Here is a 56,395-nt window from a genome sequence, read left to right as displayed (position 1 = left end):
GGCTTATGTAGGCAATGGAGAGCTGCGCGTTGTAGCCCTCGCGGGCATAGGTCGCCAGATCGACCAGGGTGATGTCGGCCTCGGGCCACGGCGAACCGTCGCGGTCGAACATTTCACCGTCCGTGCCTTGGCAGAACATGTCCATGGCGTCGGCCATCTCCAGCAGTCGCACACGCCGCATTTCCGGCAGCGTCGGGTCCTGGCTGCGCGTGCGCAGCGCATTGCGCACATCGCGCGTGAGCACGGTGCGCTTCTCGCCATCCTTGCTGTGGCAGTGTTCTGCGGCATCGAGGATGCACTGACGGATCAGCGAGCGGTCGGCCCGCGTCATCCGGGCTTCTTCCTTGTCTTCGCCACCGGTGATCATCAGCCTCGCGGTGATCTCCAATTCGCCCAGTACGTCGCGCTGCTCATCTGCCTCCATGGCCACAGCATCGGGCGGCAGGTCTTCGTCCAGGGCATCGGCGTCGAGCGTCTGCACGTCGCTGGGCGTCTCGATCAGCCGGCGCGCATCCGCGAACGGCGCCAGGGTAACGACCGAGCCCGGCGCGAGCTTGACCCGGTTCACGGTCAGGCCCAGGCGCCGGGCAAAGTCGCTGAACAAGCCAAAGCTGTTGCCGGCCTCGACAATGAACAGGCGGGGTCGGTAGATCGCCGTGACCTGATTCAAGAGGTTGTTGAGGGTCGCCGACTTGCCCGAACCCGTCGGGCCGAACAGGAACAGGTGGGCGTTCATCTGCCGGTCCAGGCGGTTGAGCGGGTCGAAGGTGATCGGCCCGCCGCCGCGGTTGAACATCGTGATGCCGGGGTGCCCCGTACCCTGGGCGCGGCCCCACACCGGCGAGAGGTTCGCCGCGTGCTGGGCGAACATCAGTTGGGTGTACCACTTGCGCCGATCCTGGCCGGGGTTGTAGCAGCACGGCAGCCAGCGCAGGTAGCTGTTGAGCGGTGCCACCTCGTCGTCCTCGCGCACCGGCTGCAGGCCAGCGTTGAGCATGACGTTCGCCAGATCCAGGCCGCGTCGGTCCAGTTCCGCCTCATCGCGCCCGCGCAGGTAGAACGCCAGCGTGCCGCGATAGAGCTTGTGCGCGCTGCCGATCAGGGAACGGGCTTCATGCACGTCCTTGAGCGTCTGCTCCGACGCCAGGGTTTCGCCGACCGCTTTCTTGGCCAGGTGGTTCAAGTCCGCCTCAAGGACATCCTGCGGCGTGGCGACCATCGTCAGGCAAAGGGTGGTGTCCTCGGGCATCTGGTCGAACAGCGTGTTGATGGCATCGCCTTTGCGTGTCTCGCCGGTCAGGTGCCCTGTGCCCGGCGGCATGCGCAGGCGGTCGGTGATCAGCACGCGGTGCGGCAGGCCGTCGAAATGCCAGGTGCCCTGCGCCACGTCGGAGCGCGGCTGGCCGAAGAACAGCCGCTGGCTGAAATCCCGCCCGCTCGCCAATTCGATCTCGCCGTCTTCGCCGGCCTCCGTACTGTCGGGGTAGCGCGCCAGCGCATAGAAGCGCTCCCTGTCTTCGGCCCCAGGCCCAAGCAACGTGGGACGCGGGTTGAACCAGCGCAGCAGCCAGTCGTGAACATCCGCAGCCACCATGCGCCGGGCCTGAATGCCGGCGTTCGCCAGTCCGCCGCACAGGCGGTCGCAAACGATATTGAGCATCTGCTCGGGCGTCTGCCCGCGGCGGCTGTTTTGCCCTTGGCCGGTCACGCGGCGATAGACCACCATGCGCACACGCCGGGTCTGGCCGCGCCAGCGCAGCCGTGTGACCACCGTGTCCTCGAACAGACCGCCCGGCTTGGCCACCGCGCGCAGGTGATGGCCGAAGAAGCGCAGGTAGAACTCGGTGAACGCCGTCTCACGGGCGCGCGGCTGCACATAGTCGCGCAGGGTTTGCATGTACTGGTCGAAACTGGGCTCGTCCTGAGCGTAGAGCTGCAGCACCCAGGGGTTCTCATCCAGTTCATCGAAACTGTCCTGCAGCGCGTTTTCCAAGGCATCGCGGGCCTGCGCGAGCCAGCCAGGTTCCCGGCCTTCGGTGCCCAGCGGCACCAGCTCGTAGAACGCCGCCACCGATTGCCCGTCCTCCAGCAACATGGCTTTCGACTGCGCCAGGAACTCCACCCAGGGCAGCAGTTCCACGAACGACGGCGCGACCTCGTACAGCGCCTGCTCGTCTGCCAGGGTCGCCGGCCTGCGGCCTTGCACCGCCGTGCCGGGTTCGGGGATGCCGACCTGGCGCAGTGCCTCGACGTGGCGTTGCCAGCCGTCCGGCTGCTCGTCGTCGTCAGCATCGGATGCGGCCAGCTTCGGCGCGGTCGGCTTCGGTCTGGGGAGTTTCCAGCGCATCAGTAATCCTCCACGCGCTCGCCTGGCATGGCGTACTGCACGCGCTGGTACAGCGGGAACACGGTCGTATAGCCCGGAATCGGCACTGGGTCGGTGCCCGCCAAATGCGGATACACGTACATCACGAGATCGGGGTTGGGCAGGCGCTGGAACTGGCGGTAGACCTCGTTGCGCGCCGTGCGCGTGTAGCGCATCTGCTCGGCAGGCGCGGCCTGCACGTCCATCTCGGTCAGCGGCCTGCGCAGGCTCTGGCGCGCATCGAGCAACTGCCTGCGCGCTACCTGGCCGGCACCACCGCCGCCGTCGCCGGCGTTCTGCTGCCAGATGTTCATCATCGTGCTGTCGCCGTGGGTCAGCAGCTTTTCCTTGCTGGTGGCGCAGCCACCGAGCAGCGCGACGGCCAAGGCCAGCGCCAGGCCCTGAGCCCAGCTATTCAAGTTCGAGGGCATGGCTTTCTCCTGCGCGGTGATCGACCTTGCGGCCTTCGGGATCGAAGTCGATGGCGAGCGGCTTTTCGAGGTGGACGGCGACCTTGGCACCGGGCTGCACATAAACGGCAGCGAAGGCCTGGCCGTAGAGCTTGTTGACCCAGCTCGACATGTCCTGGACGCCGCTGGCGAGAATCCGGCCCACGGCTTCCTGGCCGCTGATGCCCACGCTGCCGATGGAGCCGTCGGCGCCGACATAGGACGCCCTGCCACTGTCGGATTCGATCAGCGAGGCCACGCCAGCCCCAGCCGCCGTGATCAGCGCCTGGGTGCCGAGGTACTGCTGCGCATTGCTGCGCCGCTCGCCGCTGACACAGGGAATGCCGTGCGGGTCGCTGATCCAGCCCAGGCCGTCGCGTTGTTGGTTGTTCTGCTGGTTGCCCTCACGATCCTCGGGGATGGTGCGGATGGTCCCGTCATGGAACACGAAGGTGATGCTGCGCACCTGGCCGCGCACGCAGGAGAGCGTCCAGTCGCCCGATGCGGTGCCGGAGAACACGGCCCCGGCCACATCGGGAATGTCGATGCCGTTCGCGGTCAAATTGTCAGGCCCGACCAAGACCTTGAAGGGGTATGGATCGTTCACCGTGCCGTCGATCGGCACGCGGCCAATCAGCGCCGTCATCGCCACCGACCCCATCAGCGTCGAGTTGGTCGGCACGGTATAGACGGGCGTCGGGCTCTTGACGCCTGCCGCGCGTGCGCCCGCGTTCGCCACGGTTTGCGCTGTGGTTTCCAGCGTGCTCTGTGCGGAACCGAAGCTGGTGGGGAAGCTTATGCCGCCATTCGACCTGCCACGCCCGTCGCTTTGTTTCGCGTCATCCGGCTCCACCCAGCGCATACCGCCTTCCATGCCGGCCTCGTCGCCGTCACGCAGGCCCAGCCCCACCGGCAAATCGGCATGGCCGCCGCCACGCCCGCCGATGCTGTCCAGGCGCTGCTGCAGGTCAGCGAGCAGCCCCTCGGTCTGCTGGCGCGCGCTGGCCGCCTGCTGTTGGTCGCGGCGCAGGTTGGAGCGCTCGGATTCGAGGGCGGAACTGATGCGTTGGTCGATGGCGTTCTCGCGCTGGCGCAGTCGCTGGTTCTCCTCACGCTGCGACCTGTTGTCGGACAGCGCGGTCTGAAGCTCGGTGCGCAACTGCTTCACCTGGGCAACCAGCGTCGCCACGGTGTCGCGCGGGGTGTCACCCTCGATGCCCAGCGCCTTCATTTCTTCCGGCGTAAGCCTGCCGCCGCCATCCGCGACAGGCGGTGCCGACGCACCGCCACCGGAAAACAGCCGAATGGCGACAAACAGCACCAGCAGGGCCACGGGGATCAGCAGCCACTTCAGGAGTCCGTTACTGCGCATGGCGGGCCTCCCTGTCGTCGCTGGCTGCTGCTTTGGGCTGCGGGAGATGCACAGCGGGGTCGAAGCGATGGATCGCCGGCAGCAGCGATTGCGCGAGGCCGTGCCCGCGCGTCACCAGGTACAGGACGGTGGTGTCCTCGGGGGTTCCGCGCGGGCCAAGCGCCTCGTGCTGGAAGGTGGCGGTGAGGAAATCCCCTTGCAGCACGCGCGGGTCGAGGCTGATCCAGTCGCTGCTACTGTTGGTCAGGCGCACGGCAGTGACCCACTGGTCTTCCAGGCGCCACGAGGCGAGCGCGACCGCGCGTGCCGGCAAGGTCGGCATCAGCGTGCCGAGGTCGAGGTCGCGGCGCAGGTTGACCCGCATGACGCCTGGCAAGGCTTCCACGGTGCGCAGCGGTGCGTAGAGGTTCTGCGCAGCAAAACGTGTCAGCACGACGGGGATTGGCGTTTCGCGCCGCGCCGTCCGGGTGCCCGCCTGCTCCTGAGCGCGTGCATGGGGCGCATCGGCACCGTCAGGCTGATCGCCATAGCGCGCTGTTGAGTTGTTGCCCTCGACGATTCGCACCGGTTCCAGCTCGGCTTCGCCGTCCTTGGGCGGCTCCGCCGCAATGTCGAGCAGGATCAGCGCGCCGGTGTCGGCGTCCTGCAATTGCAGCCGAGTGGGCTCGATCGGCTCGCTGGCGCGCAGGTACACCGCGCCGCCCGCGCTCTGCACGCGCAAGCGCTCACCGACGCCTGCGGGAACGCCCACGCGGACGTTTCGGTCGATGAACACGATGCGCTCCTGGCCGACCTTCAACGGCACCGCCAGCGGCATGCGCTCCCAACGCAGGATCTCCACCGCCTGGACAGCGGGGGACACGACCACTGCGGCGGCCACGGCCAGCAGCCCCAGCAGCGCGAGTACAGGATGCTTCATGGGCTTCATGAGGAATTACCTCCTTGAGGCGCTTGCGGCGTCAGGCCACCAGGCACCGGGCGCGTCGGCTCCGGTGCGCTGATGCGCTGGGGCGTGCCCTCGTAGCAGTCGATCACCAGGCCGAACGGGTTGCGTGCGGGATCGACGTCCACCCGCGCGACCTTTACGGGGTAGCGCACCAGGGCGCGTTTGACCTGCTCGGCGCCGTAGTACTCGTCGGCGCTGATGTCCAACGTCACCACCCAGTCGCGGTCGGAGATCACACGCACGCGCGCCGTGGGGTTGTCGCCATAGCTGCGACCGGGGATTTCGTAGATGCCGCGCACCCGCTGGCGCAGTTCGCCGGTGCTGCGGCGGTAGTCGTAGTCCGCCTTGAGGAATGCCTGGCAGGACGGGGTGAGGTACGGCGAGAGCGTATGGAGGTTGCGCGGGTAATCTTCTTCGCCATTCGTCGGCCAGCGGTTGAGGGTCTGGAACACGTAGAACGTGAACGCATAGACCGACTCGGGCGGCACTTCCCACCACTTGCGGGTACTGCCGGAGCGTAGGTCAGGCGGGACGTGGATGGTCAGATCGCGCGGTGCGCTCCACCAGCCGCCGCCCATGACCAGGGCGACGATGACCAGCGCACCCGCGCCGAGGCGCAGCGTCTTGATGTGCGCCTGCAGGTGGGTGATCTCGTTCTTGAAACGGCTCATCGCGCGCCCCCGTGCATGCCCCTGCGGATGGTCCAGAAGCCGGAGCGCGAGATCAGCACATGGCCGCCCACCCAACCGGCCATCAGCGGATGGCGCGTGGCAATGCGCCACTGCAACTGCCGGTACAGCCAGGTGTCGGGACGCCCACGCTTGAGACGGCGCAGGATGCCGCCGCCGATGAAAACGCCCAGCGCCACGCCCAGGACAACGAAGGTCGGCGCGATGGCAATGGTGCGTAACACCCAGGACAGCGGCGCGCCAACCACCAGGCCGGCAGCGCCGGACAGGCCGCAGCAAATCCACAACTCATCGGCAGTGAGGCCGCGCACGACCACCGGGTGCCTGTTGAGCCGGTGTGGAAGGAACGTGACTGTCCCATCGGCACGGACATGCTGTTGCTCGGACATAGCCCGTCCTCGCTTACAGGATGCCGGTGGCTTCGGTGAGCAGCCAGATGCCGATCACGAGCAGGACGGCGCCGATGGCGACCGTGAGACCGAACTGCCCCCAAGTCTTGCGACCGGTGTGGATTTCCGCGTAGGTGCCGTAGGCGTGGTAGCACACGCCAATGAACATCGACGCCACCACCAGGAGGGCCACGAGCATGATGATGTCGTAGCCGTAGTTCCTGATTGTTTCCATGATGCCGCTGCCGGCGCCGCGGGTCGGGTTTTCCAGCTGCGGCAGACCTTGCGCAAACGACAGCGCGGGCAGCGCGGCGGCACCCAGGACGACGGCGGCGCGTTGGACAAAACGAGTAGTGAGGATGCGGTTTGGCATGGTCAATCCCTTCAGGTCAGGAGAGGAGGAAGAACGTCATGACGAGGTACATCGCGACGAAGCGGATGCAGACGCCGAGGAACTGGCGTTGGTTGAGGCGGTTCTCGGCCCACCCCACGTAGGCCGTTCGGATGGCCCAGACGCCCCAGGCGAGCAGAACCGCAAACACGATGCCGACCAGAACGGTCGCCATCGCGGACGGCGCGATACCGCTGTTGGCTTGAAATGCCGAGACCTGGGCGCCGTTCATGGTCTGCCCTGCGCAGTCGTCGGCAGCGATGGCGGGGCGGTCCGCTCGGTGCGGTACTCACCAGCCAGTTCGGAGAGGTCGCGTGGCTGGGCGCGCGACGGTGTGAGATGGGCCTGGATGCCGGCGCGCACACGCGCCAGATCAGCCAGCAGTCGTGGGTAATCGAAGTGGTAGCGCTCGCCCGGCTGGATGGGTGCGTGTGCAGCGCCATCCGCGATGGTGCGCTCCAGCGCGTCGAGCTGGCGTAGCGCGGCAACCAGCTCCTGGCGCTGTGCCGGGGATTCGGCCAAGGCAACCGGGAACTGACCCATCAGCAGGGCCGTCACGAGAAAAGTGGGCACGCCGCGATGCGCGGCGCGCAGCCAGATCGGAGCCAACATCGCGCCATTCCTGTGTGATAAGCAATGGCTTGATCGTGGCGATCAAAGGCGTATCAGGCCGCAAACAATAAGAACCTGCGGATGACCGGATTGATGGCCTAGAGGTACTTCTTGAAGCTCCCTGCAGTCAGGCTCACGGCCAGCCCCAGCAAGCCGGCGCTGGGCAGCAGGATCAGCAGCGGATGCACCGAGATCGGCAGCGCCAGGTACGTGACCCAGGGCAGCACGGCCAGCGGCATCAGGCTCGCTTTCGCTCGGTGATAGATAAAGCCGGATTCCCGGCCTGCGCCGAACCGGCGCACATCCCGCCGTACCAAACCGTCGATCAGGCCGACGAAAGCGGCCGTGAAGATCAGCGGCAGCGTGAGCGCCAGGACCAGCAGGCGCACGAGGAAAGTAAGCGTCGTGAAGGCTGCGGCGATCAGGTAGCTCTCCGTCCAGACATAGACCTGGCTGATGAAGTAGCGGAAGTTGCGCCCTCCGTCCTGGTTTTTCCCCTGGCTGGGCGCGCGGGCGCGCTCGGCGGTCTGGCTCATGCGCTCCAGGAGCCCTGATCGCACGAACACCCATTCATAACCCGTGTCCACCAGCTCGTGCGCCGTTCGCCCCGGCTCCTGCACGACCACGCTGCGCGTGAAATGCTTGGACAGGTGCCCCAGCTCGTACTGCAACATTTGCTGGGAGTGCTGCCAGCCCTGGTCTTTCCAGAACAGGTGCATGCCGATGCACTCCATCAGGATCGAGAACAGCAGCGAGCCGACCAGCACCCCGAGCAGCCGGAGCGGCAAGGTGATGGTGCCGACGATCAAGCCCTGGCGGCGGTTCTGCTCGCGCTGCGCAGTCGAGGCGGCATCGCTCATGGCGCGGCCTCTTCGCTGGCCGTGTCGCCCGTGCCGGTGATGGGTGTGGCGATGGCCGTCTCATCGAGCAGATCGTCCGGCAAGGCCGCGTCCTGCAAGACCGGGGAGCTGGTGAACTCCCACCACTGCGTGGCCTCGCTGTAGCTCTGGCGCATGTGCCCGGCCAGTTGCTGCAAGTCCGCCGGCATCACTTCATCCGGGTCTGGCGCCGGCAACGGCATACGCACCTTCCAAAGCTGACCGCCCTGCAGCAGCGCGAAGCACTGGCCTTTGGGCAGGCCGACGATGTGCGATGGCTCGATCATCGGCACGCTGGACATGCTGATGCGGTCTTGGGTGTTTGACGTAAAGTCTGTCGCTCCACGAATATCGGAGCTGTCGGTCGCGCCGCTGACGATGGTGGTCGTATAGACCTCGACCTTCGGCAATTGCCGGGTCAGCAATTCAGCGGTAGCCGTCTCGCGCACGCGCAGCATGAACAGGTTGTTGAAGTTGCCGATCACCTGACCGGCCTTCGCGCGGTTGCCAATGCGTGCTTCGATGTCCGAGAGCGTCTGTGTGTACGCGGTGACTTGCAGGCCAGCGCCGCCGCCCTTGTTGATCAGCGGGATGAACTCGTCGCCCATCAACTCGTTGAACTCATCGGCATGGACGTTGATCGGCACGCGCGAGCCAGCCGATGCGCCCGGCAGGCCGTCGTCGATCCCGTGCTTGTAGATGTGGCCGGCGACCGAAACCAGGTCGGAGAACATGGAATTGCCGACTGCGGCGGCGACCTCGGCGTCGGACAGCGCATCGAGGCCGACATAGACCACGGCGCGCTTTCGGATGACCTGCATCCAATCGAAGATCGGGCGTGGGTCGGCCAGGTCGGAGTAGTTCGGGGCCAGAAGCTGGGCGATCTTGCCGCTGGTGAGCTTCTCCAGCAGCGGCAGCAGCGATGCGACGATCTTGTCGAAGTAGGTCTTGTCGTAGCGCACTGCCGAGCGCAGGCCGTCGAGCACCGGGTCGTAGTTGCGCGCCTGCGAGAGGTACTGCTCCAGCGCCACCACGCGCTTTTCGCGCCCGATCATGTTGCGCGGGATGTTCTTCTCGTTGAGCTTGGCCTCGATCTGGACGATGACCTCCCAGGCCTTGGGCTCGGTCTTGGCGAAGTAGTGTTGGGCGTACTCGATGAACAGCGCGTCGATGTTGATCACATGGCGCTGGATCAGCATGTAGTCCGGGCGCTGCCCCAGTTCCACCAGGGCGCGGGCGATGATGTTGACGAAGCGCCACGCAAACTCGCGAAATGCCGCGCTGTTGCCTTCCCCGGAGAGCTGCCCTGCAACACGGGTGGCCACCTCGCTGATGCGCCCAAAGCGGCCCACAGCGTTGTAGCGCGCGGAAATGTCGGGCCAGCCCAAGTGGAAGACATAGAACTCGCCCTCGCGCCCCGCGCGCTTGGCCTCGACGTACACTCGCTTCAAAAGATCGGCGTCGCCCTTGGGGTCGATGACGATGACGACCTCGTGCTCGCCGTCGGCGTTCTTGCGCCGGATGTCCTGAGTCACGAACAACTCGGCCAACCGCGTCTTGCCCACGCGCGTGGTGCCCAGCACCAGCGAATGCCCGACGCGCTCACCCAGCGGTAGGCTGACGTCCACCTCATCGGGTTCGATGCCGTGCAGGCGCGGCAGGCCGCCCACAGGCGGCAGCGGGCGCACCGGGTTGAAAGGCACATCCCAGCCCGTGAGCGCAGGTAGCCGGGACAGCGGGAATGGCGCGAACTCCAGCCGTTCCTCCAGCCTGCGCGCCAGCCGGTAGGCCGGCGTCAGCTCGACGTAGCGGCGAAATTCCGGTCTGTATGTCTGCATCAGCCGATGGGTATGTTTCTGCTCCCACAGAAATCCGCGTCCCACGAACAGACGCTGCTGGCTGACCGGCACGTCCTTGCTGGTCATCACATAGCGCGGCAAGCGGCGAATGTTGCGTCGGTAGCGCAGGATGACGCGGGCATCGCGGTAGCGGATGGCACCGTAGATGCAGAACGCCAGCGCACTGCCGACGCCCATGGCGGGGCTCAGCGCGAGCGACCACGGGGCCACCAGGGACAGAAACGCGGCGCCTGCACACGCCGCGACGGTATAGAACTCCACCGCTGGGCGCAGCAGAACCTCGACCGGCTGTTTCCCCGACATGGCTTCATTGCTCGATGCCGGTGGCTGTGATCAGCACCGGGTAATGCCGCAGACCCAGGCGCTCGGCCAGGTCGTCACCGGCCACAGGCGCAAGGGGCACGCCGGGCACCAGGGCGCGCAGCCGTGCCAGGCCCTGCATGGTCTCGACGTTAACCACCAGGCCCACCGCGCCGCGCTCGCGCAGCGAGCCCGCCTGGCGAAGCAGCCAGGCGTGGGAAGCTTCGTCGTCGCCGACGACTACGAAAGGCCGCAGGCCCGGTGCCTCGATCACGCGCCGCGCGACGGTGCCAGGCGTGAGCTTGGCACTGCGCACCGGCAACATCGCGGCCTCATCCATGGGCGTGGCGGGCACCGGGAGCATCGGGATGGGCGGCCCGGCCGGAGCATTGGCGCGCGGCTGAAGGTTCAGAGCCTCGTAGTACGGCAGCGCCGACGTGCCGCCACGGTCTTCGACGACGATCAGGGGCTCTCCGGCGCGCGAGGCCAGTGGCAGAGCCGCCAGCAGCACGAGCAGGCCCTTCAGTGTGAGATGGGTCAAATGGGATGTTTTCATGGGGTGCTCTCCTGGTGCACGGCGATGGCCGCGGCGGTTGGGTGTGTGCCCTGCACACGGGCAAGGTGGCGCGACACGCTGCGCCGGTAACGAGCCGCAGGTTCTCCGCCCGCAGGACGGTGGTAGCGACCGATCGCCGGCAACCAGTCCTCGCCCGAGGTGTGCTGCTCTTTCAGGATTTCAGCGGCGATGGCGAGGTTGCTGTATGGGTCGAGCAGGTCGCACGGGCTGGCGTAGCGCTGCTGGTGGTAGCCGAGGTTGATCTGGCCCAGGCCCGCGTCGATGCGTGTGTGCGGCGTGGCGCGCATTGCCTGCTGCAAACCAGCGCAGGCGTCGGCACGGGTGGTGAAGCGGCGCGACTGACCGGCGACGTTGAGGGACCACGGCCACGGGACGATGCGCCCGTTGCGGCGGATGCCGCTTTCCTGCAAAGCCACGGCGTAGAGCACCGTCGAGGGGATGCCCGCGCGCTGTGCGGCAAGCTGGTAAGCCGGTGGCGGAAGCTCCTGGGCATGGGCGGCGCAGGCGCACAGGCCCGCCGCGATCACCAGTGCGCGCAAGCACTGCGAAACGGAGGTGACCGCTATGGCTGGCGCTGCCATTGACCGTTCACCTCGCGCACGACCGCAGGAAGGTCTCCGGGCAAGCTCAGCGACAGCCACCGCCCGCCATCATGGTTGAGCGTGATGCCACCGCTGCGCACGCGCGCCGGATCGACGTTCGCACGCTTGGCCCAGTCGCGGATGCGCGTGTCGTCTTGGCGGCTGCCGACCATGTACAGGTCGAACTCGGTGCCGGAGGATTGCAGGCGCTGCACGAGTTGCCCGCAGGCCGCGCAGCCGTCCTTGACGAACACGGCCGTGCGGCCTGAACCGCGCAAGGGATTGGCGCTTGTGCCGGCGCCGGGTTTTTCGTCAGGCAGGTTCACCCGCTGCATGCCGGGACTCAGGCGCTGCCAGGCCTGGTCGTAGGCACGCTGGTAGGCGAGCAGCTTCTCGATACGGCGCGCCTCGACCTGCACCTGCAGCTCTGCGTAGCGGCGCCGTTCCTCGTCGGTGCGCGCCTCGATGCCCAGGGCGGACAGTGGGTCCAGGTTGGGCGAGTAGATGCCCAACGGCCCGTCCATCAGCTCGCGATAGCGAGCCCACTCCTGCGGTTGCAGGCCCCAGTCGCCTGCCACTCGGTCGTCCAGGGAGCGAGTAACCAGCGGGCGCTCCTGGCTGTGCGCACTGCCGGCGGGAGCCGTGGCCGGCTGCTGCGCCCAGGCGGGCAACTGGGCAGACGCGAGCAGGAGCGCGGAAAGGATGATCGACGGTTTCATGTCGTGCGCTCCGCTCAAGGAATCGCCATGCGACGGGTCTGGTCGCCGGCCTGGAACACCGCAGTGTTGCCCTCGACTGCCTGCAGGCGCCACGGGCCGACGGCATCGCCGGGAAGCAGCACTTGAAGCTGGTCGGGCGTGAAGTTCCCGTTATTCGGTGTGACGGACAGGCTGCGCTGGCCGGCGCGAAGTTCGGCGCCGACGATGCGGAACGGCAGTGGCGGCGGTTCTGGTTTGGCGGTGGGCCTGCTCGGTGAGCGCGGCTGGGCGGGCGCTGCGGCACGCAGGGCGCTTGGGCGTGCCTTGATCTGCTCGACTTCCGCACGAAGCGCCTGAAGGTCTTCGGCAGCGGCATAGCCGCTCAGCGTTGTCTCGACCTGGGCGGCGCGTGCTTCCAGGCGTTCGCGGGTATCTTTGAGGTCTGCCGCTGTTGCGACGACTGGACGCTGCTGGATGGCCTCAATGGTCTCGGCCAGGCCCACCGCCTGCGCTTCGAGACGTTGCAGGCGGGAATCAAGCAGCGTCTGGTCGGCCTGGTCGTTCATGGTCTGGTAGCTCAGGGCAGCGAAAACGCTGAGGCTGATCAGCCAGAGCCACATTAGGCTCTGCAACACCACGGCGGAGATCGGGCGCCGGGGAGCCTGCGCGGTATTCATGGCTGGCCTCCCGAAACCGAAGGCATCAGCGGAAACGTCTGCACCGCCTCGGCAACAGGCGGCTCGTGTGCGTGCTCGGCGGTCGCACTGCCTCCAGGCTGCTCAAAGCAAATCTGCCGTGCCCGTTCATCCGCATGCAGTTCCCAGGCCGGGCCGGCCAGGGTGAGCAGCGCATCGCGCAAGGTCATGGGGCCAAGATGCCGGTGCGCCGCCGGCAGCGGCAGCGCATACAACTCGGTCACGGCGCTGGGCGTCTCGCAAAGCTGGTAGCCACTGCGTTTGAGCACATGCCGCAGCCCATCGCCCACCGTGGCGCGGGCATCCTCGGGCATGGACACGTCGATGGTCTGCAACAGCAAGTCACGCTGCGCCGCCGTGGGTGCCAGCTCGACCAGCGTGTAGCGGCCATAGCGCACGACGGGAATGAACTCGGGTGCCTCGGGTTCGGGAGCGGAGGAGACGTCTTCTATGGCGTCTGGCACCAGCGGCGCGGTGGTGGTCGCGCAGCCGCTGGCCAGCGCTGCGGCCAGGAGACCAGCGCCGACCAGACGCCGGGATACATGGGTTGCGGGCATGGCATCGGCTCTTCTGTTGCGATGCCGATACCTTGGCGGCACGGTGCCGCACGGTCAGCCAGGAATGCGAACTGGGTGGTGCCCGGTTTTCTGCCTTGGGCAAGTGCTGGGCCTTCACGGGAACCCTTTGGAATGAGAGAAAAACGCAGCCCCGCCCACGAAGAACGCGGACGGGGCTGCAAGGTGGGACGAACAGAAAGTCGGCGGCGCTAGGCCGGCGATGGCGTGGGGTTCAGGCGGTGACCAACTGCCGGGCCAGTGCGACCTCGACGGAATCACCGTCCTGGTTCAGAACATCCAGCCCCGATTCGGGCACATCGCCCGAGGTGGACTGCGAGACCATGATCTTCTTGGCCATCAGTTCCAGGCAGGTCATCTGCGAGGAGCCGGCGTAGCCGAGGTAGATCACGCGCACGGGCTGTTTCTGCCCGATGCGCCAGGAGCGGCGTGCTGCCTGTTGGAGCGAGTACACGTTGTAGCCACTTTGCATGAACACAATCGTTGGAAAATCCAACAGATCAAGGCCCGTTTTGACCAACTCCGGGTTCGTGACAAGCACATCAATGCCACGATCCAGTTGCTCGGCGATCCAGTCCTCGCGGCGGCTGGCATCCACGCTTGCGCGCAGTACCGCTACCTTGAAACCTTCTTGCTCCAGCAGCCCCTTCAGGCGCGACGTGGTGTCGCGCGTGCCGGTATAGACCGTGTAGGCCAGAACCTTGCGCCCCTGTGCCTTCTCTGCCTTGCAGATGTCGATCAGTTCACGCTCCTTGGGGCTGATCTCGAACTCATTGAACTGAGCCGGGACGAACGCCAAGGTGTTGCGCGTGCGCGGATGCACTACGGTCTCCGACCGGAAGCAGCAATCCGGCCAGGCCAGCAGCACGTTGAGCACCACACCCAGCAAGGTCGTGTCGCGTCGCGCCAGAGCCTGTTTCAGCTCCGCGGTCAGCCGACCCGCCAGATCGCGATAGGCCGCGGCTTGTGCCACGTCCATCTGGACTTCACGAAACTCCTCGTCATACGGCGGCAGAACGTTGCCGCCAATGTCCTTGAGTTTGAGGAAGATGGTGAACGGCAGGATGCAGCGCAAGACGCCTTTCGGCCCGAAGCCGGGAGCCTTGACCGTGCGCACCGATACCTTGGTGCCCTTGGCCGTCTTGTGCGCCGTGCCGGCGCTCTCGGAGTAGATGTCCTTGAGGACACCGTGATCGCGCATGAACGCCATCGCAGCCGAGGTCATGCTGCCGCTCGTGGTCGGGCGGTAGCCGTCTTCGATCATCCGTCCTGGCAGCGCCCGGAACAGCAGGTAGAACAGATCATCGCCATAGCCGCCCATCAGCGTACCGGTCAGCAGCAAGGTCTTGCGAGCCTTCGCCGCCAGCACGCCCATGGCCTGGCCTTGGGCACTGCCGCCGTTCTTGTACTCGTGCGCCTCGTCGGCGATGAGCAGGTCGAACGTGCCTTGCGGTAGGTAGCGTTTGATGAACTCGGACGGTTGGTAGCCGCCTTCGCCAAAGCCAAACTCCATGTTGGCCATCGCACGTTCCATGCGCGTGGCCTGACGGTCGGAAAACACCAGCTCGCCGTTGCCATCCATGAGGTTGATGAACTCATGGATGTTGTCGCCCAGCATCGAGGCCAGAAAGCCGTCACCAAACTTCTGCATCAGCTTCTGCGCGGTAACTTCCCCGATGGTGGGGATGCGCTTCAAGGCTTTGAGGACGACCGAAGACTGGTCACTGCCGGACAGACTACGCGGGCGGATCAGCGTCCACAGGGGCGCAGCGCAGTGGCTGCACTTCCTGCGGGACTCTTCGGCTTGGAGCGCGACCGGGTTGGCCGGCTCGCCGTCGAGGTCGGTGATGAGCGTGCCGCAGTCCGGGCAGGCCGCCACGTCGCCGTGGCGGGTGCGTCGCTGGGTGAAGACCGGCTTCCAATGGAACCCCATCCGCATCCTGACGCGCCCCAGGATGAAAAATTCCTGGCCTGTGGGCGGCACACCCAACTGCTCGCGCAGCTTGATGAGCTTGACCAGCGTATCCGGGCCATTGAGCACCCAGACCTTGGCGCCGGCCACCGTCTCCTGGATCTCGCGCCGCCACTTGTAGACCAAGTGGGGAGGCGAAAGCACCAGGGTACGGCGGTAGCCTTCGGCGTTGAGCACGGCGGCCGTGGCGATGCCGACAGTCGTCTTGCCGCAACCCATTTCGCCATTGACGATCGCAGCGCGTTCGCCTTGATCGACCAACAGCTCGGCGGCGGCATGGACAACGTCGGCCTGGGCCTGGAACAACTTGCGCTTGAGGCTGGCAACAACGAGTTGTCGCTGCGCCTGTGCTTGACCGGCATAGACCGGCGGGTTGGCGCGGTTGAGAGAGTCGAGCAGTTCGTCGCCGAACTCGCCGACAAAATCCTGAAGGCTCAGTGTGAGAGGGTTGGATTCCGCTTCTAGCAGTTCGCCCTGTACGGGCTCTGCATCGTTAGCGGTGGTGTCGAGATCAACGGACATGGTGGTGCTCCAAAGAAAAATGGGACATGCACCACCCCAGCGGGGCGATGACATGCCCCGTGGTGGGAAGCGAGACGGCGAACCGTCGGTGGTTGGACAGTGCAGGCGCTCGTGGCCTGCGGTGACAACTCGCGGTCAGTACTCGGACGGCAGCACGATGCGGGTCGCGCTGCGATCTGCTTCGGTGAAGATGCGGATGCTCAGGTCACGGGTGACGACGTAAAACGAATCGAGGCGTTCGCCGGACTCCAACGCAGCGTTGTTCTGCTGCCATTGGTAGTCTGCGACGTCGCCCCAGTCGCCACGCATGTGGCGTTCGAAAAGCGGCATGGGATCGAGCCGGCCTTCGTTCATCAGGCGTTCGACGCCTTCGCTGAACTCCAGTGCACCGATCTCGAACAGCCGTTTGCGCCGGTGCTTGTCATGTTGGTTGGAGGTCATGTGGCTTCCTTCTGAGTGAAGGGGCCACGGCACCCTTGCGGGGTGTCGGTGGCCCCGCGTTGGAGAAGATCAGTACTCGCTGGGCAACAGCAGCGTGGTGACGCTGCGATCCCATTCGGTGATGATCCAGAGCTTCAGACCGGGTGCGACCTGGTAGGAAGAAAACAGACGATCCTCACCGGACTTCAGCGCGGCATCGTTCTGCCGCTTGTCGCTGTCGTCGAGGTCGCCCCAGTCGCCGCCGAGGTGGCGGCGCAGATACGGAATCGGGTTGAATTGACCCTGTTGGACCAGTGCGTCAACGCCGCAGGTCATGACCACCTGGCCGGGCGCGAAGCGCCGGCTCGGTGTCTGGCTGATGGAAAGTGCTTGGGCTGCCATGGAAGGCTCCTTGAGATGGAGGGGCCACGGCACCCCATCGGGGCGACTGGACCCCGGTGGGTGGAAAGAATCGACGGCGAACCGTCGGCGGTGGAAAAACGATCAGCGGATGGTCAACACCTCGCCCCGTGTCGGAGAGCCAGGCGTCATGTCCCACGCGCGGATGACGGGAACGAACTTGTCGGTGAGGATGCGCGTCTCGGCAATCGAGCCGTCTTCGCGTTCGGTGAATTCCCGCTGGAGCGTCTTGTCCTTGTGGGTGTCACCTTTGACGACGAGCACGCGCCCCGTCTTGGATTGCACGACTCCCGAGATCGCGCCTGCGGCCAGAGCCAGGGCGAGATGCCAGTGGGACAAGGCCCGCGCCGGTGGACGCAGCGTCTGCTGCGCAGACCCCAACTGCGTATCCCGCGACGGCCAGAGGCCTTGCAGCCTGCCAACCTCATCGGCGAACTGCTCCGGCTCCATCGTCACGCGGAAGAAATGCCCCGGCTCCGCCGGGCTGGCGGGGACGATGTACGGCAGGAACGGCCATTCGCTCGGCAGCTCCTCGGCTTCGACTTCGCCAAGCCCAACCTGCAGCAGCAGATTGCGCACGGCCTTGATGCCATCGGGCGTCTGCTCGCGCTGGCGCACCCGGCGTCCGAAGATCACCACCTGCTTGAACTGCGTTTCCACCGCTCGGTAGATCCGCAGGTCTGTGTAGTGGCGCGTCAGCCAGCCGACCAGCTCCGCGTCGAGCACGTAGCTGGGGACAATGAAGACCAGCACGCCGCCGTACTGCAGCAGGGGCAGCGTGCGCTGGTAGAACAGCTTTTCGAGGCGGGCACGGCCCTGACCCTGATAGCCAATGTTGCCGTTGACGTCCTTGGACAGGTCGCCATACGGCGGATTGAGCCAGAGCAGCCCAAAGGACTGTTTGGAGATCATCGTATCCATCAGGTCCGCGTGCAGGCAGTGATCGACCAGGCTGCGGGCATGGCGCGCCCGCTCTGCGTCGAACTCGACGGCGAACGCCCTGGCCTGCTCGCGCCCGAGGGCATGAGCCGCTTCGGCGATTGCCACGCCTTCGCCGGCACAGGGGTCGAGGATGCACATCGGCCCATTGGATTCAGGCGCACTGGGCATCAGTGCATTGAGGGCTCTTTCGAGCGTCGGTTCGTCGGTCGGGAAGTACCCGTTCTTCACAAAGTTGCGGGCGAGCCGCGGGAACATGAGCGCCATGGAAGTCTCCTGGTTGGCGGGATGAATGGCGCAGGCGGGCCTTGGCGTGCCTGCGCAGGTGGTTCAAGCCGCTGCCGTTTCCGGCGTCCAAATCTTGGCCGGGTATGGGTAGGCGGTGAGCACGTCACTGCGGATCAGCGAGCCGAGCGCCTGGGTCAGCGCCGGCACGTCGATGGCGAGCTGATGGCCCACCAAAGGCCCGAGGGCGAATGGCAGGCGGGTCAGCATCTCGTGGCTTTGCAGCAGTTCCAGCACGGTTTCGCGCCAGTGGTCGAGCAATGGCAGTGGGCAGGTGTCCTGCACCAATGTCCACAGGCGGTCAAGCCGGTGGTCGCTATCGCGGGGCAGCAATGCCAGTGCGCTGGCGTTGGCTTTGTCGGGCTTGACGCAGCGCCGATCGAACAGCCACACGTTGGACAGCGAACCGAACAGCGTTCGCCGGTAGGCGCGGGTCATGCGCTTTTCCAGGCGATCGACGTTGCCGACGAACACCGGGACGCTGCCGCCCTGGTCGGTGATGACGTGGAACTGCTCCAGCCCCTGTTCGTCGCGCCCGAGGGTCAGGCGAGCCAGGAACTGCTGGGCGGCGGTGTCTCGCGCCCAGATCGACAGAAAGATCAGGTTGCCCTGGTCATCGCCGACGCAAGCGTCGGCCATCACGTCCGGGCATTCGTCGATGCGGTACAGCGTGGTGGAAGAAGTGTTTGCGGGCATGGTGGTGTCCTCGGATGAACGGGAACAGCACCGCCCGCAGGGGGCAAGTGCTGCCCTTGGGGTGGAAGGAAAAACGCCCTGGTTCAGACCGTCAGCGTCGCATCTGGAGCGGTGGTCGCCTTGGATGTGCGCCGCCGTGCGTGGTAGGCGCGAACGCCTGCACGCCATTCGGCGGACTGCTCCGGTGCGAGGTCCAGATAGGACAGCGGGCACGAGTAGTAGTACGGGTGCATGGATTCGTCCAGCGGCTTGTAGCCCCACTGGCCGCCGCTGCGTTCCAGAAGATCGCAGCGGATGGTGCACAGGGATTGGCCCGGTGTGAGATCACGGTGTACGCCTTCGGCCTTGGCTGTGACTTGCGCAACGGACCAGAGGACGTTGCCACGCAGCGCGTGGGCGATGACCTTGACGCTGGCGTGCTCGGTCTCTTGCGGTGCGATCAGCTCCGCGATCAGTTCAGACCGCGATTGGGGTGAGAAATACCAGCCCATGAGAGGCCTCCTGGAAAAATTGAGCCAGAAGCCTCCCCGGTGGGGAAGACCCCCGGCGGGTGGATGAACACGGCAGATGCGGTGCCCAGTACTACGCAGGTTGCAGTTCGGCCTGGCGGCTCCACTCCTGCGTCTTGAAGTCCAGCGTGTAGCCCAGTTCGCCAAGGCGGGCGATCTGCGTGCGCAGGGTGCGGCGGTCGATGGTCGAATCCAGTTTCACGGACTCGCCCAGCGGCCAAAGCAAGCTGAACAGCGCGACGTCGCCATCTTCGGTACTGCCGGGAGCAGTTGCCGCAGTGGGCGTCGGCGCATCCACGCCGAAGGGCGTGGTATCGACCAGCGGGTCCGTGGATGCCTGCACGGGTGCGGGCTTGGCGGGCTTGGAGGTTTTGGTGGGCTTGGCCGGTGTTGCCGGCGTTACTGCAGGCTGTGCGCCCAACTCTTCATCAAGTGGATCGAGGTCCTGGGTGGCGAAGCTGCGTGCCTCGTCACGGCTCAGTTTGTCGATGTCGTAGAGCGTCATTCCGTCCAGGCTGGCACGGATCTCGAAGCGCATGCCGCCACCGACCGGGTAGGACTTCGGGAAGATGTACCTGATGATGAACTCCCCGTCGTACTTGCCTTCGGGGTATTGCTCCAGCTCCGGGTCCTTGACCTCGAACGTACCGAGGTGCGTGGCGAGGCGTCCGACCGTGAAGGGGCCGTTCTTGCCGCGGATGGTACGCAGCGTGAGCTGGCCGGGGACGACGATGGGCGAAACCGATCTCTCGGATGCCGATGTGGCTGCCATGATGGTTCTCCTTAGCGATTGGGAAAACGACAAGGCCCGCGAGGGCCTTGCCGATCAGAACGAAGCAGCCAATGCCGGCTCCTGCTCCTCGACTTCACCTTCGGGCTCGCGCTCGGCGGGCTCGGCAGGCTGATCGGCAGCGGTGTCGGCGTCCTCGGCTTCGGGCGCGGGAGCGTCCTGGGCCGGCGGCGTATCGGCTTGCGCGGGGCTCGTCGGATAGACCTTGGTGCCGTCGATCTTGATCAGGCTAATGTGGATCAGTGTCGATTCCAGGCTTGCGGCCGGTTCTCCGGCACGCTCACCCTTGGTGCGGATGTACGGATCGATCTTCATGTCGTTGAGACGGAAGGCGATCAGCACCTTGCAGTCCCCTTCGATGGCCTGCACGCACCGGCGAACCAGATGCTCGGCTTCAGGGGTGGTGACGATGGTGTCGAAGTACCGATACTCCGGTTCATCGACAGGCCCGGCCAGAGCGGCGACGGTGCAAGAGAGGAACGGGTCGCCATCTTTGGGCGTGACGTCCTTCGGACGGCTGAGGTAGCCGATGCCGCGGGTGACCAGCTCGTGCTGCCTAATCGAAGCCAGTTCGGCCCGGTCAAGCGGCTCGGCCTTGAGCAGTCGCGCCTTGAGGGACGCGGCGGCTTGGCCTTTCTGCTCACCCTTGTCGCGGATGTACGCATCGCCCCACAGGTCGCCGAGGCGAAAGCGCACCAGTGGGCGCTGCTTGGGATCGTCAACGCCGATGTAGCGCTCGACCAGCTTCTTGGCCTCGGCACCCGAGACCTTGACGTCGAAATAGCGATAGCTGGGGTCCTTTGCGGAACCGACCAACGCGGCGATGGTGCATGCCAGGAAAGGCTGCGCACGGCGGCCGCCCCGAACAGGCACTTCACGGACACGCTGGATGTAACCGATGCCCGAGGTGTGGAGGTCGAAATACGATTTCTCGTTGGACGTGGTGCTCATGGTGAATCTCCATAGGGATGAAGCGGAGACACACCGGCCCCACGCTGCGGGGAAAGGTGCGTAACCCCGCGATGGGTTGATAAGGCGAAAGCATCCACCACCAGAGACTGGTGGCCGCTCGCGGATGGATGCGGTGCGAGCTGGCTCGGTCACGCAGTGGGAACTGCGCCGCAACCTCGAAGACCGATGGTTGCCTGGCATGTCGCTGACAACGTCAGCAGGCATGGGCTCAGCATGGCCGGGCCTCGCGCGCGAGACAGCCATCAATCGGCATTCGGGCGATTCCCTTTGATGAAATCTCACACGGCAGAAAAAAGGCCCTCCTTCCGAATGGAGGGAGAGCCTGTGGGGGGCATGTCGCCTGGTTCTTTTCGTGGTGTTACGCCGGTACAGCGCGGCGCCGTCGGGACGTCTCCGCGCCGATCACGCTCACATCGATCAGACGCCAGCGCCCGTCGTCGATGAGCCGCTCCAGCACTTCGCCGAGCATGTCGAAATACACCTCGTCGTGCCGATCGACCAACTCGCCGTCGCGGCACAGCTCCACCGCATAGGTATCGCTGCCGCGCTGGTAGAGGATCGTCACCCGACCGTCGAACTTCGCGGTCGAAACCGTGAAACTGATCGCCGGAGGCGTTTCGATGATCTTGGCCGGCTTCGGATCGACCCAGGTGAAGTCGTGGGCGCCCGCATCGACCAGCATGTGGGTGATGCGCCGGAACCCGTCGGGCGCCGACATTTCCTCCAACTGCTCGATGAGCTGACCCAGTTCCATACACTGCGGCTCGGGAATGGGCAGCTTGGCCGGCGCGGAGCCGAGGATGTGTGTCTTGACGGTGTAGGGAGTGCCGTCGGACATCATCTCGGTGCGCTCTTCTGGCGTGTCCGCACGCAGACCGTCGAAACGACGACGGGCATAGGGTTGGACATGCACCTTGGTGCCCTCGCTGGGAATGCTGGTCACCAGGTTGGGATCGAGTACCGCGAACTCGCTGGGCTTGAGCTTGACGACGATGGCGTCCTCGCTGGCTGCGACCACCTTGCCGTCGAAGGGCTGGGGATCGATGACAAAGCCCAGTGTCGAGGACTGTGGCTGATCATCGAACACGCGGTACTTGAACGACCGCACGTTGCGGGGCACATGGCCTGCGACCAGCGAAGGCATCAGGGTCTTGATAAGAGAGCGATCCATGTGAATCTCCTTGAGGAAGAACAAGGGATTCCCCGCCCGCAAGGGAGAGATCCCTTGTGGGTGGATGGGCGCGATGCGTCCGTAGGAAGAAACAACCAGCACGGTTTCCCGCGCTTGCAGCCTTGAAGGTCTTGGCTGCCTGGGCATGTGTCGGCAACGCCGACGAACATGGGGTAAAGATGGCCCTTGAGTGAGCGGCCTGCGCTCAGGAAACCGCACCGCGCCGCACCCGCTTTCCTGCGCCGCGACAAGAAAAGGCCCCTCGAAAGCGGCTGGGTGGTCAGACTTGGTACACGAAGTAGTGTTCGCGCTGACGTGGAAAGAACACGTGCTTCCACGAGTCGCCGCCGGTATTGCCGCCGTCGAAGACGACCATTTCGTAGGCATCAATGTCGGTGTCTGCCAGATCGGCGCTGGCGATATGGCGCATGTGCAGCATGCCGCTCAAGCGCTCGAATACCAGGATCTGGCCGATGGCGTCGTCCTGGCCCATGGCGTTGACGCAGGCTCCAAGCTGATGCTCGAAGTCGCGTGCGGGCGAGATGAGGTCGGGGAACATAAAGTGCTCCTATGGAATTGGACCAGCCCGGCTCCCAGAAAGGAGACGGGCTGGCATGGAGGGCAAAGAGGAAGGTGGGCGCGTGGTGTGTTTGCTAGGGCTCGGCCAGCGGCAGGCCCAGCAACACGGGCGCGTCAGCGTCGAGGATGAGGATGCGCACATCGGCCTGGCCAGCCAGCTCCAGGATGTTCGCCAGGTCGGCGGGCATGCCCTTGCTGCGGTGCTCCTGCCGAAGCTGCTCGGCGGTGATGCCCTCGGCGTGCTCCAGGTTCTTGTCCGTCCAGGGCGTGGAGATCAGCTTGACGCCGATCGCCGGGCTGTACGGAACCCGAAAGGCGATGAACAAAAAGGCCTCCGGCGTGGCAAGGTCCGCCAGGTTGGCGAGGTACTGGCCGGTTTCCTGGCTGATGTGCGCGCTGCTGATCTCCCAGCATCGGCTGTAGTAGCCGGTCTCGAAACTCAGGCGCTGCACAACTTCCCGCGCGGCTTCGACCGAATAGCTGTCACCGACGTGGATCAGGCGGCCGTCGAAGTCCTCGCCATGAATGGCATAGACCACGGCACCGATCACGCCTTCGCCGTTAACGCCTTCATCGGCATCGCATTCGGCCAGTGCTTCGGCACTCACAGGTTCAGAGCCGTTCGTGACCACCGCAAAATCGCTGGTGACGATGCAGGACGATGAAATCAATTCCTCGTCGGAAAGATGTTGTTGGCTCGGGTGGATGTTTCGCCAGACATGCGGAATTCCGTCCTCGTAGCTGATGGACAGCGTGCGGACGATCTTCAAATTCCAGTAGCCACGGAGAAAGGGATTGGGATTCTGGGACATGGGAACTCTCCAGATTGAATAATGGAGCCAATTCCCGCCACCGGGAATTGGACCCGGTGGGTTGAAAGGGGAAAATGCGTCAGTCGGCGCTGATCGTTGGCTTTGATTCAGCCGCTTTACGCTGGGCAACGGAAAGGAAATCGAGGGACATGGCTGTGTGGGCGCATGTCCCTCGTGGGGAACGAAAAGACGGGGGTGTGCCGGAAACGGGCTCACCAGCCGCTGTAGTTCAGCATCAAGTCGGCAATGACCTTGCGGCGTTCCAAGTCGAGACCGTCGAAGTCCGACAGCCCGTGGAAATGGCAGCGTTTGAGCATGGCACCGCCCTCGTGCGCGTTGTAGAAGCTGACCATGGCGGACAGAAACATGCGTTGCCCGCTGCTCAGGACACCGAGGGCATCGTTGAGCCGCAGCATGTTGGGACGCAGATCCCACTTGCTTTTGGCCTGGTTCAGGCCGTCACGGGTGCCGTCGCCGAACCATTCGGGGCCAGCGATCTCGGCACCACGCTTCCATGCCTCGAAGAAGGCTTGGGGCGCGGCAGCGAAATGCTGCTCTTCCCGCATGATCTGATCGACGACTTCCTGCGGCAGCAGTTGATTCATGGCGTGATTCCTCCAGTTGGATCAGGGAATGGCGAGCTGGGACCAGCCGCCTCTTTCGAGGGCACGTTGAGCCGCCGCATGGCTGCGGAAGTACTCGTGCGATTCCCGCGAAACGGGACCTTCGGTATCGCGCGTGCCGATGTAGTGGCCGGCGGCGCTTTGCAGGACTTCGAGCGGCAGGAACTTGCCGCAATAGGTCAAGGCCAACTGGCCGAAAGAGGCTTTGTGGGACATGGGTAGGCTCCTTGGAAAAGCGGGGCCTTGTCCCTCACGGGATGGCAGCTCCCGCACGCGGTGGATAAAAAGCATCGGCGTCACGGGGACGCGTGTCCGCAGACTTGATGCGATACGGACTGGCGGGTTACGCGGGAAGAACCCACGGCAGCCTGGAACCCATGGCTGCTGGCATGTGCTGACGAATCAGCGAACATGCGGGCAGCTTCGTCCGGGGGCCGCGCTGCGTCAGTTGGAAAACGACATTCGGCCCAGCCCGGATTGATGGGCGCAGAGACAGAAAACCCGCATCGAGTGCGGGCTGTCAGGGGGGGCGTGGGTGCGTTGGCTCACTCGGTCGTGTCGCCCAGGACATGCTGCTTCCACAGGGCGAATGCCTCGTCCTGTCCCAGTTCGGCCAGGACCACAATGGGTTGCGCCTGCCGCGCACGCAGCGAAGCGAAATACGCCTTACGGTCGGCGATGGCCTTGAGATTGATGCCATCGATGAACAGCAGTTTGCCGCCCTTGATGAACAGCACCTTGTTGCCAAGGTCGCGCTCGAACGCGGCTCGTACTTTCTCCGGTTGTTGCATGCGTCGGTTTCCTGTTGCTGTGGCCGGCCGTTGGCTCGGAACGTTGATCGGCGAGATGAAGATGCCGAAGGCTCGCTGACCTTCGGCTCGGGAGGAAATAACCACCCGTGGGCTGTTGCAGGCCCGGTCGTCGCTAGAACCGTCTGCTCATCAGCAATCACACCCGGCCCATGTCGTGGCTGGGGCCGGCATCGTCTGGCGCACATCCGCGCACAAAGGGAGCCCGTTTTTGCGCCGGTGGGCACCGGCACCGAATACCGCTGACCACAAAGGGTCTCCGGGTGGCTCGCGCTGCCTGGTAAGCCATCGGGGGACCCTTCGCAGTGGGCGGGAGAAACACAGACCAGCAGAACACGCGGGAGACGGTTCGCGGAAAAGCTACCTTCAGGTCCCGCAGCCGGGGACGGCTGGGCGGGACGCGCACACGGACAAGAAGGTGTTGCGCGCTGGGCGACCCGCAGGGGCGTGCGGGACACGGGCCACGCCTTTGAAACAGGGCGCGGCCCACGGGAAACGGAGTCAGTCAGGCGCCTTTGCGGCCGCTGCTACGCGAGCGCGAAGCGCCACGCTTGGGCGTACCGGATTCGACCGGCAGCGTGCCTTTGCAGTCGGGGTAGCGACTGCACGACCAGAATGGGCCGCTCTTGCCGGTGCGCTGGCGCGTCGCTGCGCCGCACTGCGGACATGCTGGCCCATGGGGAAGCTTGATGGACAGGGACATGCTGCCGTACTGCGCGATCAACTGCGAAATCCAGGCGGCCTGCTTGCTGAGGAATACGTCCAGGGTGAGCTGTCCCGCCTCGATCATGTCGAGCGCCTGCTCCCACACTGCCGTCGTGCCGGGGTCTGCAATCGCTGCGGGCACGGCGTCGATCAGCGTGAACGCCGCATCCGATGCGCGAATGGAGCGCCCCTTCTTCACGATGTAGCCACGGGCGATCAGCACGCTGATGATGTTGGCCCGCGTCGCCTCGGTGCCGATGCCCGTCGTGTCTTTGAGCTTCTGCTTCAGGCGCGGGTCGGTCACGAAGCGCGCAATGCCCTTCATCGACTTGACCAGTTCGCCCTGGGTGTAGGGCTTGGGCGGCATCGTCTTGAGCGCCTTGATCTCGACCTCAGCCACCTGGCACGCCAGGCCCCCACGCAGCGGGGGCAGCACCTGGCTGCGCGCCGCGTCGTCGCCGTCCTCATCCGCTTGCGGTTCGGCCAGCACCAGACGCCAGCCTTTGACGACCACCTGTTTACCGGTGGCCACCAGCATCTGCTGGCCGCAGGAAAACTCAGCCACGGTACGGTCGAACTCGTGGTGCGGGAGGAACTGCGCCAGGTAATGCGCCCGGATCAGCCGGTACACCGCCAGTTCCTTCTCGCTCAGAGGAGAGAGGTTCGCGGGTTCGAGCGTCGGAATGATGCCGTGGTGCGCCGTGACCTTGCCGTCGTTCCATGCACGCGAACGCTGGGAGCGGTCGAGCTGGCTCATGATCGGGCGCAGCGACGGATCGGTCTTGAGCAGGCTGTCCAGGACGGCGGGCACCTCGGCGAACATGCTTTCGGGCAGATAGCCGGAGTCCGAGCGCGGGTAGGTCGTGGCCTTGTGCGTCTCGTACAGGGCCTGGGCGATCTGCAATGTCTCCTGCACGTCCAGCCCGAGCTGCTTGGAACAGACCTCCTGCAAGGTGCTCAGGTCGAACAACAGTGGCGGGCCTTCGCGCACGCGCTCGGTCTCGACCGACACCACCTGGGTGTTGTCCGCGACGCGAATCTGCAGCGCCGCCTGCTGGGCGACCGGCTGTTGCAGGCAACGACCGGCGTCGTCGGTGCAGCCGTCGGGCGCAACCCACTGCGCGGAGAAAGCCTGACCCTCTGTGGACAGAGACACGTCGATGGCCCAGAACGGCGCCGACTTGAAAGCCGCGATTTCGCGGTCGCGATCAACGACCAGCTTCAGGGTCGGGGTCTGGACACGTCCGACCGACAGCACGCCGTCGTAGCCCGCCTGCCGCCCGAGCAGCGTGAAAAGACGGCTGAGGTTCATGCCCACGAGCCAGTCTGCCCGCGAACGCGCCAGCGCCGAGTAATACATCGGCAGCGTATCGGACGACGGTCGCAGCTTGCCGAGCGCGGTGCGGATCGACGCATCGTTGAGCGCCGACAGCCACAAGCGCTCGATGGGACCACGGTAGCCGCACAGGTCGATGATCTCGCGGGCGATCAGCTCGCCCTCGCGGTCGGCATCGGTGGCGATGACGAGATGGGTCGCCTTCGCCAGAAGCGCCTTGACGACCTTGAATTGCGTGGCGGTCTTGGGTTTGACCTCGACCCGCCACTGCTGGGGAATGATGGGCAACTGCTCCAGTGACCAGCGCTTGAGCGCCGCGTCATAGACTTCGGGTGCTGCCGCTTCTACGAGATGGCCGATGCACCAGGTAATCGTGACGCCGGAGCCGCTGAGGCAGCCTTCACCGCGCTGCGTCGCGCCGAGAATCCGGCCAATATCCTTGCCCTGGGAGGGCTTCTCGCACAAGAACAGCCGCATGTCCGTCCATCCGATTTCCGTGGTTCATTGAGTTGCTGGAATCGAGGATGCCGAGCACCGCCAAGGGCAGCAGCAAACAAGTCGCGAGCGGTGGCGACCTCTTTCACGGGATGGAATGGCTGGGGTGGAGATGGCGTGCAGCCGGGGGGTGCGGGCCGGGAGCCGCGATTTTCGGGAGCGCGTGGAAGCCGGTGGACGTTGATGGAGCTATCCCCTGGGGATAGCTCGCGGGTGCATGGAGCGGCGAACAGTGGCCGGCTCATACCGGGTCACTTCCTACGCCGCGGCTCTTTTGGCGCAGCCGGTTCCTGGGCGGCCTGGGACTTTGCCTCCGCATCCTGCGGCTTCGGGCTGAGGGTCACGGACTCGATGCGAAACGGCAGGATGCCGACGCTGCGCGCGTTGATCTGCCAGGTTTCGCGCGGCTGATCCTCATTGTCCGTCCAGGGTTCGCGCTCCATGCGTCCGACGACCAGCACGCGCATGCCTTTCTGGTACAGATCCTTCCAGTGTGCGACGTCACGGTGCCAGATTTCCACCGGTGCCCAGAAACCGCCGCGATCCTCGAAGTCGCCGCCTTTGGTGGGAACGGGGTTGTCGAAGTACACGTTCAGCCGCAGCAAGCGCCGCGGCTCGTCGTTGCCGTTGGGGAACTCCCGGTACTCGGGCGGTGAGCCAATGTTGCCTTCACCCCAAAAATGCGTGCTCATGTTGCAATCTCCATGGTGGTTGAAATACCCGTGCCGCGTCGGCGTCGGGCGCGTACTGGGGTGTCCGATGCCATCACCGATCACGCACTCCAGGTGGGATGGACTTGAGCCGTCGCAGGTAGGCGTCCTCCGCCTTGGCGGCCTTGCTGGCGCACTCCTGGGCCTGCCTGCCCAAGGTGTGCAACAGGCTGATCTGCATGTTCAGCGTGATGCGTTGAAGCTCGATCGCGTGCAGCTCGGCCAGCAGGTTGACCGGCGTGCCGGTGCTCGCCATCAATTCCTGCCACAGGGCTACGCCCATGGCTGAGCGGTCGTGCTTGCGCCAGCGCAAAAACGCCGTGCCTGCGCCCGTGGTCTGCTGGGCCAACTCCACGGGCAGTAGGTGGAAGGGATGCCCGACTGCCTGTTGCAGCACCTGCCGCTGCGCCATGTCAATCAACTCGTCGCGCATGGCGAAACACTGACTGGCCCAGGTCTCAAGATCCCCCTTACCCTTAAAAGGCTTTAAAAGGCCTTTTAGAGAGGCAGCGTGTTCCAGCTTCATGAAGGCTGCCTGTTGCAGGCCCTGGAAGTAGCGGGGTTCGCGGTTCGGATCGCTCATGCCTGCTCGTCCTCGACCTCGCCGGCGCTGACTTCGGGTGCTGCGTCAGTGGCGGGCTCGTCGGTGGTGGCCGCGTCGTTGGGGGCAGGCGCTGCAGCAGGACTCTGAGCACGCTGTTGCAGGCCACGGCGCACGATGGGCGGCGCGAACTTCGAGCGGCGCGTGCCTTCCAGCACGTCCTGGGGCAGTTCGCCGAATTTCTCCAACGCCGCCCGTGCTGCGGCGTTCTTTGACACGAAATCGTCGCGCGTGCAGCCCGAATAGCGGTATTGCTGGGCCAGCGAAAACAGGCTGCGCAGTGCATGGGCGCCCTCGTTAAGCCAGCGCTCCAAGGTGCTGCGGTCGATGAGCGCCGTGTGGTGGGCGAGGATCAGTTTGCGGGCGATGTCGTCGTAGTCGGCCAGCAGATAGACGGCGGCAAAGCCGAGCTGCGCATTGACGAACAGCGGCAACTTGACGGGCTGCACGTTAAGGTTCTCGCCCAGGCTGAGTGCCGGCGGCACGCTCGCCAGTGCCTGATCCACCTGCTCGCGCAGCGATTGCAGCGTGGTCTTGGTCTGGTCGAGCTTGGCCTCGATGCGCAGCATCCACCAATCCGAGTACGGGTCGTCCTGCTCCGAACCGCGCCGCATCTTGTTCATTTGGGCGATGTAGCCGTTCAGGCCGACGATGCCCGGTCGCCCCTCGGCGGCGGCACGGCCATGCCAGATGCGCGAGGCGTGGTGCGTGTGAAGCGTCAGCGACATCGCGCTGCGCAGGGAGCCGAGATTCAGTTGCAGAGGTTCATTGGTTGCCATGGTGTCCGCTCGTTGTGGGAAAAGGAGCGGTCAGCTTCGGCAGGAAGCGGAAGGCAGTCAGTCAACAAACCGAAACCAGCCAGACCCCGGTTCAGCGCGTGGTGGCCGCATGCGGCGCGAGCTATCCCCAGGGGATAGCTCCATGGAGCGCCAACGAACGCTGCACGTCGGGATCAGGACGGGCAACGCCGCTGCTGCGGCAGATGTTCGATGTCAGGTCTGCGACTGCACAGCATCCGCCCCAACGGTGGAACTATCCCCAGGGGATAGCTCTATTGGCATCCATGGGTGTCCACTTCACCGCCTTGCCAGCCTGCTCACTTGCTGGCGAGCAGATCTCGAAGCCGCTCGATGTGCTGCCTGGCGACTTCTGGTGGCACCGGCTTACCCTGCGTTTGGGCCGGCGGTGCGGGTGGTGGCCGTTCGTTTGGTTGAGTGGGTGCCGGTGGCGGGTCTTTCTTTGCCCAGGCATTGAACTCACCGTGGATGGCCCGCTGGATGATGCCGAACAGATACCCTGCGGGATTGCGGATGCCGTGGTTGCTACAACGCGCGGCCCATTCGTCCAGCACGTCCTGCCTCAGCGAGGCATCAACCTGCTGCAATGCCACCTTGGCACCCGCCTGCTGTTCCGCCTTCAGTTGCGCAAAGCGCTTGGGCCATTGCAGATCGCCCAGCGCGCGCGCCTGCGCAGTAGTACGTATTTCATTAATACAACTACTACGTACTGTACGGGCCTGCTTCGGATTCCGAAGAGAGACGTCTGGCGCGGGTTTCGACCCTGCTTCGGAATCCGTAGAGGGGCGTTCGCCATTCCGAAGAAGGCTCGGAGCCCCTTCTTCGGAGTCGTGAATGGCGTCTTCCTGTGGATAACTATCGCTGGCCGTGAGGTCCTGCTTGGCGAGACGTTCGGCCATCACCTGCAACCGTGACGGGAGGGTGCGTCCGGCCAGTAATGGGTCTTCACCGATTTCCTTGAGCGTGTGCAGGCCCACGATCTGCACGGCCTTGGCAGAATGGCCGAGCGCCTGGCTGACGAGTTGCAGGTAGTCCGGGTCGAGCTGCATGGCCTCGAACGGTGTCAAGGGTTCGTCGTGCAGCACGTACAGATTGCCGAGGATGCGGCCGGTTTTGGGGTCACGCCGTCGCCGAACCAGGCTCAGCCAGCGAGTCAGGCGCATCAGTGTCAGCGCCCGTGCCACGGTTTCATGCGAGGCCTGGCCTGCGCAGGGCATGGACGCCAGCCAGGGCCGCAACTGCTCGTAGGTGGGAAATGCGGTTACGCCATCGTCGTTGAGCATCAGCCGGAACACTTGCCAGGCGTTTCGTTCCAGCGGCGTCAAGCGACGGTCGAGGAACAACTTGCGTGGCACCGTCTCGTGCCGGTTGCCACTGAACAGGAAAGCATCGCCGGAGGTGGGCGTGGGCGACTGTGCCGGTGTAGACGCAGGTGCGCTGGGGGCGGGCTTGGGCACAAGGTCTTTCAGCGCAGCATCGAACAGCTCTGCGAGTGCGATGGGGCCTTGGCGTAGGGCTCGTGGTGCGGTGTCGTCCACGGCCATGACTCAAGCCAGTCCCTGATCGACCCAGCTCTTGATCGAGGCCCAGACCACCGACAGAGGCAGCGACATGCCTTCGGCCAAGTCCATGGCGGCATCGAGGATGGAAGTTTCGTCTTCGAGATCGACGGTCCTGCTGTTGGTCACGGCCTTCCATTGCCGCCACAGCTCCGTGTCCTGCTCCTCGTCCAGCACGGGGTGCCGACCCTTCCGTTTGGGCAGACCAAGGATTTCACGGCGAAGAGCCACTTCCTGATGCGTCAAGCCATAGAACTTGCTGACCATCTCCGTGCTCGCGCCCAGCCTGAGCATGCGATCGACTGTGGCGATTTCCTTCTCCACATCCTGCGCCTGCTGGAGCAGCCGCCGCAGCACTTCGCGGTTGACCGTCACTGAGCACCAGGAGACGTTGGCGTTGGCCAGCACGCTGATCAGCGCGGGATGCTTGAGGGCGTCCAGCTCTGCCTCGCCAAACCCCATCAGCTTGCAGCGGCGCAGTTGCCCATTGCGCAGGTCATAGAGGGCCTGGGCGATGACAGCCTGGTTGAGTGGGTGTGCTGTGGACATGCTGGCCTCCCTCGCTTAGGTTCCAGAGTCCGCAGCGCCGGCTTCGAGATCGAGCAGGCGGCGGGCCAGTCGCAGCAGGCGGAACAGCTTGACCAGCGCGGTGTCGCTCAATCTTCGGGTTACGTCGCCCTGGCCGTACAGCAGCGCCGGCAGGTCGATGACGACTTGCCCGTTGTCCAGACCGACGTCGGCGGGCTGCTGACCGGCCAGGCAAGCCAACAGCGTATGGACGGCACGGCCCTTTGGCGCCAGGCTTGAGGTATGGGCACGGCAGGCGAAGCCGATACCGTCTGGGCGGTCATCGATGCACTCGCCCAGGTCTGCCTCGACCGCAATCTCGCGGGCGAACTGCGCGACGTGGATGCGCAGGTGCTCGGGTGTGTCCAGGCCGGGGGCGATGTACCAGACATCCGAGATCGGATAGAGCCCGCCAGCCTGCACCGGGATGGACTGCAAGACGTTCGCCGAGAAGTCGCGCGGCAGTGCATCGCCCAACTGGTCGGCGACCATGCGCTGGATGGACTCAAGCCGTTCGGTTGTCGGCGCCGGGGAGACGATGTGCTCTTGAAGCAGGCTGCCATCCGTGTCGCTTTTGCCCGTTGATGGCGTTGCCGCAGGCTTCGCGGCGGGTGGCGCGGTATCGACAGGTGGGCGCGCGATGGCCTCTGGCTCTGGCAAGGCAGGCGGTGTCGAGGGCGGCGTCGGCTCGCTGACCAAGGCACGCTGGCGGCTCTCGGATTCGGTCATGTCCAGAGCGAGCACGTCGTAATCGACGTCCAGCAATTCGGCCATCTGGCCGATCAGCTCGTCCTGTACGCGCTGCGTAGAGAACTCGTCGGCCTGGACATCGAATTGCGACAGCACTTCCTGAAAGAACTCGTCGAAGTCCTGAACCAGTGAGCGGCCTTTGGCGTAATGCTCCCAGGTGCGCTCGCAGGCCTTGCGCATGACCGACAACCGCTCGACCTGGTGACGCCCCAGGCCGGCGTAGAGCACGGTCGGGATTGCGGGCAGCAGGTAGCGTACGGCGTCGGCCATCCGGCTGATGTGCGATTGCTGCACGGGGTATCCGTCGGCGGCCAGGCGGCGAGCCAGCTCGGACTGGCTCAGGGTGGAGCGGATTTCCAGTTCGTAGAACTCGCGCGCTTTCTCGACGCCCAAAGCGCGCTCGATGAAGGTGAGGCCACCGCGCAGTTCGTTTTCCGCAAGATGCCCGGTGAGCGCGACGATCTCACCACGCTCGGGCCACGGGCGGAACAGGCATGAGACCCGAAAAAAGCGTTCGTCCTTGGTCTCCGACCAGAGTTCGCGCAGGATTGCCAGTCGCGTGTTGCCGCCATTGCGGATGATGTAGTGATCGTCGCCGGGCCGCCGGGTGATGGCCGGAGCCGCGTCCAGGCCACGCTCGCGGATGGATGCCTTGATTTCCTCGTACACCGGATTGCGCTTCTTGCGCGGGTCGTGGTCGTAGGGGTGCAACTGGTCGAGCGTCACGACCATGGGCGTGTCGGCGATCGGGTCGCTCAAGGTCGTTGCTGACGGGCCGCTGCGCTCGAACCCGGACGCAAGCAGTTTGCCGGCCATCTGCTGGGAGGTGATCTCAGTCATGGCCGCCTCCCTGCGCTTGGGATCGGGTCTCGCGCTCGGCACGACGGATCTGCGCACGGGCGTTGAGGGCTGCCCGGTGATCGCTGGCCGTCGAACTGGTGTAGATCGCGGCGCAGCCTGCCTTGGTGAACTTGAGGTGACCGCCCGCCGTGCGCTTGACGTGCCAGCCTTCGCCGACGGCGAACTCGATCAGGGCGCGCAGCCGGCTGTGGCCTCGGGCCAGTTCATGTGCGTTGGCCATGGGGCCTCCTGGTATCAAGAGGCTGTGGCGGACGGCCGGACACTGCGGCAAATCGATCCTGCCACTGCGGGAGCAATTCGCCGGCAAGATCGCGCATGGTGGCGAGCGCGGCGGGAGCGACTCTGCCCACTGGCTGGCGGTACTCGACCCGATGCACCGGCAGACCGCGCGTCGCGGCACGCGGATAAGCCTCAATGGCCGGCACGTCGGTGGCCAGAACCCGAATGCCGGTGTGGCCCTGGAACAGATCGCGCAGCGCCTGCTGGATCAGACGGGCGTTGGCGGACACCGGATGGACGCGGTTGATGAGCAGGTGCAGCGGCGGCGGCTCGATACCCAGCTGCCGGTACGGCGCAATGTCCGCCAGCAACTGCATGGTGCCGCGCCGCAGTTCGCGGGCGGCGAGGATTTCCGGGGTCACTGGCGACAGCGCGAGGTCGGAGGCCAGCACCGCCATCTCCAGCAGCACCGAGCGCGCGCCCTGGGTGTCGATCAGCACCAGGTCGTAGAGGGGGTTCAGTATCGGCAGCAGGTGCCGCAGCCGCAGTCGCCCGTCTGGCGCGTGCAGCAGCAAAGTGTTCAGTTCGCCTCGGTGGTCGTTGGAGAGCACCAAGTCCAGGCCCGCGATGATCGTGCGGGACACAAGCTGGCCAAGGTCACGCTCGTTGAAGGCCAGCAATTCATAGATACCGCCCGGCGCACGATGGGCCAGCTCGTAGTAGGAGGACAAGGTGGGCTGCACATCAAGATCGAGCAACAGCACGCGCAGCCCGGCGTCCGCAGCGAGACCGCCCAGGTTTGCGGCCGTGGTGGTCTTGCCGACCCCGCCTTTGGTTGAAATGATGGATACGACCTGCATGGCGTTCTCCGTGTCAGGATGGAAAGTCCGCGGGAGAACGGGTCAGGCCCTGTTGTTGACGCGCTCGTCGATCCACTGATCGATTTCGATGGAGTCCCAGCCCACGGCGCGCACGCCCAGACGCAGCGCCTGCGGGAACTGGCGTTTCTTCATCAGGTTGTAGATGTGGGCGCGCTTGAAACCGGATTTCGCTTCGACTTCTTCCAGGCGCAGGATGCGGCGCTCGTTTGGCGGCAGTACAGGTGTTTGCGACATGGCGGTCACTCCTGAACGCTCAGTGGCGTTTGTTGGCGTGACCTCTATTCAATAGACACGGCAGCGAAAAGACATTGCAAATGCAATCTCCGCGACTGCACATACAAGCTGGCAAATCTCAGCGGGAGGCGCTACGCAACCGGCGCCTGGCGGTGGCGAACTTGCCGTTCAATGTCCGCTCCGCGATACCCATGGCGCCGCTGTGATGGGCGACCAGCGCGCTGACCACGGCCTCCTGCGTCTTGAAGCTGGAGTACGGCGTGCCCGATGGCGACTGGCCGAGCATCAGCTCCAACAGGCCGCCAACGATGTTCAGGTAGGTGGCCTCGGCTCGATCACTGATCGGACACTGCGCGCATGCCGGAATCACCGTGGGCTGCTTGAGCAGCGCGTCATGCTTGTCCTGCAACTCGCGAAGCTGACGTTTGGTCTGTTCCAGGACGGATTTCAAAGCCTGGCGTTCGACCAGCATGGCTTGCCCTGTTTCCAGAGAGATGAAGGGATGGGTGATGCGCTCGCCGCGGGAGAAGAGAAAGCCGGGCCGCTGCTCGGGGTAGTGCTGGCGCATCCAGCACTTCAGATCGACATGGCGTACCGTCAGATCAGGCGATTCGATCAACGCGGTGTCGCGCGTCGTGATGCCGTGCTGCCCGAAGGGCAGTTCCCCGTTGAGGATGCCGTCATAGATGCGGTCGGTGTACAGCCGCAGTTCGCCCAAACGTGGGCAGTCCAGCGACTGCGGCAGATTCATAGGCGACGAGACCGAAGCCAGGATCACCTGCTCGTATCGCAGCAGTCCGGCCCAGCGGATGGATGCTTCGAGCGGGCGGTAGAACACCTTTGATGTTGGTGCATCATTTTTGTTCTCGTGCATGCTCCGTCTCCTTCCAGGAGAAGAACTACAGGGCCGACTGCTTTTGCAGCCGTCCTCATGGTCGGCCTGTTGTCCGCGCAAGACGCGAGTGATGACGCCCGCTTTTGATTACTTCTGATCAGTTCGCGCAACGAGTAGGCGTTGTGTGCTCGATGTGCAAAAATCCATCGAGCACAAGAAAATCGAGCGTCCGTCGCGGCTCGACAGTGACGCTTGCGCTATCAGGATCGTGAGAAGTTGCGGCTCCCGCAAAACCGTATCGGTATGGTCTGATACGCCAGCGGTTTCAAAAAGCGGCGAGCGGTCGGAATCTATTGCTCGGGGCTTGGGATTGGCAACGGAAATCTGCTGGCGTCATATCCGATCTGGATACTGATATAGCGAGATAGCATCACAGAGAAGTCGCCCATGGTGACTGCCGAGCGCTGATCCGACGCTAAACGCTGCCTGCCAAAACGTGGAAATTGCGAGTTGGCCGCGCAGAAGACGGATGGGCGGCCATGCGAAGCGATCGACGTTCCCTCCTTTGACCTTGACCGGACGGTGCTGCCGCCCGGCCTCAGCTCAACGGGCGACGGGATCTTCGGGCATATCAACCAACATTGCCGTTTTTACCAGGCGCTCTACAGTCTGCCTGGCCAGCACCGGAGACGCCTCCGATTGCTCTGCAAGCTCATCGGTTTCTATGACATGTGCGGCGACCAGTCGAGCTGCAAGATGCAGGTTGGTCGGATCGACGGCCTCGATGACTGGACACTTGCCCAGGGCATCGTATGGCCGCAGCAGTGCGTGATAGATGTGCCAGGTGTCGATACCGCGCGGCACCAGCTTCAGGACAGCCTGAATCAGCTTGCGCTTGATGGGGTCGAGTTGCCAGTCCGGGACGCGCTGCCCACGGTGACCCAGATGGATCGACAGGAGATTGCCGGCCTGAATCTCGTAAGTGATCCAGCGGCGGGACTTGCCAACCAGCTTGGCGTAATCGGCCACCGACAGGTTGTGGGATGCCTCGAATATCTCCAGCAATTGCAAGCGCTCGCGCTGCACCTCTGACAGCGTGGGTCGCGCGTACTCGGGCAGATGCACCGCCGAAAGTCGATAGACGGAAGCTGGAACCGCTGGTGCATCGGGTGCAGGCGCAACGATCAACTGAGGGGCGTTTGGATTCAGGGCGGGCGGCTGCGCTGCCGCCTGTCCGGCGATTGTGGGCAGGCCCTGCAACGTGATGGTCAAGTGCGTGCTGGCAACTTCGACCTGATTCTGCTCGAACAAGTCCAGCCGGTCGGCCCAGTCCTGCATCATGACGCGGCGTTGCTCGACGTACTCGGCGTGGTTGTAGGTCGCGCTGATCCGATCCGGATCGGCATGCGAAAGTTGGGCGTCTACCCACTTGGGCGGATACCCCAATTCATTGAGCGCAGTCGAGATGGTGGCGCGAACGCCATGCCCAGTGAGTTGGTCTTCATAGCCCATACGCTTGAGCGCGCCATTGAGCGTGTTCTCGCTCAGAGGGTTTTTCAGGCACCAATCACCGGGGATGAGATACACCTGTGCTGGCTTCAGATTTCCCAGCAAATGACGAACGACCTCTTGTGCCTGCAACGACAGTGGCACGATGTATGGCGGGATGTCGGCGAAACGCTGGCGCTTCTTCTTGGTGAGCTGCTTGCGTTGCTTGAGCCTGACAACCGGGATGATCCACAGACCGCGCTCCAGATCAAACTGATCGGGCGTGGCGTAGCGCAATTCACCGGTGCGCACGCCCGTGAGCAGCAGCAGACGTAGACCCAGTTGCGTATTCAGGCGACCGCTGTACTTGCGCAACGTCTGCAGCATTGCCGGCAGCTCGGGCATGCGCAAAAAGGGATTGTTCTCCACCGGGGGCAGCGGCATCGCCACCACGTCCAAATCCTTGGCCGGGTTGTCGCCCATGTTGGGCACCACCACCGAGGCGTAGGTGAATAGCTGGCTGAACCAGGTGCGCAGCTTCTCGGCCACCGACAGCGAGCCACGCTTTTCCACTCTGCCGATGATGTCCAGCAGGTGGGCGCGGGTGACGTCGTAGATGGTCAGGTGGCGCAATACGGGAAACACGTCCTTGGCGAAGACGCGCCCGATCTGCTTGGGCGTACTTTGGCGGCCCTCATTTTCCAGAGAGAGGCTGCGGTGGGCCAGCCATTTGTCGTAGATGGCCTGGAAGGTGTGCTCGCCCGCCAGGACGATGGCGTGGCGCTTGCGCTTGCGCTCCGAATGCGGGTTGATGCCCTTGGCCAGCATGGCCCGGGCCTCGTCGCGCAGATTGCGAGCGTCTTTCAGGGAAAGCGCGGGATAGCCACCGAAGGACATGCGCTCGCGCTTGCCGCCCCAAGTGAAGCGGAAGTGCCAGGCCTTGAAGCCGGTGGCGGAGATGTAGAAGTAGAGACCGTCGAAATCGACAAGCGAATACGCCTTGCCGGTCACCTTGGCCTGTCGAACCTGGAGGTCTGAAAGCATGAGTCCAACTCCTGCGAAGCGAGTTGGATGCCATGTTCCCGACGGAACCCCGGCTCCTCCAGCAACAATACGGTTTTGGGGACCTCCGTATTGCCAGTGTACCGCTCAACGTACCAGTTAGAACCGGCTGGGAGTGGATTTCGCTGGATGTCAGTGGATTGAGATCAGGTAAAAATCTCAATCCTGACAATGACTTACGACGTTCCCTGGCGTTCGGTGGAAGTCCCTGGAAAGTCGAAGTGGAGCGGGAAACGAGACTAGAGCCTAGTCCACAACCTTTTGATTTAAAAGGTTTTTTCCGCAACTGCTGCCTAAGCAACGGACACAATTATGGACTTGTTCGAACAGGCAGGCAAGCCCCCCGCCAATTTTCTTTCGAGATAGTCCTTCGCCTGGTTACCAATCCAGCCACCTGCAGCGGCTATAGGGCGCTTCTCCCCTGAGCATCACCTGCCTCCACTGAGCACCTCATAATCGCCGTCATTTGAGACGTAGCACTCAATCCCGCTAGATAGCACGATCATTTAATGCTGAGCGTCGCAAATTTCCATTGCTTCGATGTCTGGTCTTTAGATCACAAAACGCGAAGCGGAATCCTCGACGAAAACCCGATCACGAATCGTCACGAGATGGTTTCCCGCCTCAACTGCGCCGGTTCATTGGTGAGAACCGCACACCGTAAGGAGAAAACCAACATGAGGATGCGCCATCTTCATTACTTCTTAGTCGTCGCGGAGGAACTGAGCTATTCGCGTGCAGCTGCCAGAGTCCATATCGAACCCTCCCCTCTCTCCCGGGCCATCAAGGAACTGGAAACGGACTTGGGGGTTCGCTTGTTCCAGCGCGCCAGAGGGCGCATTTGTTTGACGTGGGCGGGTGAGGTTTTCCGAGAGGAAGCCCGGAGAATGCTTACTTTCATGGAGGGCGCGCGGACTCGCGTGAGTGCGGCAGCGCGAGGATACCGGGGCCGACTGCGCATAGGCCGACGGGCTCGCCCAACCTCGATTGACACGATTGTTGGCCCGCTGCCGTGAAGAAGAACCTCTTACTGAGGTGAGAATCATCGAAATGACGGTCAAGGAGATGAACAATGCGCTAGGGCACGACCAGATTGACGCTGGATTCACTGTGCACACCGAACTCAACAATGGATACGTTAAAGAAGTCGTCTGGACAGACCGCCCTGCGATCGCAATTCCCAGGAACCATCCGCTCCTTGCTCTTGAAAAAATTCCTCTCCAAGAGGTTGCTCGTCACGCGCTGGTTCTTTGCCATCCCGAGCTTTGCTCAGGCGGGCACGATGTCATTCGCCGCTGGTTCCACGAGTACACATTGCCTTTTCCTGCGGTGGCCGAATATGTCTCGGGGCATGAGCCAATGATGATGCTCGTGGCTTCGGGTTACGGCATTGGCGTCGGATTGGCGTCGCAAATAACCTTGTATAGTCACCCAGACGTTATCGTTCGCCCCGTCACTGATGATGTCCCATGTACGCCAACATTCATTACCCTGCTTGATCAGCCGCCATCTGAAGAGCTGAGCAGGTTCATCACTCGTGCCCAGCAAGTTGGTGAACTGATTGCTATCTAAATAAATTCCGCAATTGAGAAAGTCTGGCTACAACGGTCATTGCTTGGGCCATGTTGTTTTCGTCACTTGTTTGACCACAAAAGTCACGCTATCTCGGAATAACTACCAGGACCACATGGGGCCGACCGGATATTTTTCCTCCATGGACCTTTCCAGGGATGGTCTGAGAAGCTGTTTTCCAAGAAATCTGTGGTTGGTCAGCAAGACTGTTTCGGACAAGTTGCGCGCGCACTTGCTGGCACAGGGTATCGAAGGTATCCCCGCGAACAACACCGCCGTGTTCAACGTGCTGCAGGATCACGGCATGCTCCAGCCCACCACTGACGGCAAGGCAATCTGGCGAGCGACGATCACGAGCGACATAGGCTGGTCGCACACATTCACACTGCTGCGATTGGCGCCGGCTCTGATCTGGGAGGGAGATGATCGGCCGGAGCCGTTCACTGGCACTGTCGTGATTGAGGTAGAGCGCAACGATGCGACCACAGAATCATCCATCGATAGCGGTGAAACCTCACCCGTGGCGACCACCGCACGTGCGCCCTCTGCTGCACCCGCTGCCGATAGCGTCGACGCCCTGCTGGCATTGCTCGGCACCTCAGATACCGAACCGCACCCGCAGAGGCCGGAGGTTGAACCACCCCCAGCAACGGGCATCAATGACCCGGCCGCACCTTCTCAGGCGAACGATTCAATGCTGGCGCCTGCCGCTGTGCTTCCGTCCACCGAGAACAGCGGAAACACACGGGAGCAACCTTCCGGCGAACACTTCATGGCTTGGCTGCGAAATCGTGTGCAGAGTCGCAAGCTCATCATCAATGATGCCAAGGCCCTGGTGCACACCGTGGCTGATACGGCATTTCTGGTTAGCCCCGGTGTGTTTCAGCGCTACGCACAGGAGCACCCGCACACGGACGCGCTCGCCAAGCAGGATCAGACTTCAGGTTGGCAGTGGGTGCAAAAGCGCTTCGAAAAGCTGCAACTGCACCGCAAGCAGGACAACGGCCTAAACCTATGGGCATGCGAGGTGTCGGGACCACGCAGGTCCAGGCGATTACACGGTTATCTGCTGGCAGAACCGCAGCACCTGTTCGATGAGGTGCCACCCAACAACCCGTTCTTACAACTTGGCGTTAATCTCAGCTGACCCAACTTGAGCAAGAGAAAGTCGCCGATGTGGATTACGAAAGTGTCGAAGCCTCGCTCGTTGCAACCTATAACCAACTCTCCAGCAGGTACTCGGGCGTCTGTCGCCTGCTTATTCGCCCCCCGGAGGCCTAGGTGGCGCCTCCAGACCTCCGGGTAAGCTGCGAATGAACACGCTACCGGGCGACCACCGCCAGGCCACGCTGCTTGACCAGCATGTAGATCGCCGGAATGACCACAAGCGTCAGTACGGTGGAAGAAATCATCCCACCCACCATCGGCGCGGCAATGCGTCGCATCACCTCCGAGCCGGTACCGGTGCCCCACATGATCGGCAGCAGGCCGGCCATGATGGCCACTACCGTCATCATCTTCGGCCGTACTCGCTCGACTGCACCAGTTATGACTGCCTGGTAGAGATCAGCCACCGTTAACTGCTCGCCGGCTGCTTCCCGTTCGGCTCGGCGCTCGGCGAGCGCATGGTCAAGGTAGATGAGCATGATCACACCGGTCTCGGCAGCCACGCCAGCCAGGGCGATGAAGCCCACCGCCACGGCCACCGAGAAGTTGTAGCCCAGCGCCCACATGAGCCAGATACCACCCACCAGCGAGAACGGCACCGAGAGCATGACGATCAGCGTCTCGGTAAGCCGGCGGAAATTCAGGTACAGCAGCAGGAAGATCACCACCAGGGTCAGCGGCACGACGATTTTTAGCCTCTCCGCCGCCCGCTCCATGTATTCGAACTGGCCGCTCCAGGTCACGTAGTAACCGGGTGGAAAGGTCACCTGATCATTGACCGCCTGCTGTGCCTCTCGCACATAGCTGCCGATGTCGCGGCCGCGAATATCGACATAGATATATGCTGAGAGCAGCGCGTTTTCGGTACGAATGCTGGGCGCGCCCTTGGAAACGCTGATATCGGCGAGCTGCCCGAGCGGAATTTGTGCGCCGCCCGGCGTGGGCACCAGCACCTCGGTGGCAATACGCTGCGGGTCGGAGCGCAGCTCCCGTGGGTAGCGAACGCTGACGCCGAATCGCTCGCGCCCTTCCACGGTCGTGGTCACACGCTCGCCGCCCAACGCAGTGGCTATGACCATCTGCACCTCCCCCACCGTCAGGCCGTAGCGGGCCAGGGCATCGTAGTCGGGGGCAATATCAAGATAGAAGCCACCCGTGATGCGCTCGGCAAACGCGCTGGTTGTCCCGGGCACCGCCTGCACAACCGTCTCGATCTGGGTGGCCAGCCGCTCGATCCCGGCGAGGTCCATGCCAAACACCTTGATGCCAATGGGCGTTCGTATGCCGGTAGATAGCATGTCCAGGCGCCCCCGAATGGGCATGGTCCAGCTGTTGGCCACACCCGGAAACCGGAGCGCTTCATCCATCTCGGCGATGAGCTTATCCATCGTCATTCCCGGCCGCCAGTGCTCTTCCGGCTTGAGGTTGACCACCGTCTCGAACATTTCGATCGGGGCCGGGTCGGTGGCCGTGGCCGCGCGGCCCGCCTTGCCGAATACCGAGGCTACCTCGGGAAAGCTCTTGATGATCCGGTCCTGCGCCTGCATGAGTTCCGCAGCCTTGGTGATGGACATGCCCGGGAGCGAGGCCGGCATGTACAGCAGCGTGCCTTCGTTGAGGCTCGGCATGAATTCGCTGCCAAGCTGGCGCGCCGGCAGGATGCTCACGCCCAAAACCACGAGCGCCACCACGATGGTTGTCACCTTCCATCGCAGCACGATATGGATGATCGGGCTATAAATCCAGATCAGGAAACGGTTCACCGGGTTCTTGTGCTCGGGGATGATCCGCCCGCGCACGAACAACAGCATCAGCACCGGCACCAGCGTCACCGAGAGTACCGCCGCACCCGCCATGGCGAAGGTCTTGGTGAAGGCGAGCGGCGAGAACATCCGTCCTTCCTGGGACTCCAGCGTGAACACCGGTAGGAAGGAAACGGTAATGATCAGCAGCGAGAAGAACAGCGCCGGCCCCACCTCGCGGCAGGCTTCAATGATGACCTCTGCCCTCGGCTTGTCCGGCGACGCTCGCTCCAGGTGCTTGTGCGCGGCCTCAATCATCACGATGGCCGCGTCCACCATTGCGCCGATAGCGATGGCGATGCCGCCCAGGCTCATGATGTTGGAATTGAGCCCCAGCCAGCGCATGACGATGAAGGCGATCAGGATGCCCACCGGCAGCATGAGGATGGCCACCAGCGCACTGCGTACATGCAGAAGAAACACAATGCACACCAGCGCGACGATGATCGACTCTTCCAGCAGCGTGACCTTGAGATTGTCCACGGCGCGCTGGATAAGATCCGAACGGTCGTATACCGGCTCGATCTCGACACCTTCCGGCAGGCCGGGACGAATCTCCTCTATCTTGGCCTTCAGGTTGTCGATCACGTTCATGGCATTTTCGCCGTAGCGGGCGACGGCGATGCCGCCGACCACCTCGCCCTCCCCGTTGAGCTCGACCACGCCGCGACGCTCATCAGGGCCGAGCTCGACGCGCGCCACATCGCGCAGCAGAACCGGCACCCCGCCCGCGGCCTTGAGCACCAGTTTCTCGATGTCCGCTGCACCACGCAAATAGCCGCGACCGCGCACCATGTACTCGGTCTCGCTCATTTCCACGATGCGACCGCCCACGTCGGCATTGCTGGTGCGAATGACGTCGGAAATGCGGCTCAACGGGATGTCGTAGGCCTGCAGCTTCTGCGGATCGACGGTGACCTGGTACTGCTGGACGAAGCCGCCGATGCTGGCGATTTCGGACACACCCTCGGCCTTGGTGAGTTGATAGCGCACGAACCAGTCCTGCAGCGTGCGCAGCTCCGCAAGGGTATGCCGCGCACTGGTCAGCGCGTACTGGTAGACCCAGCCAACGCCGGTGGCGTCCGGCCCCAGCGCCGGTGTCACTCCAGCTGGAAGGCTCTTGGAGGCGAAGTTCAAGTACTCAAGCACCCGCGAGCGCGCCCAGTAGATATCGGTGCCGTCCTCGAAAATCACATAAACGAAGGAGGCGCCAAAGAACGAGAAGCCCCGTACCACCTTGGAATTGGGTACCGAGAGCAGTGCGGTGGTGAGCGGGTAGGTAACCTGATCCTCTACCACCTGCGGCGCTTGCCCTGGAAACTCGGTGTAGACAATCACCTGCACGTCGGACAGATCCGGCAACGCGTCCAGCGGGGTTTTCACCACGGCGTAGACGCCGGCGCCGATAATGATCAGCGTGGCGAGCAACACCAGGAAGACGTTGCGAACCGACCATTCAATGATTCTGGAGAGCATATTCAATGCCCCCCATGGGAGTTGTCGTGGTCATCCGGCATGACATGACCGGAATGTGCTCCTGGCTTAGTGTGGCTTTCGTGGTCATGCACATCATCCGGCGAAGCATGAGTCTCGCTGCTCCCGTGACTGCCCCCATGATTGTCGTCGCTGCTTTCAGTGTGGCCAGCATGGCCGCTGTGTGCGTCGTCATCGGTCGGGGTGGCGGCATGGCCAGGACTTTCGTGGCTCCCATGATCATGGGCATCGGCTGCCGCCGACTTCGGGCTCATGCCGCTCAGCGCTGCCTTGAGGTTGCTCTCGGCATCGATCAGGAAGTTGGCCCGCGTGACCACGGACTCTCCCTCGCCCAGCCCTTCAAGCACTTCAAGAAAGCCGTCTGCCCGTCTGCCGGTGAGCAGTTCGCGCGGCTCGAAGCGACCCTCACCCAGGGCGACCAGTGCGACCTGCCGAGTGCCGCTGTCGATCACCGCCGAGTCGGGAACCGCGAGCACGGGTGTGCGCTCCCCAGCAGCCAGCTGGGCAGTGCCAAACATGGCCGGCTTGAGCAGGCCGTCGGGATTGGACAGCTCGATACGAACCTTTACAGTGCGGGTCTGCGGCGAGAGATCGGGGTAGATGAAGGTCACCTCGCCAGTGAAATGGCGGCCTGGATAGGCGCTGACCGTGAGCTGTACCGCTTGCCCCGGTTTTACCAACGCCAGGTCCTGCTCGAATACCTCAGCGATAAGCCAGACGGTATCGAGGTCCGCAATTCGGTAGAGAACGTCCCCGGGCTGGAAGCGCATGCCTTCCAACGCTGGTTTGTCCAGTACGACCCCATCCACCGGAGCGGTGATCGTCAAGGTACGGCTGGTTTTGCCGGTACGGCGCAAGCGCTCAAGCTGTGCTTCGCCAATATCCCAGTTGCCTAGCCGCTGCATGGCAGATTCTGAGAGTGAGGCGACCCCCTGCCTGGCATTCGCACTGCCAGCCGCTAGGCGCTGTCGTCCAGCATTGGCGATCAAGAACTCCTGCTGCGCCGAGACCAACTCGGGGCTATAGACGTCTATCAACGGCTGGCCCTTACGGACCGGCTCGCCGGTGGTGTTCACATGGAGCTTCTCAATCCATCCGTCGAACTTCGGCGCCAGGGTGTACTGGCCACGCTCGTCCACCTGCACCGTACCGACGGCACGCACCGTGCGCGTGAGCACGCGGCGCTCGACCGGCGAGGTCAACACACCCAGTAGCTGGATCTTGTCGGGACTGATGGTTACGGTACTTCCGGATTCCTCACCCTCGTAGACGGCGATGTAGTCCATGCCCATGGAGTCCTTCTTCGGCACTGGCGAGGTGTCCGGCAGGCCCATGGGATTACGGTAGTAGAGAACCTTGCGCTCGCCCCGCGCGCCAGCGGGCGCCTCGTCGGCATACACCGGGATGTAGTCCATCCCCATCGGGTCCTTCTTCGGCACCGGCGAGGTGTCGGCCAGGCCCATGGGATTACGGTAGTAGAGGACCTTGCGCTCCTGTGGCGCGCTGCTATCGACGTTCTCTGAGGAAGTTGGCTTTTGCGCCATCAGGTAACCGCCGGCAAACCCGGCGATTGCGGTGGCGAGGGCGAACGTGCCGGCGCCCAGAATCATGCTGCGTTTCATAGCTCTGCTCCGATAAGACGCTCCAGTTCCACCACCCGTACGCGCTGCTCCAGTTCATACGAAAGGAGCGACAGCCGCAGCTGACGGATCTGTCGCTGGGCATCGAGCAAGGTGGCGAAATCGACGTTGCCGGTCTGATAGCTGGCGAGCGCCGATTGATAGGTGAGTTCCGCCTGCGGCAAGAGCGTTCTTTCGATTAGCGCGTGCTGCCGAAAGGCTGTCTCCAACGCCGACCATTCTTCACCGACGCTACCGGCGAGGCGACTGTTGACATCTTCGCGCCGCGCCTCTGCGGCATAGCGCATTGAGACGGCCTCGCGCTGCTCGGCGCTGCGGCGCCTGCCCCACAGTGGAACGTTCATCTCCAGCATCAATTCGAATTCTTCGGCGCGGTTGCCCATCTGCACAACGGCGGTGCCGACGGTGATATCCGGAATCCAGTTTCGATTCGCGAGCTCCTCGGCGCGCCGGGCTTCCTGAATCCGTGCATTGAGCTCGGCCACTTGAGGATTGCCGCCAAGGATTCTCGCCTGCAGCTCCGCCAGGGTAGGCACCGCGGCAGGCAGCGCGGGCCAACCGGCAGGCGTCGCCAGCGGCGCGTTCGCCGGGCGGGCCAGAATACCGTTGAGCCGCGCCGCAGTACCGCGCCGGTCACGCTCCAGCGTTAGCAGCTCGCTCTGCAGGCTGCTGTGCTCGGTCTGCGCCTTGATCACGTCTTGTTGCGGTGCAAGCCCGACCCGGTAGCGCGCCTCGGCGATGCTCTCAAGCTCATCCACCAGGCTCCGCAACTCCTCGGTCACCTGGGTGGCGGCATGGGCGTACTGGTATTCGTTGAAGGCGAGTTTGACCAGGCTTCTGAGCTCAACCCGGCTCAGGCGCTCGCGCGCCACCGCCTGCTCTGCGCCCGCCTCGGCGATCTCGCGGGCAAGCCCTCGCTTGCCGCCCAGCGGAAAGGTCTGACGGAACGCGTAGCGTGTGCTGCCGACGCCGCTCGGCGAGAGGCTCGGGTCGTCACGGGCGATACCCATTTCTTCGAACGTGAGCATCGGATCAGGAAGCGAGCCGGCCACGTCGGGCCGCTCCCAGGCGGCCTGTCTCTCATACCCTGCAGCCCGCAGCTCAGGGCTCTGGCGTTCGAGCAGGTCGAGCAGCGGAGGCAAGGTGGCGCCAAATTCGGCTGACTCTGGTGCGGCTTGAACACTGCCGCTCAGAACAAGGCCCAGGGTGACAGCAGCCAGCAGCACTCGTTGGCTGCCAGGCAACGGTTGAACGATCCAGTTCATAGTTTCCTCTTTCTGCTATGCCGGCCCCTTTGATCGCAGCGCCGAAAGCCAAAACCTTTCCCAGCTTCGGCTAGGTCCACCAGGCTCTCTCTCATCGCGCAGAGCGAAAGGTGCACCAATGAGCCACTTCCTTTTCTCAAAATATTCATCAGATCTAGCTCCGTAGCACGCAGAGTCGGCACAAGGAAAAGCATGGGCTCGTTAGTGATCCGAGCCTCGAATTAAGAAGCGTTTTTTATTGCCTGGCTTTATTGCAGATCAGGCCTGTCATGCAGATGACCTGGACATTACATCGATGTCAGCTTTTTCAAAGGAACCATTTCTTGGCGGAATGCCCAGGTGTCTGCCGCAAGCTTACAATAATGTAAATCTTGGGTCAGGCGGCTGTCAGCCCGTCAGGGATACCCTATATAAAATACCCCCGCGTGTGCGTAGACAGGTTTAACAGGAGCGGTAATGTCTCAGGCCAATCAGCCACATCCCACACTTCAGACCCCATCGGATCGTGACCCTGTTTGTGGCATGACGGTCAAATCCGACAGTCCGCACCAGACCAGCCACGCCGGCCAACAACTGCTCTTCTGCAGCCAACGCTGTCTGGAAAAATTCAATGCCGAGCCAAGCAGATATTTGGATGCTGGGGATGCTCACGGCGAGACGCCGACCGTCGATCACGGCGCCGAATACACCTGCCCGATGCACCCGGAAATACTGCAGATCGGCCCAGGCACATGCCCCAAATGCGGCATGGCCCTGGAGCCGGTCATGCCCGAACTGGAAGAAGAGGACAACCCGGAGCTCAGAGACTTTTCTCGACGCTTCTGGTGGACGTTGCCGTTGACCGTGATTGTCACTGTATTGGCAATGGGTGAGCACGCTATCTCGCTGTTTCACGGCGCCACGCAGAACTGGGTCGAACTGGCGCTAGCCACCCCGGTGGCGCTCTGGGCCGGCTGGCCCTTCTACGTGCGCTGCGTGCAATCGTTCATCAACCGCAGCCCGAACATGTGGACGCTGATCGGCCTCGGAACCTCCGCCGCCTACCTGTACAGCCTGATCGCCACCCTGGCGCCCGGCGTATTCCCCGACCACTTCATGCAGGGTGAACGCATCGGCGTGTACTTCGAGGCGGCAGCGGTAATCATCTCGCTGACTCTGCTCGGCCAAATCCTGGAACTCAAGGCGCGCTCGCAGACCTCGGCGGCAATCAGATCGCTGCTCGGTCTGGCGCCCAAGACCGCCCGGCGTATCAACGCCGATGGCAGCGAAGAGGACATACCCCTCACCCACGTGCACAGCGGCGACAAGCTGCGGGTGCGCCCAGGCGAAAAAGTGCCGGTTGATGGCATGGTGGTGGAAGGCGAAAGCGCGGTGGACGAGTCGATGCTGACCGGCGAGCCGGTGCCGATCATGAAACGCGTCGGTGATAGCCTGATCGGCGCTACCCTCAACAGCCACGGCAGCTTGGTGATGCAGGCACAAAAGGTCGGCAGCTCGACCGTGCTTGCGCAGATCGTGCAGATGGTAGCCCAAGCGCAGCGCTCCAAGGCGCCAATGCAGCGGCTGGCCGACGTCATTGCCGGGCGTTTCGTGCTGGCGGTCATCGCCATCGCTGCTCTGACCTTTGTCGTATGGGGCCTGTGGGGGCCGGAACCGAGCTGGGTGTTCGGTCTGATCAACGCAGTCGCGGTACTGATCATTGCCTGCCCCTGCGCCCTGGGCCTGGCCACGCCGATGTCGGTGATGGTCGCCACCGGCAAAGCGGCCGGCAGCGGCGTGCTGTTCCGCGATGCTGCCGCGATAGAAAACCTGCGCAAGATCGACACTCTGATCGTAGATAAGACCGGCACCCTCACCGAAGGCCGCCCTGCTTTCCACAGCGTCGAGGCGGCGCCCGGCTTCACGCGGGACGAGGTGCTGCGACTGGCCGCCAGCCTGGACCAGGGCAGCGAACATCCCCTGGCACACGCCATCGTCGATAATGCCCGTGCCCAGGGCCTTGCGCTGAGCACGCCTGAAACCTTCGAATCGGCCTCCGGCATCGGCGTGCGTGGCAAGGTTGACGGCCGCGACTTGCAGTTGGGCAACACCGCGCTGATGAATGATGCCGGCGTGGATGCCAGCCCGCTCAAGGGACATGCCGAACAGCTGCGCGGCGAAGGCGTGAGCATCATGTTCCTGGCCGTGGACAACGTACTGGCCGGCCTGCTGGCGGTTTCCGACCCGATCAAACCGACCTCAAAACTGGCGATCCAGCGCCTGCAGGCAGACGGCATACGGGTGATCATGGCCACCGGCGATGGCCTGACGACTGCCCGTGCCGTAGCCCGCGAACTGGGTATCGAGGAGGTGCACGGCGAGGTCAAGCCGCAGGACAAGGAACGCCTGACCGCCTCGCTGCAACAGCAAGGGCACCGCGTGGCCATGGCCGGCGACGGCATCAACGACGCCCCGGCCCTGGCGCGCGCCGATATCGGCATTGCCATGGGCACCGGCACCGATGTGGCGATGAACAGCGCCCAGGTCACGCTGGTCAAGGGCGACCTGCTCGGCATCCTGCGCGCGCGCAGCCTGTCGGTGGCCACCGTGCGCAACATGCACCAGAACCTGACCTTCGCCTTTCTCTACAACGCTCTGGGCATTCCATTGGCAGCCGGCCTGCTCTACCCGCTGACCGGCCTCCTGCTGTCACCAATAATCGCAGCGCTGGCGATGAGCATGAGCTCCGCTTCGGTGGTGTTCAACGCCTTGAGACTGCGCAAGGTATCAATCGACTGAAACTCTTGACCTTGCCACCTTGGCAAGGTTGAGAATTGCCTCAACCCCTGCAGTAACCTCGCAAGGAGATTGTCATGAGCACTGTTGAATTGAGTGTCAAAGGCATGAGCTGCGGCTCATGCGTCCTGCATGTCACCGAGGCGCTCAATGCAGTTGAAGGCGTCACCGAGGTCGATGTCGATCTGCAAGCGGCACGTGTGCGGGTCAGCGCTGAGTGCGACAGCGATGTGCTTGTCGCCGCCCTGGGTGATGCTGGATACCCCGCCCAACTGAGCAGTCCGGCGGCCTCATCGAGCCCCGCCAGGAAAACCGGATGCGGTGGCAGCGGTGGCTGCTGTTGCAAGTGAGCAAACCATTGGAAACAGGTTTTTTATGTCCAGAACACTGACTACCGCGGCGCTCGCCGCCCTGCTGCTAAGTGGCGCCGCCCAGGCCGCGCAACCCCTGATCATTGATGTGCACCGCGACGCCAACTGTGGGTGCTGCAAGGACTGGATTACCTACCTGGAGAACAACGGCTTCGAAGTCCGCGATCACGTCGAACGCACCATGAACACGGTCAAGCAAGACCTCGGCGTGAAACCGCGTCTGGCTTCCTGCCATACAGGCGTGATCGATGGAAAGTTCGTTGAAGGCCACGTGCCCGTTGCGCAGATTTTGGAGCTTCGCAAGCGCCCTGACCTGCTGGGCATCGCCGTGCCAGGCATGCCGGCTGGCTCACCAGGCATGGAGTATGGCGACGTCAAACATCCCTACCAGGTGATCGGGATAACCCGCACTGGCCGAGAAAAGGTCATTGCCAATTATCCGCTGGAACAAGCCCCGAATTAATAGCGGTTCGCCGGGCGGGCTGGTACTGGCTGGCATCCTGCGATGCACTGAATCGCAGCGGAGGCCATCCCCAGCCCGCACTTCAAAAGGCCCGGCTCCGTTAACAAGCTGAAATTCACCTCCTTTTCGTTATTAGCCCGCGAGATGGTCATGTCCCGCCTCCTGCTGTGTCTGCTGCTACTGCTTGCCTTGCCAGCCAACGCCGAGATATTTGATTCTTCGCGTCCTCAGTCGGCTCTGTTTGGCACTCCGCTGAATAACAGCCAGGATTTCCTTCCGGTAGACAGGGCCTTCCGCCTCGACCTGTTGGAAGCTGGTAAGGACAGCATCCGCCTGCGCTTCATAAATGCCGAGGGTTATTACCTCTATAAACATCGCTTCGCATTCACCAGCGACCACCCGCAAGTGTCAATCGGCACCCCGCAATGGCCCCCGGCCGAACCGAAAACCGATGATTTTTTTGGCGATGTCGAGGTGTTCTACGGCGTTACCGACTTGCTGCTACCCGTTAATAACCCTCAGAACACACCGTTCACCTTACAGGTGAGCTATCAGGGCTGCGCTGATCTGGGGCTGTGCTATCCGCCAGAGATTCGCAGCTTCGAGGTAGGTGATCCTCCCCTCATTGCAGCCCTGCAACAAGGGGTCGCCATTGACTGGCGTAGTCTGGCGCTGTTCTTCCTGGCGGGCTTGGGCCTGACTTTCACACCCTGCGTGCTACCAATGCTGCCAATTCTGTCTGGCGTGGTATTACGCGGACAACTCGGCGGAACGCGTGGATTACGCCTATCGCTTGCCTACGTACTCCCCATGGCTGCCAGCTTCGCCCTGCTTGGTGCGCTAATGGGCATGTTCGGCGCTGGCCTCAACCTACAAGCGCGCCTGCAGTCACCGTGGCTGTTGGTGCCCTTTGCGATGTTCTTCACTGTTTTCGCTCTGGCCATGTTTGGCGTATTCGAGTTGCGCATGCCGCGCTTTATCACCGAACGACTGGATCTCCTAGCCGGCCAGGCCCGCGGGGGTTCAATGTTGGGCGCCGCCACGCTCGGCGTACTGTCGAGCCTGCTGGTTTCGCCCTGTGTGACTGCCCCTCTGGTCGGCGCACTGCTCTACATCAGCACCACCGGCGACGCACTGGGTGGCGGCCTTAAGCTGTTTGCCCTCGGGTTGGGCATGGGCGCGCCGTTGGTATTGTTCGCCATCGGCGGCGGAGCATTGCTACCCAAGTCTGGCACCTGGATGGTCGGTGTGCGCAAGGCTTTCGGCGTGATGCTGCTGGCTGTCTCCGTATGGCTGCTGGAACGCGTGCTACCCGCCCCAGTGACTTTGGCCTTGTGGGGCCTTTTGGCAGTTGGCAGCGCGATTTGGCTCGGTGCCTTGGAGTTCACTCTCAAGTCCGGCCGGCAAAGGCTCGCCCAACTACTCGGTGTGGCGCTCCTGGTCTACGGTGTCAGCGCCTGGCTCGGCGCTTTGCAAGGTCAATCCGATCCGCTGCGACCGCTGAGTCAGCTGGACGCCAAAGCCGTACTTCCGACCGGCGCTAACGCCGGCTGGCAGACCGTGGATACACCAGCTGCTCTGGATGCCGCTCTGCTGTCAGCGAAAGATGCCGACCAACCACTGCTATTGGACTGGTACGCCGACTGGTGCATCAGTTGCAAGGTAATTGAACGAGAAGTGCTGGCAGCGCCCGCCGTGCGTGAGCAACTGACCGGTTACCGACTGGTGCGCTTCGACATAACGCGTAGCGATGCCGAGCAACGCGCCCTGCTCGACCGCTACCAGCTGTTCGGCCCACCGGCACTGCAGTTATTCGCTCCCAATGGCGAAGAATGGCAAGATCTCCGCACTGTTGGCGAAACCGACGCTGAGAGTTTCGTCAAACGCCTGCGCCAAGCCAACGGCCGAATCTAGATTAGCCCCTCCACTTCTGGAGGGGAGTGTTCTACCCCTGGCAGGCCAACAGGCTAACGGAAATGCAATCGCCACTACAGCCTACTGTCATCAGAGCAGCCGGCGATGCCGGCTGTCATTCCTTTCAGGCCAAGCACACCGCAACAACTGAAATCTAAGCTCTAGCCACCATCGACAGGCGCTCAATAGGCCCACCAACTGACGACCCCAGAATTAGCGACTTACCATCATCCACAGGGTCGAAGGACATTTCCGCACCTTGGTCTAGCAGCGGCATACCATCGAAGCGGATAGTAAGGTGCGTACTGGCCGCTTTGATCTTGTTCTGCTCTAACAAATCGAGCCGATCGGCCCAGTCTTGCATCATTTTCCGGCGGGGCTCCACATACAGAGCGTGGTTGTACGTGGCGCTGACCTTGTTGGGGTCCGCGTGCGAGAGCTGGGCGTCCACCCAGTTCTTGGGGTAACCAAACTCGTTGAGCGCCGTGGAGAGCGTGCCACGGATGCCGTGACCAGTGAGCAAATCTTTATAGCCCATGCGCTTGATCGCGCCGTTCAGCGTGTTCTCGCTAATGCGCATTCTCAGCTCGCTTCGGTGTGCAAGTAGATAGCGCTGGGCTGGCTTGGTCTGCTCCAGCAGATAGCGAACGATCTCGATGGCCTGGACCGATAACGGCACGATATAGGGCGGAATATCCTGCGGCCTCTGTCCACGCTTGCGCATACCATCCTGCAGCTGCTTGACCACCTCAGGGGGAATGATCCATAAGCCGCGCTCAAGATCGAACTGATCCGGAGTCGCCAGGCGGAGCTCCCCAGTACGCACACCCGTCAGCAGCAGCAAACGAATACCGAGTTGCGTAGTGATCCTGCCCCTATAACGGCGCAGCTTGTTCAGCAGATTGGGCAGCTCAGGTAGCCGCAGGAAGGGATTGTGGGCCACAGGCGGTTTGGGGACAGCCACTACGCACAGGTCCGATGCCGGGTTGCCATCCAACCCTTCGACTTTCACCATCGCAAAGCGGAACAACTGCCTGAGCCAGGTGCGCACTTTCTCGGCAGTGGTAAATGCCCTGCGCTGCTCGATACTCGCGAGCACATCCAACAGGTCGGGACGGCAAATATCGAAGATGGATACTGAGCCTAACGCGGGCAGAACGTCTTTATCGAAGATACGCTGGATCTGCGAGAGGGTACTCTGCCTGCCCTCCTTTAGTTCCAGCTTGCGGTGGGCAAGCCACTGCAGATACACAACTGCGGATTCCACGCCATTCGGACACTCAGCCCACGCTGATCCGGAAACCTGTTCCACGATCATTCGGACAGGCAGTCGGAGCGCAGCGACGCAGGGGTTGCATTGTTAGTCTGAGGCGCCCGGCGCCGTCAATTTCTTCACCCGCTTTCTCATCGACTCGCCCTTGAGGTTGATCCGGTAGGCGTTGTGCACCAGGCGGTCGAGGATGGCATCGGCCAGGGTTGGATCGCCGATCAGTTCGTGCCAGTTGTCCACGGGCATTTGGCTGGTCACGAGGGTCGAGCGCTGGCCGTAGCGGTCGTCCAGTAGCTCCAGCATGTCGCGGCGCTGTTCGGCGGTGAACGGGGCCAGGCCCCAGTCATCAAGGATCAGCAGGTCGGTCTTGGCATAGCCGCTCATCAGCTTGGCGAAGCGCCCGTCGCCATGGGCTAGGCCCAACTCTTCCAACAGGCGCGGCAAGCGCAGGTAACGCACGCTGTAACCCTCTCGGCAGGCCTGGTGTGCCAGGGCGCAGGCCAGCCAGGTTTTACCCACGCCGGTGGGCCCGTTGATGATCAGGTTGAGTCCGTCGCGTAACCACTGACCGCTGCTCAGCTGGAGGATCAGCGCCTTGTCGAGTCCGCGCGGGCTGCGGTAGTCGATGTCTTCGAGGCAGGCGTTGTGCTTGAGCCGGGCCTGACGCAGGCGGCTGCTGAGGCGCTTGTCGTCGCGTTCGGTCAGTTCGCGGTCGACCAGCAGGCCGAGGCGTTCCACGAAGCTCAGGCTGTCGATGTCGGGGGTTTTCAGCTGCTCGGCGAGTGCCTTGAGCATGCCGGTCAGGCGCAGGGTCTGGAGCTTGTCCAGGGTCGGATGGGGCAGCATGGTGGGATTCCTTGTGTTCAGTGGTAGTAGCCGGGGCCGCGCAGATTGGCGTGGTCGTCCGGCAGCAGGGGCAGGTTGGCTTGAGCCAACGGCAGGCTTTCCAAACCCTGGCGCAGGATCGATTCGAGGCTCTTGTAGCTGCACGCACCGAGGCTGAGGGCGCGACGGCAGGCCAACTCCAAGCGCACTTCGCCATGGGTCTTGCCCAGGCGCAGGATGCCCAGGCAGGCCCGGTAGCCTTGGGTTGGGTGGATGCGCCGTTCGAGGATGTGGCTGATCACGCCGGCCGTGTTCGGCCCGGTCTGCTCAGCCCAGCGGATCAGCCGTTGTGGCGTCCACTCGGCGTGCTCGCGATGGCTCTTGGGCATGTGCTCGGCCTGTGTGCTGTGCCGGCCCTTGTGCGGTGAGCGAAGGTGGCTGGCCACCCGCTGATTGGCGTGGAAGCACTCCACCGTGCGCGCTGTCAGGCGTACTTCCAGTTGTTTCTTCACCAGTTGGTACGGCACCGAGTAGTAGTGCCCATCAACCTCGACGTGGTAGTCGATGTGCACACGCGCCTTCTTCCACTCGGCATACACGTAGGGTTGCTCCGGCAGCGGCCGCAGCACCGGACGATCCAGGGCTTCGAAGGCCGAGTGCCGGGAGCCCGGCAGCTTGCGAAACGGTCGTCGGTTGAGGCGCTCCAGCAATAAGGCGATGGCGCTGTTGAGTTCGTTCAAGGAGAAGAACTGGCGGTTCCTCAGCGCGGCGAGGATCCAGCGCTCGACCACCTGCACGCCGACCTCGGCCTTAGCCTTGTCGCGCGGCTTACGCGCCCGCGCCGGCACCACCGCCACGCCATAGTGCTCGGCCAGATCGCGGTAGCTCGGGTTGATGTCCGGCTCGTAGCGATGGCTCTTACTCACCGCGCTGCGCAGGTTGTCCGGCACCACGATCTCCGGCACGCCCCCGAGGAAGGCGAAGCAGCGGGTATGCGAGCCCAGCCAGTCCGGCAGCTGCTGCGACCAGGTGGCTTCGGCGAAGGTGTAGCTGGAGGCGCCGAGCACCGCGACGAACACCTGCGCCTGGCGGATCTCGCCGCTGTGCCGGTCGATCACCGGCACCGTCTGCCCGGCGTAGTCGACGAACAACTTCTCGCCGACACGATGTTCCTGGCGCATCACCACGTCCAGCTTGCCCTGCCAGGCCCGGTAGTGCTCGCAGAACCAGCTGTACTGAAAACCCTGCGGCTGGCTCAGGCGATACTCCTGCCAGAGCAGCGCCAGGGTCACGCCGGGGCGACGCAGCTCGGCGTGCACCCAAGACCAATCAGGCAGTGGCCGCTGCTCACTGGGCACCGCAGGGGCCAGTGGGAACAGTTGCTGTTCCAGTTCGGAATCGGACAACGAGCAGGGCCAGGCTAGACCGCTGGCGGCAAAGCGACAGAGGTAATCACCGGCACTGCTGTGGCCTATGCCCAGACTGCGGGAGATCTTACGGACAGACAGCCCGCAATCGAACTTGAGGCGCAACACCTCACGGATTTTACGCATGGACAAACGCTCCACGACGACCTCTCTGCTTCGAAAAAGAGGTCGATGGTAGTGAATAAATCCTGCGTAGCTGCCTGCCTGGAAAGTGTCCGGATGGCCGTGGAATCGGTGTCCGGATGCTCGTGGAATGAGTGTCCGGATCAGCGTGGAATCACTGTCCGGATGTGCGTGGAATGGGTGTCCGAGTCAGCGTGGAATCCGCATACACAACCTTGAAGCTGTTCTCCGTCGCGAAACGGACAGCTTGAAGTTTTTGCTTACGATCAATTTTGGGGTTGATGCCTTTCGC

The 56,395-nt window shown here is 63.5% G+C and carries 53 protein-coding genes and 2 pseudogenes (1 of these 55 cut by a window edge); 7 read left to right on the top strand and 48 right to left on the bottom strand.

Features of this window, described 5'->3' with window-relative positions; translation table 11 throughout:
- The 42 genes from HZR81_RS15365 to HZR81_RS15160 form a co-directional block, all read right to left on the bottom strand.
- On the bottom strand, positions 1–2,347 hold the 5' portion of the coding sequence (locus HZR81_RS15365) for a conjugative transfer ATPase (RefSeq protein ID WP_014596092.1). It extends 563 nt beyond the left edge of the window; 2,347 of the gene's 2,910 nt are visible here — the first part of the coding sequence; its start codon is at positions 2,345–2,347; its stop codon lies off the left edge, out of view.
- Entirely contained in the window at positions 2,347–2,796 is a 450-nt protein-coding gene (locus HZR81_RS15360; RefSeq protein WP_012205987.1) for a TIGR03751 family conjugal transfer lipoprotein, read from the bottom strand. The genes HZR81_RS15365 and HZR81_RS15360 overlap by 1 nt, the downstream gene beginning before the upstream one ends.
- The gene (locus HZR81_RS15355; protein WP_012205986.1) at positions 2,777–4,186 is read right to left on the bottom strand and encodes a TIGR03752 family integrating conjugative element protein; all 1,410 of its coding nucleotides are present in this window, start codon (positions 4,184–4,186) and stop codon (positions 2,777–2,779) included. The genes HZR81_RS15360 and HZR81_RS15355 overlap by 20 nt, the downstream gene beginning before the upstream one ends.
- Entirely contained in the window at positions 4,176–5,105 is a 930-nt protein-coding gene (locus HZR81_RS15350) for a TIGR03749 family integrating conjugative element protein (protein ID WP_026383919.1), read from the bottom strand. Before HZR81_RS15350 ends, HZR81_RS15355 begins: the two co-directional genes overlap by 11 nt.
- A 5-nt stretch (positions 5,106–5,110) precedes the next feature.
- Positions 5,111–5,803, bottom strand: a complete 693-nt coding sequence (locus tag HZR81_RS15345; RefSeq protein ID WP_014596095.1) for a PFL_4703 family integrating conjugative element protein — start codon at positions 5,801–5,803, stop codon at positions 5,111–5,113.
- Positions 5,800–6,210 carry a TIGR03750 family conjugal transfer protein gene (locus HZR81_RS15340; protein ID WP_023124764.1) on the bottom strand — a complete coding sequence of 137 codons (411 nt, stop codon included), beginning with the start codon at positions 6,208–6,210 and terminating at the stop codon, positions 5,800–5,802. The genes HZR81_RS15345 and HZR81_RS15340 overlap by 4 nt, the downstream gene beginning before the upstream one ends.
- Positions 6,211–6,223: 13 nt before the next feature.
- On the bottom strand, positions 6,224–6,583 hold the full coding sequence (locus HZR81_RS15335; RefSeq protein ID WP_500128613.1) for a TIGR03745 family integrating conjugative element membrane protein: 360 nt from the start codon (positions 6,581–6,583) through the stop codon (positions 6,224–6,226).
- Between the two features lie 16 nt (positions 6,584–6,599).
- Positions 6,600–6,833, bottom strand: coding sequence for a TIGR03758 family integrating conjugative element protein (locus HZR81_RS15330; RefSeq protein ID WP_014596097.1), 234 nt, complete (start codon positions 6,831–6,833; stop codon positions 6,600–6,602).
- A complete protein-coding gene (locus HZR81_RS15325; RefSeq protein WP_012251136.1) occupies positions 6,830–7,213 on the bottom strand; it encodes an integrative conjugative element protein, RAQPRD family in 384 nt (127 codons plus the stop codon). Before HZR81_RS15325 ends, HZR81_RS15330 begins: the two co-directional genes overlap by 4 nt.
- Before the next feature lie 98 nt (positions 7,214–7,311).
- Positions 7,312–8,073: a TIGR03747 family integrating conjugative element membrane protein gene (locus tag HZR81_RS15320; RefSeq protein WP_012205979.1), complete on the bottom strand. Its 762-nt coding sequence runs from the start codon at positions 8,071–8,073 to the stop codon at positions 7,312–7,314.
- Positions 8,070–10,253, bottom strand: a complete 2,184-nt coding sequence (gene traD, locus HZR81_RS15315; RefSeq protein WP_014596099.1) for a type IV conjugative transfer system coupling protein TraD — start codon at positions 10,251–10,253, stop codon at positions 8,070–8,072. The genes HZR81_RS15320 and traD overlap by 4 nt, the downstream gene beginning before the upstream one ends.
- 4 nt (positions 10,254–10,257) lie before the next feature.
- Positions 10,258–10,806: an integrating conjugative element protein gene (locus HZR81_RS15310; RefSeq protein WP_014596100.1), complete on the bottom strand. Its 549-nt coding sequence runs from the start codon at positions 10,804–10,806 to the stop codon at positions 10,258–10,260.
- Positions 10,803–11,408: a transglycosylase SLT domain-containing protein gene (locus tag HZR81_RS15305; RefSeq protein WP_500128612.1), complete on the bottom strand. Its 606-nt coding sequence runs from the start codon at positions 11,406–11,408 to the stop codon at positions 10,803–10,805. The genes HZR81_RS15310 and HZR81_RS15305 overlap by 4 nt, the downstream gene beginning before the upstream one ends.
- Entirely contained in the window at positions 11,390–12,127 is a 738-nt protein-coding gene (locus HZR81_RS15300; protein WP_012205975.1) for a TIGR03759 family integrating conjugative element protein, read from the bottom strand. The genes HZR81_RS15305 and HZR81_RS15300 overlap by 19 nt, the downstream gene beginning before the upstream one ends.
- Positions 12,128–12,141: 14 nt before the next feature.
- A complete protein-coding gene (locus HZR81_RS15295; RefSeq protein WP_012205974.1) occupies positions 12,142–12,783 on the bottom strand; it encodes a hypothetical protein in 642 nt (213 codons plus the stop codon).
- Positions 12,780–13,358, bottom strand: coding sequence for a PFGI-1 class ICE element type IV pilus protein PilL2 (gene pilL2 / locus HZR81_RS15290; protein WP_014596102.1), 579 nt, complete (start codon positions 13,356–13,358; stop codon positions 12,780–12,782). Before pilL2 ends, HZR81_RS15295 begins: the two co-directional genes overlap by 4 nt.
- Positions 13,359–13,590: 232 nt before the next feature.
- Positions 13,591–15,870, bottom strand: coding sequence for a helicase-related protein (locus HZR81_RS15285; RefSeq protein ID WP_278422098.1), 2,280 nt, complete (start codon positions 15,868–15,870; stop codon positions 13,591–13,593).
- A 135-nt stretch (positions 15,871–16,005) separates the two neighbouring features.
- Positions 16,006–16,311 carry a hypothetical protein gene (locus tag HZR81_RS15280; RefSeq protein ID WP_044314050.1) on the bottom strand — a complete coding sequence of 102 codons (306 nt, stop codon included), beginning with the start codon at positions 16,309–16,311 and terminating at the stop codon, positions 16,006–16,008.
- A 69-nt stretch (positions 16,312–16,380) separates the two neighbouring features.
- The gene (locus HZR81_RS15275; RefSeq protein WP_425375623.1) at positions 16,381–16,626 is read right to left on the bottom strand and encodes a plasmid related protein; all 246 of its coding nucleotides are present in this window, start codon (positions 16,624–16,626) and stop codon (positions 16,381–16,383) included.
- Between the two features lie 168 nt (positions 16,627–16,794).
- Positions 16,795–17,943 carry a DUF6094 domain-containing protein gene (locus HZR81_RS15270; protein ID WP_500128617.1) on the bottom strand — a complete coding sequence of 383 codons (1,149 nt, stop codon included), beginning with the start codon at positions 17,941–17,943 and terminating at the stop codon, positions 16,795–16,797.
- Positions 17,944–17,979: 36 nt separating this feature from the next.
- Positions 17,980–18,630, bottom strand: coding sequence for a hypothetical protein (locus HZR81_RS15265; RefSeq protein ID WP_008268678.1), 651 nt, complete (start codon positions 18,628–18,630; stop codon positions 17,980–17,982).
- An 83-nt stretch (positions 18,631–18,713) separates the two neighbouring features.
- Positions 18,714–19,121 carry a hypothetical protein gene (locus tag HZR81_RS15260; protein WP_014596106.1) on the bottom strand — a complete coding sequence of 136 codons (408 nt, stop codon included), beginning with the start codon at positions 19,119–19,121 and terminating at the stop codon, positions 18,714–18,716.
- Positions 19,122–19,212: 91 nt separating this feature from the next.
- Complete coding sequence (locus HZR81_RS15255) at positions 19,213–19,911, bottom strand: DUF3275 family protein (protein WP_279644816.1); 699 nt, start codon at positions 19,909–19,911, stop codon at positions 19,213–19,215.
- A gap of 54 nt (positions 19,912–19,965) precedes the next feature.
- Positions 19,966–20,880, bottom strand: coding sequence for a DUF3577 domain-containing protein (locus HZR81_RS15250; protein ID WP_014596108.1), 915 nt, complete (start codon positions 20,878–20,880; stop codon positions 19,966–19,968).
- A 379-nt stretch (positions 20,881–21,259) separates the two neighbouring features.
- Positions 21,260–22,072: a GTPase gene (locus tag HZR81_RS15245; RefSeq protein WP_043942133.1), complete on the bottom strand. Its 813-nt coding sequence runs from the start codon at positions 22,070–22,072 to the stop codon at positions 21,260–21,262.
- A gap of 280 nt (positions 22,073–22,352) precedes the next feature.
- On the bottom strand, positions 22,353–22,631 hold the full coding sequence (locus tag HZR81_RS15240; RefSeq protein WP_012205964.1) for a hypothetical protein: 279 nt from the start codon (positions 22,629–22,631) through the stop codon (positions 22,353–22,355).
- Positions 22,632–22,725: 94 nt separating this feature from the next.
- Entirely contained in the window at positions 22,726–23,463 is a 738-nt protein-coding gene (locus HZR81_RS15235) for a DUF5983 family protein (RefSeq protein WP_012205963.1), read from the bottom strand.
- Positions 23,464–23,675: 212 nt separating this feature from the next.
- On the bottom strand, positions 23,676–24,068 hold the full coding sequence (locus tag HZR81_RS15230) for a hypothetical protein (RefSeq protein ID WP_012205962.1): 393 nt from the start codon (positions 24,066–24,068) through the stop codon (positions 23,676–23,678).
- A 21-nt stretch (positions 24,069–24,089) separates the two neighbouring features.
- Positions 24,090–24,302, bottom strand: coding sequence for a hypothetical protein (locus HZR81_RS15225; protein ID WP_003158617.1), 213 nt, complete (start codon positions 24,300–24,302; stop codon positions 24,090–24,092).
- 329 nt (positions 24,303–24,631) lie between these two features.
- Positions 24,632–24,877, bottom strand: coding sequence for a hypothetical protein (locus tag HZR81_RS15220; RefSeq protein WP_012205961.1), 246 nt, complete (start codon positions 24,875–24,877; stop codon positions 24,632–24,634).
- A 523-nt stretch (positions 24,878–25,400) separates the two neighbouring features.
- A complete protein-coding gene (locus HZR81_RS15215; RefSeq protein WP_012205960.1) occupies positions 25,401–27,413 on the bottom strand; it encodes a DNA topoisomerase III in 2,013 nt (670 codons plus the stop codon).
- A 269-nt stretch (positions 27,414–27,682) separates the two neighbouring features.
- Positions 27,683–28,123, bottom strand: coding sequence for a single-stranded DNA-binding protein (locus HZR81_RS15210; protein WP_012205959.1), 441 nt, complete (start codon positions 28,121–28,123; stop codon positions 27,683–27,685).
- Positions 28,124–28,196: 73 nt separating this feature from the next.
- The gene (locus HZR81_RS15205; protein ID WP_012205958.1) at positions 28,197–28,724 is read right to left on the bottom strand and encodes a DUF3158 family protein; all 528 of its coding nucleotides are present in this window, start codon (positions 28,722–28,724) and stop codon (positions 28,197–28,199) included.
- Positions 28,721–29,521 carry a PFL_4669 family integrating conjugative element protein gene (locus HZR81_RS15200; RefSeq protein ID WP_012205957.1) on the bottom strand — a complete coding sequence of 267 codons (801 nt, stop codon included), beginning with the start codon at positions 29,519–29,521 and terminating at the stop codon, positions 28,721–28,723. Before HZR81_RS15200 ends, HZR81_RS15205 begins: the two co-directional genes overlap by 4 nt.
- Before the next feature lie 317 nt (positions 29,522–29,838).
- Entirely contained in the window at positions 29,839–31,083 is a 1,245-nt protein-coding gene (locus HZR81_RS15195; protein ID WP_034004725.1) for an STY4528 family pathogenicity island replication protein, read from the bottom strand.
- Positions 31,084–31,086: 3 nt separating this feature from the next.
- On the bottom strand, positions 31,087–31,647 hold the full coding sequence (locus HZR81_RS15190; RefSeq protein WP_008267477.1) for a DUF2857 domain-containing protein: 561 nt from the start codon (positions 31,645–31,647) through the stop codon (positions 31,087–31,089).
- Positions 31,648–31,662: 15 nt separating this feature from the next.
- Complete coding sequence (locus HZR81_RS15185) at positions 31,663–33,255, bottom strand: ParB family protein (RefSeq protein ID WP_012205955.1); 1,593 nt, start codon at positions 33,253–33,255, stop codon at positions 31,663–31,665.
- Positions 33,248–33,496, bottom strand: a complete 249-nt coding sequence (locus HZR81_RS15180) for a hypothetical protein (RefSeq protein WP_012205954.1) — start codon at positions 33,494–33,496, stop codon at positions 33,248–33,250. The genes HZR81_RS15185 and HZR81_RS15180 overlap by 8 nt, the downstream gene beginning before the upstream one ends.
- Positions 33,480–34,355 carry a ParA family protein gene (locus HZR81_RS15175; RefSeq protein WP_012205953.1) on the bottom strand — a complete coding sequence of 292 codons (876 nt, stop codon included), beginning with the start codon at positions 34,353–34,355 and terminating at the stop codon, positions 33,480–33,482. The genes HZR81_RS15180 and HZR81_RS15175 overlap by 17 nt, the downstream gene beginning before the upstream one ends.
- 42 nt (positions 34,356–34,397) lie before the next feature.
- Positions 34,398–34,610 (bottom strand): AlpA family transcriptional regulator, encoded by a 213-nt coding sequence (locus tag HZR81_RS15170; protein ID WP_012205952.1) that lies wholly within the window; start codon positions 34,608–34,610, stop codon positions 34,398–34,400.
- Between the two features lie 118 nt (positions 34,611–34,728).
- On the bottom strand, positions 34,729–35,484 hold the full coding sequence (locus HZR81_RS15165; RefSeq protein WP_014596113.1) for a hypothetical protein: 756 nt from the start codon (positions 35,482–35,484) through the stop codon (positions 34,729–34,731).
- A 564-nt stretch (positions 35,485–36,048) separates the two neighbouring features.
- On the bottom strand, positions 36,049–37,977 hold the full coding sequence (locus HZR81_RS15160) for a tyrosine-type recombinase/integrase (protein ID WP_500128611.1): 1,929 nt from the start codon (positions 37,975–37,977) through the stop codon (positions 36,049–36,051).
- A 527-nt stretch (positions 37,978–38,504) separates the two neighbouring features.
- Between HZR81_RS15160 and HZR81_RS15155 the strand changes: the two genes are divergently transcribed.
- The 3 genes and pseudogenes from HZR81_RS15155 to HZR81_RS15145 form a co-directional block, all read left to right on the top strand.
- The gene (locus HZR81_RS15155; RefSeq protein WP_500128610.1) at positions 38,505–39,011 is read left to right on the top strand and encodes a LysR family transcriptional regulator; all 507 of its coding nucleotides are present in this window, start codon (positions 38,505–38,507) and stop codon (positions 39,009–39,011) included.
- The gene (locus HZR81_RS15150) at positions 38,983–39,567 is read left to right on the top strand and encodes a LysR family substrate-binding domain-containing protein (protein WP_500128609.1); all 585 of its coding nucleotides are present in this window, start codon (positions 38,983–38,985) and stop codon (positions 39,565–39,567) included. Before HZR81_RS15155 ends, HZR81_RS15150 begins: the two co-directional genes overlap by 29 nt.
- A 187-nt stretch (positions 39,568–39,754) precedes the next feature.
- Positions 39,755–40,714: pseudogene (locus HZR81_RS15145) on the top strand (conjugal transfer nickase/helicase domain-containing protein); the annotation flags it as partial.
- Between the two features lie 175 nt (positions 40,715–40,889).
- On the opposite strand, the gene HZR81_RS15140 reads toward HZR81_RS15145, so the two are convergent.
- From HZR81_RS15140 to HZR81_RS15130, 3 genes are read right to left on the bottom strand one after another with little or no spacing between them, the layout of a single operon-like run.
- Complete coding sequence (locus tag HZR81_RS15140) at positions 40,890–44,012, bottom strand: efflux RND transporter permease subunit (protein WP_500128608.1); 3,123 nt, start codon at positions 44,010–44,012, stop codon at positions 40,890–40,892.
- Between the two features lie 2 nt (positions 44,013–44,014).
- The gene (locus HZR81_RS15135; protein ID WP_500128607.1) at positions 44,015–45,652 is read right to left on the bottom strand and encodes an efflux RND transporter periplasmic adaptor subunit; all 1,638 of its coding nucleotides are present in this window, start codon (positions 45,650–45,652) and stop codon (positions 44,015–44,017) included.
- Complete coding sequence (locus HZR81_RS15130) at positions 45,649–46,935, bottom strand: TolC family protein (protein ID WP_500128606.1); 1,287 nt, start codon at positions 46,933–46,935, stop codon at positions 45,649–45,651. The genes HZR81_RS15135 and HZR81_RS15130 overlap by 4 nt, the downstream gene beginning before the upstream one ends.
- A 456-nt stretch (positions 46,936–47,391) precedes the next feature.
- On the opposite strand from HZR81_RS15130, the gene HZR81_RS15125 reads away from it, so the two are divergent.
- The 4 genes from HZR81_RS15125 to HZR81_RS15110 all read left to right on the top strand — a co-directional run bounded on the left by HZR81_RS15125 (position 47,392) and on the right by HZR81_RS15110 (position 52,458).
- Positions 47,392–49,713 carry a heavy metal translocating P-type ATPase gene (locus tag HZR81_RS15125; protein WP_500128605.1) on the top strand — a complete coding sequence of 774 codons (2,322 nt, stop codon included), beginning with the start codon at positions 47,392–47,394 and terminating at the stop codon, positions 49,711–49,713.
- Positions 49,714–49,787: 74 nt separating this feature from the next.
- A complete protein-coding gene (locus HZR81_RS15120; RefSeq protein ID WP_312301395.1) occupies positions 49,788–50,060 on the top strand; it encodes a heavy-metal-associated domain-containing protein in 273 nt (90 codons plus the stop codon).
- A 25-nt stretch (positions 50,061–50,085) separates the two neighbouring features.
- On the top strand, positions 50,086–50,544 hold the full coding sequence (locus HZR81_RS15115) for a DUF411 domain-containing protein (protein ID WP_312301011.1): 459 nt from the start codon (positions 50,086–50,088) through the stop codon (positions 50,542–50,544).
- 150 nt (positions 50,545–50,694) lie between these two features.
- Positions 50,695–52,458 (top strand): protein-disulfide reductase DsbD, encoded by a 1,764-nt coding sequence (locus tag HZR81_RS15110; protein ID WP_312301013.1) that lies wholly within the window; start codon positions 50,695–50,697, stop codon positions 52,456–52,458.
- A 274-nt stretch (positions 52,459–52,732) separates the two neighbouring features.
- Here the strand turns inward: HZR81_RS15110 and HZR81_RS15105 are convergent.
- The 3 genes and pseudogenes from HZR81_RS15105 to istA all read right to left on the bottom strand — a co-directional run.
- A pseudogene (locus tag HZR81_RS15105) lies at positions 52,733–53,710 on the bottom strand (tyrosine-type recombinase/integrase); the annotation flags it as partial.
- A 108-nt stretch (positions 53,711–53,818) separates the two neighbouring features.
- Entirely contained in the window at positions 53,819–54,574 is a 756-nt protein-coding gene (istB, locus tag HZR81_RS15100) for an IS21-like element helper ATPase IstB (protein WP_038408850.1), read from the bottom strand.
- 17 nt (positions 54,575–54,591) lie between these two features.
- Entirely contained in the window at positions 54,592–56,106 is a 1,515-nt protein-coding gene (istA, locus tag HZR81_RS15095) for an IS21 family transposase (RefSeq protein ID WP_038408847.1), read from the bottom strand.
- Between the last annotated feature and the right edge of the window lie 289 nt (positions 56,107–56,395).

This window comes from Pseudomonas sp. LM13 (assembly GCF_041381355.1).
Classification (GTDB): Bacteria; Pseudomonadota; Gammaproteobacteria; order Pseudomonadales; family Pseudomonadaceae; genus Stutzerimonas; species Stutzerimonas frequens.
Note: the sequence above shows the minus strand (reverse complement) of the source record. Positions and strands in the feature narration are given on the sequence as shown.

Excerpts from the sequence above, each read along its gene's own strand:
- HZR81_RS15360 (WP_012205987.1), bottom strand. The coding sequence starts at position 2,796 with ATGCCCTCGAACTTGAATAGCTGGGCTCAGGGCCTGGCGCTGGCCTTG.
- HZR81_RS15355 (WP_012205986.1), bottom strand. The coding sequence starts at position 4,186 with ATGCGCAGTAACGGACTCCTGAAGTGGCTGCTGATCCCCGTGGCCCTG.
- HZR81_RS15350 (WP_026383919.1), bottom strand. The coding sequence starts at position 5,105 with ATGAAGCATCCTGTACTCGCGCTGCTGGGGCTGCTGGCCGTGGCCGCC.
- HZR81_RS15345 (WP_014596095.1), bottom strand. The coding sequence starts at position 5,803 with ATGAGCCGTTTCAAGAACGAGATCACCCACCTGCAGGCGCACATCAAG.
- HZR81_RS15340 (WP_023124764.1), bottom strand. The coding sequence starts at position 6,210 with ATGTCCGAGCAACAGCATGTCCGTGCCGATGGGACAGTCACGTTCCTT.
- HZR81_RS15335 (WP_500128613.1), bottom strand. The coding sequence starts at position 6,583 with ATGCCAAACCGCATCCTCACTACTCGTTTTGTCCAACGCGCCGCCGTC.
- HZR81_RS15330 (WP_014596097.1), bottom strand. The coding sequence starts at position 6,833 with ATGAACGGCGCCCAGGTCTCGGCATTTCAAGCCAACAGCGGTATCGCG.
- HZR81_RS15325 (WP_012251136.1), bottom strand. The coding sequence starts at position 7,213 with ATGTTGGCTCCGATCTGGCTGCGCGCCGCGCATCGCGGCGTGCCCACT.
- HZR81_RS15320 (WP_012205979.1), bottom strand. The coding sequence starts at position 8,073 with ATGAGCGATGCCGCCTCGACTGCGCAGCGCGAGCAGAACCGCCGCCAG.
- traD (WP_014596099.1), bottom strand. The coding sequence starts at position 10,253 with ATGTCGGGGAAACAGCCGGTCGAGGTTCTGCTGCGCCCAGCGGTGGAG.
- HZR81_RS15310 (WP_014596100.1), bottom strand. The coding sequence starts at position 10,806 with ATGAAAACATCCCATTTGACCCATCTCACACTGAAGGGCCTGCTCGTG.
- HZR81_RS15305 (WP_500128612.1), bottom strand. The coding sequence starts at position 11,408 with ATGGCAGCGCCAGCCATAGCGGTCACCTCCGTTTCGCAGTGCTTGCGC.
- HZR81_RS15300 (WP_012205975.1), bottom strand. The coding sequence starts at position 12,127 with ATGAAACCGTCGATCATCCTTTCCGCGCTCCTGCTCGCGTCTGCCCAG.
- HZR81_RS15295 (WP_012205974.1), bottom strand. The coding sequence starts at position 12,783 with ATGAATACCGCGCAGGCTCCCCGGCGCCCGATCTCCGCCGTGGTGTTG.
- pilL2 (WP_014596102.1), bottom strand. The coding sequence starts at position 13,358 with ATGCCCGCAACCCATGTATCCCGGCGTCTGGTCGGCGCTGGTCTCCTG.
- HZR81_RS15285 (WP_278422098.1), bottom strand. The coding sequence starts at position 15,870 with ATGTCCGTTGATCTCGACACCACCGCTAACGATGCAGAGCCCGTACAG.
- HZR81_RS15280 (WP_044314050.1), bottom strand. The coding sequence starts at position 16,311 with ATGACCTCCAACCAACATGACAAGCACCGGCGCAAACGGCTGTTCGAG.
- HZR81_RS15275 (WP_425375623.1), bottom strand. The coding sequence starts at position 16,626 with ATGACCTGCGGCGTTGACGCACTGGTCCAACAGGGTCAATTCAACCCG.
- HZR81_RS15265 (WP_008268678.1), bottom strand. The coding sequence starts at position 18,630 with ATGCCCGCAAACACTTCTTCCACCACGCTGTACCGCATCGACGAATGC.
- HZR81_RS15260 (WP_014596106.1), bottom strand. The coding sequence starts at position 19,121 with ATGGGCTGGTATTTCTCACCCCAATCGCGGTCTGAACTGATCGCGGAG.
- HZR81_RS15255 (WP_279644816.1), bottom strand. The coding sequence starts at position 19,911 with ATGGCAGCCACATCGGCATCCGAGAGATCGGTTTCGCCCATCGTCGTC.
- HZR81_RS15250 (WP_014596108.1), bottom strand. The coding sequence starts at position 20,880 with ATGAGCACCACGTCCAACGAGAAATCGTATTTCGACCTCCACACCTCG.
- HZR81_RS15245 (WP_043942133.1), bottom strand. The coding sequence starts at position 22,072 with ATGGATCGCTCTCTTATCAAGACCCTGATGCCTTCGCTGGTCGCAGGC.
- HZR81_RS15240 (WP_012205964.1), bottom strand. The coding sequence starts at position 22,631 with ATGTTCCCCGACCTCATCTCGCCCGCACGCGACTTCGAGCATCAGCTT.
- HZR81_RS15235 (WP_012205963.1), bottom strand. The coding sequence starts at position 23,463 with ATGTCCCAGAATCCCAATCCCTTTCTCCGTGGCTACTGGAATTTGAAG.
- HZR81_RS15230 (WP_012205962.1), bottom strand. The coding sequence starts at position 24,068 with ATGAATCAACTGCTGCCGCAGGAAGTCGTCGATCAGATCATGCGGGAA.
- HZR81_RS15225 (WP_003158617.1), bottom strand. The coding sequence starts at position 24,302 with ATGTCCCACAAAGCCTCTTTCGGCCAGTTGGCCTTGACCTATTGCGGC.
- HZR81_RS15220 (WP_012205961.1), bottom strand. The coding sequence starts at position 24,877 with ATGCAACAACCGGAGAAAGTACGAGCCGCGTTCGAGCGCGACCTTGGC.
- HZR81_RS15215 (WP_012205960.1), bottom strand. The coding sequence starts at position 27,413 with ATGCGGCTGTTCTTGTGCGAGAAGCCCTCCCAGGGCAAGGATATTGGC.
- HZR81_RS15210 (WP_012205959.1), bottom strand. The coding sequence starts at position 28,123 with ATGAGCACGCATTTTTGGGGTGAAGGCAACATTGGCTCACCGCCCGAG.
- HZR81_RS15205 (WP_012205958.1), bottom strand. The coding sequence starts at position 28,724 with ATGAGCGATCCGAACCGCGAACCCCGCTACTTCCAGGGCCTGCAACAG.
- HZR81_RS15200 (WP_012205957.1), bottom strand. The coding sequence starts at position 29,521 with ATGGCAACCAATGAACCTCTGCAACTGAATCTCGGCTCCCTGCGCAGC.
- HZR81_RS15195 (WP_034004725.1), bottom strand. The coding sequence starts at position 31,083 with ATGGCCGTGGACGACACCGCACCACGAGCCCTACGCCAAGGCCCCATC.
- HZR81_RS15190 (WP_008267477.1), bottom strand. The coding sequence starts at position 31,647 with ATGTCCACAGCACACCCACTCAACCAGGCTGTCATCGCCCAGGCCCTC.
- HZR81_RS15185 (WP_012205955.1), bottom strand. The coding sequence starts at position 33,255 with ATGACTGAGATCACCTCCCAGCAGATGGCCGGCAAACTGCTTGCGTCC.
- HZR81_RS15180 (WP_012205954.1), bottom strand. The coding sequence starts at position 33,496 with ATGGCCAACGCACATGAACTGGCCCGAGGCCACAGCCGGCTGCGCGCC.
- HZR81_RS15175 (WP_012205953.1), bottom strand. The coding sequence starts at position 34,355 with ATGCAGGTCGTATCCATCATTTCAACCAAAGGCGGGGTCGGCAAGACC.
- HZR81_RS15170 (WP_012205952.1), bottom strand. The coding sequence starts at position 34,610 with ATGTCGCAAACACCTGTACTGCCGCCAAACGAGCGCCGCATCCTGCGC.
- HZR81_RS15165 (WP_014596113.1), bottom strand. The coding sequence starts at position 35,484 with ATGCACGAGAACAAAAATGATGCACCAACATCAAAGGTGTTCTACCGC.
- HZR81_RS15160 (WP_500128611.1), bottom strand. The coding sequence starts at position 37,977 with ATGCTTTCAGACCTCCAGGTTCGACAGGCCAAGGTGACCGGCAAGGCG.
- HZR81_RS15155 (WP_500128610.1), top strand. The coding sequence starts at position 38,505 with ATGCTGAGCGTCGCAAATTTCCATTGCTTCGATGTCTGGTCTTTAGAT.
- HZR81_RS15140 (WP_500128608.1), bottom strand. The coding sequence starts at position 44,012 with ATGCTCTCCAGAATCATTGAATGGTCGGTTCGCAACGTCTTCCTGGTG.
- HZR81_RS15135 (WP_500128607.1), bottom strand. The coding sequence starts at position 45,652 with ATGAAACGCAGCATGATTCTGGGCGCCGGCACGTTCGCCCTCGCCACC.
- HZR81_RS15130 (WP_500128606.1), bottom strand. The coding sequence starts at position 46,935 with ATGAACTGGATCGTTCAACCGTTGCCTGGCAGCCAACGAGTGCTGCTG.
- HZR81_RS15125 (WP_500128605.1), top strand. The coding sequence starts at position 47,392 with ATGTCTCAGGCCAATCAGCCACATCCCACACTTCAGACCCCATCGGAT.
- HZR81_RS15120 (WP_312301395.1), top strand. The coding sequence starts at position 49,788 with ATGAGCACTGTTGAATTGAGTGTCAAAGGCATGAGCTGCGGCTCATGC.
- HZR81_RS15115 (WP_312301011.1), top strand. The coding sequence starts at position 50,086 with ATGTCCAGAACACTGACTACCGCGGCGCTCGCCGCCCTGCTGCTAAGT.
- HZR81_RS15110 (WP_312301013.1), top strand. The coding sequence starts at position 50,695 with ATGTCCCGCCTCCTGCTGTGTCTGCTGCTACTGCTTGCCTTGCCAGCC.
- istB (WP_038408850.1), bottom strand. The coding sequence starts at position 54,574 with ATGCTGCCCCATCCGACCCTGGACAAGCTCCAGACCCTGCGCCTGACC.
- istA (WP_038408847.1), bottom strand. The coding sequence starts at position 56,106 with ATGCGTAAAATCCGTGAGGTGTTGCGCCTCAAGTTCGATTGCGGGCTG.